At 47.3% G+C, this 57,671-nt stretch carries 48 protein-coding genes, 1 tRNA gene, 1 pseudogene and 1 CRISPR repeat array (2 of these 51 cut by a window edge); of the genes and pseudogenes, 28 read left to right on the top strand and 22 right to left on the bottom strand.

Annotation, left to right across the window (positions count from 1 at the left end):
- The 6 genes from yqeB to FMS18_RS16490 form a co-directional block, all read left to right on the top strand.
- On the top strand, positions 1 to 11 hold the end of the coding sequence (gene yqeB, locus FMS18_RS16465) for a selenium-dependent molybdenum cofactor biosynthesis protein YqeB (protein WP_163295775.1). 796 nt of this gene lie to the left of the window's left edge; the window shows 11 of its 807 coding nt (coding positions 797-807); its start codon lies off the left edge, out of view; the stop codon is at positions 9 to 11.
- 2 nt (positions 12 to 13) lie between these two features.
- Complete coding sequence (yqeC, locus tag FMS18_RS16470) at positions 14 to 844, top strand: selenium cofactor biosynthesis protein YqeC (protein ID WP_163295776.1); 831 nt, start codon at positions 14 to 16, stop codon at positions 842 to 844.
- Between the two features lie 25 nt (positions 845 to 869).
- A complete protein-coding gene (locus FMS18_RS16475) occupies positions 870 to 2,432 on the top strand; it encodes a BCCT family transporter (RefSeq protein WP_163295777.1) in 1,563 nt (520 codons plus the stop codon).
- Positions 2,433 to 2,544: 112 nt separating this feature from the next.
- On the top strand, positions 2,545 to 3,570 hold the full coding sequence (locus tag FMS18_RS16480; protein WP_163295778.1) for a molybdopterin-binding protein: 1,026 nt from the start codon (positions 2,545 to 2,547) through the stop codon (positions 3,568 to 3,570).
- 110 nt (positions 3,571 to 3,680) lie between these two features.
- Positions 3,681 to 5,825: a methyl-accepting chemotaxis protein gene (locus FMS18_RS16485; RefSeq protein WP_163295779.1), complete on the top strand. Its 2,145-nt coding sequence runs from the start codon at positions 3,681 to 3,683 to the stop codon at positions 5,823 to 5,825.
- 160 nt (positions 5,826 to 5,985) lie between these two features.
- Positions 5,986 to 6,162 (top strand): tyrosine-type recombinase/integrase, encoded by a 177-nt coding sequence (locus FMS18_RS16490; RefSeq protein WP_163295780.1) that lies wholly within the window; start codon positions 5,986 to 5,988, stop codon positions 6,160 to 6,162.
- A 10-nt stretch (positions 6,163 to 6,172) separates the two neighbouring features.
- Here FMS18_RS16490 and FMS18_RS16495 read toward each other — a convergent pair whose 3' ends face one another.
- Entirely contained in the window at positions 6,173 to 6,604 is a 432-nt protein-coding gene (locus FMS18_RS16495; RefSeq protein WP_163295781.1) for a hypothetical protein, read from the bottom strand.
- 438 nt (positions 6,605 to 7,042) lie between these two features.
- Between FMS18_RS16495 and FMS18_RS16500 the strand changes: the two genes are divergently transcribed.
- Complete coding sequence (locus FMS18_RS16500) at positions 7,043 to 8,221, top strand: site-specific integrase (RefSeq protein WP_163295782.1); 1,179 nt, start codon at positions 7,043 to 7,045, stop codon at positions 8,219 to 8,221.
- A 469-nt stretch (positions 8,222 to 8,690) separates the two neighbouring features.
- Here FMS18_RS16500 and FMS18_RS16505 read toward each other — a convergent pair whose 3' ends face one another.
- From FMS18_RS16505 to FMS18_RS16575, 14 genes and pseudogenes are all read right to left on the bottom strand, one after another.
- Positions 8,691 to 9,809 carry a PDDEXK nuclease domain-containing protein gene (locus FMS18_RS16505; protein ID WP_163295783.1) on the bottom strand — a complete coding sequence of 373 codons (1,119 nt, stop codon included), beginning with the start codon at positions 9,807 to 9,809 and terminating at the stop codon, positions 8,691 to 8,693.
- A 1,225-nt stretch (positions 9,810 to 11,034) separates the two neighbouring features.
- A CRISPR array of direct repeats spans positions 11,035 to 14,516; the repeat unit is 32 nt; unit sequence GTTTCAATCCACGCTCCCGCATGGGGAGCGAC.
- Between the two features lie 180 nt (positions 14,517 to 14,696).
- Complete coding sequence (gene cas2 / locus FMS18_RS16510) at positions 14,697 to 14,990, bottom strand: CRISPR-associated endonuclease Cas2 (protein WP_163295784.1); 294 nt, start codon at positions 14,988 to 14,990, stop codon at positions 14,697 to 14,699.
- 3 nt (positions 14,991 to 14,993) lie between these two features.
- Positions 14,994 to 16,025 (bottom strand): type I-C CRISPR-associated endonuclease Cas1c, encoded by a 1,032-nt coding sequence (gene cas1c / locus FMS18_RS16515; protein WP_163295785.1) that lies wholly within the window; start codon positions 16,023 to 16,025, stop codon positions 14,994 to 14,996.
- 9 nt (positions 16,026 to 16,034) lie between these two features.
- Positions 16,035 to 16,649, bottom strand: a complete 615-nt coding sequence (gene cas4 / locus FMS18_RS16520; RefSeq protein ID WP_163295786.1) for a CRISPR-associated protein Cas4 — start codon at positions 16,647 to 16,649, stop codon at positions 16,035 to 16,037.
- Positions 16,650 to 16,651: 2 nt separating this feature from the next.
- Positions 16,652 to 17,527 (bottom strand): type I-C CRISPR-associated protein Cas7/Csd2, encoded by an 876-nt coding sequence (gene cas7c / locus FMS18_RS16525; RefSeq protein WP_163295787.1) that lies wholly within the window; start codon positions 17,525 to 17,527, stop codon positions 16,652 to 16,654.
- A gap of 4 nt (positions 17,528 to 17,531) precedes the next feature.
- On the bottom strand, positions 17,532 to 19,250 hold the full coding sequence (cas8c, locus tag FMS18_RS16530; protein WP_163295788.1) for a type I-C CRISPR-associated protein Cas8c/Csd1: 1,719 nt from the start codon (positions 19,248 to 19,250) through the stop codon (positions 17,532 to 17,534).
- The gene (gene cas5c, locus FMS18_RS16535; protein WP_203544680.1) at positions 19,247 to 19,912 is read right to left on the bottom strand and encodes a type I-C CRISPR-associated protein Cas5c; all 666 of its coding nucleotides are present in this window, start codon (positions 19,910 to 19,912) and stop codon (positions 19,247 to 19,249) included. The genes cas8c and cas5c overlap by 4 nt, the downstream gene beginning before the upstream one ends.
- Before the next feature lie 4 nt (positions 19,913 to 19,916).
- Positions 19,917 to 22,070, bottom strand: a complete 2,154-nt coding sequence (gene cas3, locus FMS18_RS16540) for a CRISPR-associated helicase Cas3' (protein ID WP_163295790.1) — start codon at positions 22,068 to 22,070, stop codon at positions 19,917 to 19,919.
- A 194-nt stretch (positions 22,071 to 22,264) separates the two neighbouring features.
- Positions 22,265 to 23,884 carry a TraI/MobA(P) family conjugative relaxase gene (traI, locus tag FMS18_RS20740; RefSeq protein WP_239061074.1) on the bottom strand — a complete coding sequence of 540 codons (1,620 nt, stop codon included), beginning with the start codon at positions 23,882 to 23,884 and terminating at the stop codon, positions 22,265 to 22,267.
- On the bottom strand, positions 23,881 to 24,198 hold the full coding sequence (locus tag FMS18_RS16555; RefSeq protein WP_163295791.1) for a conjugal transfer protein TraJ: 318 nt from the start codon (positions 24,196 to 24,198) through the stop codon (positions 23,881 to 23,883). The genes traI and FMS18_RS16555 overlap by 4 nt, the downstream gene beginning before the upstream one ends.
- 404 nt (positions 24,199 to 24,602) lie before the next feature.
- Complete coding sequence (locus FMS18_RS20745) at positions 24,603 to 26,078, bottom strand: DUF3987 domain-containing protein (RefSeq protein WP_306774089.1); 1,476 nt, start codon at positions 26,076 to 26,078, stop codon at positions 24,603 to 24,605.
- Positions 26,079 to 26,204: 126 nt separating this feature from the next.
- A pseudogene (locus FMS18_RS16565) lies at positions 26,205 to 26,557 on the bottom strand (bifunctional DNA primase/polymerase); the annotation flags it as partial.
- Positions 26,558 to 26,565: 8 nt separating this feature from the next.
- A complete protein-coding gene (locus FMS18_RS16570; RefSeq protein WP_163295794.1) occupies positions 26,566 to 26,805 on the bottom strand; it encodes an AlpA family transcriptional regulator in 240 nt (79 codons plus the stop codon).
- Positions 26,806 to 26,874: 69 nt separating this feature from the next.
- Positions 26,875 to 28,071 (bottom strand): hypothetical protein, encoded by a 1,197-nt coding sequence (locus FMS18_RS16575; protein WP_163295795.1) that lies wholly within the window; start codon positions 28,069 to 28,071, stop codon positions 26,875 to 26,877.
- Positions 28,072 to 28,453: 382 nt separating this feature from the next.
- On the opposite strand from FMS18_RS16575, the gene FMS18_RS16580 reads away from it, so the two are divergent.
- The 3 genes from FMS18_RS16580 to FMS18_RS16590 all read left to right on the top strand — a co-directional run bounded on the left by FMS18_RS16580 (position 28,454) and on the right by FMS18_RS16590 (position 31,422).
- Positions 28,454 to 29,557, top strand: coding sequence for a site-specific integrase (locus FMS18_RS16580; protein ID WP_163295796.1), 1,104 nt, complete (start codon positions 28,454 to 28,456; stop codon positions 29,555 to 29,557).
- A 146-nt stretch (positions 29,558 to 29,703) separates the two neighbouring features.
- Complete coding sequence (locus tag FMS18_RS16585) at positions 29,704 to 30,357, top strand: DUF4433 domain-containing protein (protein WP_163295797.1); 654 nt, start codon at positions 29,704 to 29,706, stop codon at positions 30,355 to 30,357.
- A gap of 3 nt (positions 30,358 to 30,360) precedes the next feature.
- Positions 30,361 to 31,422: a macro domain-containing protein gene (locus tag FMS18_RS16590; RefSeq protein ID WP_163295798.1), complete on the top strand. Its 1,062-nt coding sequence runs from the start codon at positions 30,361 to 30,363 to the stop codon at positions 31,420 to 31,422.
- Here the strand turns inward: FMS18_RS16590 and FMS18_RS16595 are convergent.
- Together FMS18_RS16595 and FMS18_RS16600 are read right to left on the bottom strand one after the other, a co-directional pair.
- A complete protein-coding gene (locus FMS18_RS16595; RefSeq protein WP_163295799.1) occupies positions 31,419 to 31,664 on the bottom strand; it encodes a helix-turn-helix domain-containing protein in 246 nt (81 codons plus the stop codon). The genes FMS18_RS16590 and FMS18_RS16595 overlap by 4 nt on opposite strands.
- A gap of 169 nt (positions 31,665 to 31,833) precedes the next feature.
- Positions 31,834 to 32,100 carry a hypothetical protein gene (locus FMS18_RS16600; RefSeq protein WP_163295800.1) on the bottom strand — a complete coding sequence of 89 codons (267 nt, stop codon included), beginning with the start codon at positions 32,098 to 32,100 and terminating at the stop codon, positions 31,834 to 31,836.
- Positions 32,101 to 32,250: 150 nt separating this feature from the next.
- On the opposite strand from FMS18_RS16600, the gene FMS18_RS16605 reads away from it, so the two are divergent.
- From FMS18_RS16605 to FMS18_RS16650, 10 genes are all read left to right on the top strand, one after another.
- Positions 32,251 to 32,529, top strand: coding sequence for a TraK family protein (locus tag FMS18_RS16605; protein WP_163295801.1), 279 nt, complete (start codon positions 32,251 to 32,253; stop codon positions 32,527 to 32,529).
- A gap of 61 nt (positions 32,530 to 32,590) precedes the next feature.
- Positions 32,591 to 34,162 carry a hypothetical protein gene (locus FMS18_RS16610; RefSeq protein ID WP_163295802.1) on the top strand — a complete coding sequence of 524 codons (1,572 nt, stop codon included), beginning with the start codon at positions 32,591 to 32,593 and terminating at the stop codon, positions 34,160 to 34,162.
- Between the two features lie 413 nt (positions 34,163 to 34,575).
- A complete protein-coding gene (locus tag FMS18_RS16615) occupies positions 34,576 to 36,003 on the top strand; it encodes an ATP-binding protein (protein WP_163295803.1) in 1,428 nt (475 codons plus the stop codon).
- The gene (locus FMS18_RS16620; protein ID WP_163295804.1) at positions 36,000 to 38,684 is read left to right on the top strand and encodes a Z1 domain-containing protein; all 2,685 of its coding nucleotides are present in this window, start codon (positions 36,000 to 36,002) and stop codon (positions 38,682 to 38,684) included. Before FMS18_RS16615 ends, FMS18_RS16620 begins: the two co-directional genes overlap by 4 nt.
- On the top strand, positions 38,677 to 39,624 hold the full coding sequence (locus FMS18_RS16625; protein WP_163295805.1) for a PD-(D/E)XK motif protein: 948 nt from the start codon (positions 38,677 to 38,679) through the stop codon (positions 39,622 to 39,624). Before FMS18_RS16620 ends, FMS18_RS16625 begins: the two co-directional genes overlap by 8 nt.
- Positions 39,625 to 39,627: 3 nt before the next feature.
- Positions 39,628 to 41,652 (top strand): AIPR family protein, encoded by a 2,025-nt coding sequence (locus tag FMS18_RS16630; RefSeq protein WP_163295806.1) that lies wholly within the window; start codon positions 39,628 to 39,630, stop codon positions 41,650 to 41,652.
- Entirely contained in the window at positions 41,645 to 43,021 is a 1,377-nt protein-coding gene (locus tag FMS18_RS16635) for a DNA cytosine methyltransferase (protein ID WP_163295807.1), read from the top strand. The genes FMS18_RS16630 and FMS18_RS16635 overlap by 8 nt, the downstream gene beginning before the upstream one ends.
- 31 nt (positions 43,022 to 43,052) lie before the next feature.
- Positions 43,053 to 43,277, top strand: coding sequence for a methionyl-tRNA formyltransferase (locus FMS18_RS16640; protein ID WP_163295728.1), 225 nt, complete (start codon positions 43,053 to 43,055; stop codon positions 43,275 to 43,277).
- A 14-nt stretch (positions 43,278 to 43,291) separates the two neighbouring features.
- The gene (locus tag FMS18_RS16645; RefSeq protein WP_163295808.1) at positions 43,292 to 43,762 is read left to right on the top strand and encodes a very short patch repair endonuclease; all 471 of its coding nucleotides are present in this window, start codon (positions 43,292 to 43,294) and stop codon (positions 43,760 to 43,762) included.
- Positions 43,763 to 44,713: 951 nt separating this feature from the next.
- The gene (locus FMS18_RS16650; RefSeq protein ID WP_163295809.1) at positions 44,714 to 45,013 is read left to right on the top strand and encodes a HigA family addiction module antitoxin; all 300 of its coding nucleotides are present in this window, start codon (positions 44,714 to 44,716) and stop codon (positions 45,011 to 45,013) included.
- Positions 45,014 to 45,323: 310 nt separating this feature from the next.
- On the opposite strand, the gene FMS18_RS16655 is transcribed toward FMS18_RS16650, so the two are convergent.
- The 5 genes from FMS18_RS16655 to FMS18_RS16675 all read right to left on the bottom strand — a co-directional run bounded on the left by FMS18_RS16655 (position 45,324) and on the right by FMS18_RS16675 (position 49,266).
- Complete coding sequence (locus tag FMS18_RS16655; protein WP_163295810.1) at positions 45,324 to 45,872, bottom strand: hypothetical protein; 549 nt, start codon at positions 45,870 to 45,872, stop codon at positions 45,324 to 45,326.
- 265 nt (positions 45,873 to 46,137) lie between these two features.
- A tRNA-Thr gene (locus FMS18_RS16660) sits at positions 46,138 to 46,213 on the bottom strand.
- 109 nt (positions 46,214 to 46,322) lie between these two features.
- Positions 46,323 to 46,838, bottom strand: a complete 516-nt coding sequence (gene tpx / locus FMS18_RS16665) for a thiol peroxidase (RefSeq protein WP_163295811.1) — start codon at positions 46,836 to 46,838, stop codon at positions 46,323 to 46,325.
- 91 nt (positions 46,839 to 46,929) lie between these two features.
- Positions 46,930 to 47,973, bottom strand: a complete 1,044-nt coding sequence (locus tag FMS18_RS16670) for an ABC transporter substrate-binding protein (protein ID WP_163295812.1) — start codon at positions 47,971 to 47,973, stop codon at positions 46,930 to 46,932.
- Between the two features lie 213 nt (positions 47,974 to 48,186).
- Entirely contained in the window at positions 48,187 to 49,266 is a 1,080-nt protein-coding gene (locus FMS18_RS16675) for a TOBE domain-containing protein (RefSeq protein WP_368854179.1), read from the bottom strand.
- 136 nt (positions 49,267 to 49,402) lie between these two features.
- Here FMS18_RS16675 and modA (FMS18_RS16680) point away from each other — a divergent pair, with 136 nt between their 5' ends.
- From modA (FMS18_RS16680) to FMS18_RS16715, 8 genes are all read left to right on the top strand, one after another.
- Positions 49,403 to 50,137, top strand: a complete 735-nt coding sequence (gene modA, locus FMS18_RS16680) for a molybdate ABC transporter substrate-binding protein (protein ID WP_163295814.1) — start codon at positions 49,403 to 49,405, stop codon at positions 50,135 to 50,137.
- Entirely contained in the window at positions 50,137 to 50,802 is a 666-nt protein-coding gene (gene modB, locus FMS18_RS16685; protein WP_163295815.1) for a molybdate ABC transporter permease subunit, read from the top strand. Before modA (FMS18_RS16680) ends, modB begins: the two co-directional genes overlap by 1 nt.
- A complete protein-coding gene (locus FMS18_RS16690; RefSeq protein ID WP_163295816.1) occupies positions 50,799 to 51,503 on the top strand; it encodes an ATP-binding cassette domain-containing protein in 705 nt (234 codons plus the stop codon). The genes modB and FMS18_RS16690 overlap by 4 nt, the downstream gene beginning before the upstream one ends.
- Complete coding sequence (gene modA / locus FMS18_RS16695) at positions 51,503 to 52,228, top strand: molybdate ABC transporter substrate-binding protein (protein ID WP_163295817.1); 726 nt, start codon at positions 51,503 to 51,505, stop codon at positions 52,226 to 52,228. Before FMS18_RS16690 ends, modA (FMS18_RS16695) begins: the two co-directional genes overlap by 1 nt.
- Positions 52,229 to 52,230: 2 nt before the next feature.
- Positions 52,231 to 52,905 (top strand): molybdenum ABC transporter permease, encoded by a 675-nt coding sequence (locus FMS18_RS16700; RefSeq protein ID WP_163295818.1) that lies wholly within the window; start codon positions 52,231 to 52,233, stop codon positions 52,903 to 52,905.
- Between the two features lie 12 nt (positions 52,906 to 52,917).
- Complete coding sequence (locus tag FMS18_RS16705; protein ID WP_163295819.1) at positions 52,918 to 53,649, top strand: DUF364 domain-containing protein; 732 nt, start codon at positions 52,918 to 52,920, stop codon at positions 53,647 to 53,649.
- Between the two features lie 658 nt (positions 53,650 to 54,307).
- Positions 54,308 to 55,327 carry a molybdopterin-binding protein gene (locus FMS18_RS16710; protein ID WP_163295820.1) on the top strand — a complete coding sequence of 340 codons (1,020 nt, stop codon included), beginning with the start codon at positions 54,308 to 54,310 and terminating at the stop codon, positions 55,325 to 55,327.
- Positions 55,328 to 55,393: 66 nt separating this feature from the next.
- Positions 55,394 to 57,671: the 5' portion of a molybdopterin-dependent aldehyde oxidoreductase gene (locus FMS18_RS16715; protein WP_163295821.1), read on the top strand. It continues 446 nt past the right edge of the window; the window shows 2,278 of its 2,724 coding nt (coding positions 1-2,278); its start codon is at positions 55,394 to 55,396; its stop codon lies off the right edge, out of view.

The raw sequence follows: 57,671 nt of genomic DNA on the forward strand, positions 1-57,671 counted from the left end.
CCAAGGACTAACCATGGGTTTGGAGAGCAGCAGTCTTAATAAACTCATACAGCCTGAGCAGAGGCTGATCACCCTCACCGGAGCGGGGGGGAAAACTTCGCTGTCACACTGGCTGGGATCGCTTTTAAAGGCAAACAGAAAGCGAGTCATAACCACCACGACAACGAAGATCCTCCCGCCCAGCCGGGGGCATATTGTTTTGAAGGCGGACGGTCCCGATTTCATCAATCGGGTCCGGACCGCCTTTACTGCTGTTTCAGGGATCACCGTGGCCCGCGACTATGATCCCGATTCCGGCAAACTGCTGGGGATCAGCCGGGAAACGGTTTCTGAATTACTTGATGCAGAGCTGGCAGACGTCATTCTGGTGGAGGGTGACGGAGCGGCCCGCAAGCCGCTGAAAGCCCCGGCAGGACATGAACCGGTAATCCCGGTTGAAAGCGACCTTTGCATCGGGGTCATGGGCATTGATGCGGTTTACCGGACCATGAGCAAGGGGTGCGTGCACCGCAGTGAAATATTCAGTGCCGTCAGCGGGACAAAAACCGGAGATGTGATCAGGCCGCGCCACCTGATCAGACTTGCCGAGTCAAGAATGGGGCTGTTCAAAGGATCACCTGCGGGATGCGCAAAAGCGGTTTTCCTCAACAAAACCGACAGCCCCGGCGGCATGGAGCTGGCTGCTGAATTCACGCGTCTTTTAGCAAGGACAAATTGGACGGCAACAGGCAGTCCGGACATAAAATGGTTTGCCGGAAGCGTACACAACAGGGAAATTTTCACGCTTCCACAGATCATCCCGGCCCTGTCACCTGAACAGATAATGCAACCTGCATTTTCATAATTGTTCTGAAAGGGAGAAAATATTTATGGATCATCAAAAAAAGACCGAAGAACTGATCGCCCCCTGCCCCACAGGCAGGAACGGAGTCTGTAAAATCTGTTTTTACGGGGCCTTTTCACTCATCCTCGCCACCTGTATACCGCTCATGCTCTACCCCAAAGAGGGCGAACAGGTCATCAACTCACTTTTCAAATTCATCACCGTGGAAATGGGCTGGCTGTACATGCTCGCCGCGCTGGGAGCTTTTTCACTCATTCTCTGGTTCGCCTTCGGCCCCTTGAGTTCCAAACGGCTGGGCGATAAGGTCGAATACTCAACTTTCTCATGGATCGGCATGCTCTTCTGTGCCGGGGTGGGTGCCGGGATCATGTTCGGCGGTTCCATCGACTGGGCCTATTACATGGCCTACCCCATGCACGGCGAGCCTGCCGGATCTTGGAAGGCTGCTGAATGGGGCACGGCCTACGGCATGTTCCACTGGGGTCCCATCTGCTGGTCCATTTATGCCATCCTCGCCATCCCCATCGGCTACAGCTACTACGTCAAGAAAATCCCCATTCTGAACATTTCGCAGGCCTGCAAGGGCTTACTGGGTGATAAAGTTCACGGCTGGCAGGGCAAGGTTATTGATATCCTTTTCATGGCCGGTCTGGTTGCCGGATCAGCCACCGCGCTGGGATTGGGCATTCCCATTGTTGCCGCCGGGGTCGTCTCAGTAACCGGAATAGAACACTCCTTCCTGCTGGAATTCGGCATTCTTGTGCTGGTGACCCTCATTTTCTCGGTGACTTCCTGTCTGGGACTAAAAAAAGGACTGAGCAAGCTTTCCGACTTCAACGTCTACATGGCCATGGGATTGATGCTTTTCGTCTTCATTGCCGGCCCTACTGTATTCCTCACCGACATGGCAATCTCGTCCATGGGACTCTTGATCTCAAACTTCATCACCATGGCAACATGGATGGACCCGGTGGGCGGCAAGGGCTTCACTCAGGACTGGACCATTTTCTATTACGCATGGTTTGTGGCCTACGCCCCGTTTATGAGCCTGTTCATCGCCAAGATTTCACGCGGACGGACCGTGCGTCAGGTAGTTCTCGGACCGATCATCATCGCGTCTTTCGGCTGTGGCTGTTTCTATCTCATCTTCGGTAACTTCGGTCTTTTTCTGCAAATGACCGGACAGCTTGATGCGGTCAGCATGGTCACCCAGATGAAAGGAGCCACAGTAATCATGGCTATTGCCGATTTCCTGCCCTTTGCCTCGCTCTACAAGCTGGTCTTCGCCACGGTCACTGCCATCTCCATGGCTACCACCTTTGATGCTGTTTCATTCGCCCTCGCCGCCACAACCACCACCATGCTCTCCCCTGAAGAGGAACCGGCCCGCTGGAACCGTTTATTCTGGGCAATATCACTGGGCATGGTCCCCACCGGAATAATGCTCATCGACGGGCCGCTCTCAGTACTCCAGACCGCTTCCATCGTGGTCGGTCTGCCCGTACTCGGCATTGTCATCATCGGCGTGGCTTCATTCTTAAAAGAATACCAACGCACCGGATGGGTTGAGACCCGCTGCAAACCATAAACTTTGATGCGCTACGCGCTTTAGATAAATAGATTTCGCCTCCGGCGGACAAAGGGGATAATCCCCTTTGCAAACCCTAGTTGGGGTTAAATTTTAAAAGGGGATACGGTTTATGAAAACCATACAAGTTCAAGACGCAGTGGGCACCGTTTTATGCCACGACATTACCCGCATTGTTCCGGGCGAAGACAAAGGCCCTGCTTTCCGCCGGGGCCATATCGTTACTGAAGAAGATGTGCCTAACCTGCTCGATATCGGCAAGGAACACCTTTACGTATTCGACCCGGAAGACGGCTACGTGCACGAAGATGATGCGGCTCAGCGCATTGCCGAAGCTGCCGCCGGACCGGGCATTGAACTTAGTTCACCCAGCGAGGGCAAGGTCAATTTTACTGCCACCCGTGACGGACTGCTGGATCTTGATACCGAAACATTGTTCAAGCTCAACTCAGTGCAGGATGTCATCTTCGGAACCATCCACAGCAACCAGTTGGTCAAAGAAGGCCGCGGCCTTGCCGGGACGCGGGTTATCCCGCTGGTTGTGCACGAAGACACCATCAAAGAAGCGGAACAGGTGTTGCGCCAGCACCCGCCGCTCATTCAGGTCCGCCCGCTGAAAAACTGCAAAGTGGGCATCGTCACCACCGGAAGTGAGGTCTACAATGGACGCATCAAGGATAAATTCGGCCCCGTAGTCAGGAATAAATTCGAAGGCTACGGCAGCTCCATCACGGGGCAGACCCTTGTTTCCGATGAACAGGAAATGACGGTCAAAGCCATCGAAGATTTCATTAAACAGGGCGCGGACTTCATCGTCGTCACCGGGGGCATGTCCGTGGACCCCGACGACCAGACCCCTGCATCCATCCGAGCCACCGGCGCAGAAGTAATCACCTACGGTGCCCCCACTTTCCCCGGTGCCATGTTCATGTACGCCAAGCTGGGAGATATTCCCATCGTGGGTCTGCCCGGTTGCGTCATGTACTACAAGGCCAGCATTTTTGACCTGATCGTACCCCGTATTTTAGCCGGAAAAGAAGTAACCCGAGAGGATATCATCGGACTCGGACACGGCGGATATTGCGAAGGTTGTGCTGAATGCCGCTACCCGGTCTGCGCATTCGGAAAGGGAGTTTAGCAGTACGATAAAAACAACTCCCTCTAATAACGAAAGATTAAGCAGTTATTCCGTCACATTACAAACATAAACCGAAACTCGCAATATTACAGAAATAAAAAGGAACATCGATGAAATTTAAAGATTGGAGCTTAAAAACTAAAATAATTATCCCCACTTTCTGCGTGGTAGTGGCCATCCTTACGGCCAGCACATGGATAATGACCAGCCAGTCCAGAGATCTGGCAGTCAAACAGGCAACTGAAAATGCAAAATCAGTTGCTGATGGATATGGAAATGAAATATCTGAAACTTTAAGTAAGGCTCTTACCGCAACGCGAACACTTACCGCCATGTTTGAGATGGGTGCTGACTACACTCCGGTCCCTGACCGCGAGTTCCTTGATTCCGTTCTGGTAAAAACCTTAAAAATGCACCCCGGTATTGCCGCTGCATGGTGTGGCTTTCCTCCAAATAAATTCGATGGCCGCGAAGCAGAATACATGGACAAGTACAATGGTGCTTATCTGAATTGGTATCATCGCGAAAATGGTGGAATAGCCGAACGCTTCACCGGCGGCAAAGGCATGGAAGAAGCTGCGTGGTTTAAAGTTCCAATGGCAGGCCATGTTGAAACCATTACAGAACCCTATCCTTGGAAAGTTGAAGGAAAAACTTTTTGGCTCTGCTCAACAGGATATCCAGTCAAAAAAAACGGTCGAAACATCGGTTGTGTCGGCGTTGATTTTTATCTCAATGACTTGCAGGAAGCCGTGCTTGCAATCAAACCGTTTGAAACCGGCTATGCATTTCTTGTCACCAACAAAGGTAATTTTGTCGCCCATCCAGACGAAGAGGTTCAAGGTAAAAACCTTGATGATGTCATGTCTGAAGATCACAAATTCAAAATTCTGAGTGCTGTAAAAAACGGGCAGGCCTACTCATATATTCGCATTTCCCCTGAAAGCGGCAAAAGAGAGTATGTCACATACGCTCCTATCAAAGTAGGCAAAACAGAATTCCCCTGGTCCATCGCTCTGGTTATTCCCATGGATAAGGTTGAAGCACAGGCCAACGCCATAGCTGAGAACAGCATGATCGTCAGTGCTGTTTCAGTCATAGTCCTTCTCGGCATTTTATTTCTGCTGGGTGGAATGATCAGTAAGCCGATCCAAAAAATTGCCGGATATACCGCCAGCGTTGCAGAAGGCGACCTCGATGCAGAATTGACCATTTCCCAGAAAGACGAAATCGGCCGTATGGCTGACTCATTGCGGGCGATGGTTGGAGAATTGAAGAAAACAATTCTGAAAGCAGAAGATGAAACCCGCAAGGCCGAAGAGGAATCTCATAAAGCCAGAGAAGCCACTGCTGAAGCGGAAGAAGCACGCCTAAAGGCTGACCGCGCCAGAACTGAAGGATTGCATCATGCAGCCGACCGTGTTGAGCAGGTTCTGGAGCATGTCGTTTCAGCTTCTGAGCAAATGTCTGCACAATCCAATGAATTATTGCAGGGGACTGAAATCCAAAGCGACCGCATCTCATCCACAGCCACAGCAATGGAGGAGATGAACGCAACGGTACTTGAAATCGCCCGGAACGCCGGAGACGCAGCTTCTGCAAGCACCAATGCTCAAGGCAAGGCTGAAAGCGGAGCTACGGTTGTAGGCAAAACCAGAACCGCACTGGATAACACTGTTTCCGAAGTTAATAATCTTAAAAGTAACATGGAAGAGCTGGACAATCAGGCCAAAGGAACTGAAGCCATCATAGGCGTGATTACTGACATTGCCGACCAGACCAACCTGCTTGCGCTTAACGCGGCAATTGAAGCTGCTCGGGCTGGCGAGGCCGGACGCGGATTTGCAGTAGTTGCCGATGAGGTACGTAAACTTGCAGAAAAAACCATGTCTGCAACCGGTGAGGTTTCTGATTCCATAGGCGCAATCCAGCGAGTAGCCGAAGAAAATATTAAGTCCATGGGGACTGTATTTAAGCGCATAGGAGAAGCCAGCGACTTCTCTGAAAGCTCAGGCGGTGTACTGCACGAAATCGTCTCTGAATCACAGGAGAGTGCGGAACAGATTCAAAGCATTGCCACTGCGGCTGAGGAACAGTCTGCAACTTCCGAAGAGATTAACGGAGCCGTAGAAGAAATCAGTAGAATCACGGAAGAGACAACCAACAGTGCCCGTGAATTTGCAATGGCACTTGAATCTCTTGCAGAGCAGGTAGCTGAAATGCAAATTATTGTTAAAGATCTGAAGGAAGAATAAGGAAGTAAAGCCCCCAATGCGTTATCACATTGGGGGCTTAACTTTTTATGGAACCAACACCGGAGCACCTACGGTTGGGGATTGGGCTCTTTGCTGACTAAAGTCTTCACCTTTTCCTTTCAGATCAAGTCGGAACTCTTACATTTAATTAACGCAGGCTTTGAAGATTTCAGACTTCATGACCTTCGCTTCCAACTTAGCCGAGGCAGGCGAATCCCTTCATTCCATCGGAGAACTGCTTGGGCACACCGACAAACGCACAACTGAAATTTACGCTCATCTTTCCAGTGGACACCTGACCCAGTCGATCCAGAAGCTTTCCTATCATCCAGAGTAATTTGCACTACTCATTTCAAGCTAAGTAGGACTAAGGTCAACACAGTGAAGAAGTGAGCTATCTTGAATATATAAGAACTCACTTTCTCTTGAAGTCCCTCACCCCCCAAAGACATATCACTGGGGTGGGGATGGGAAAAAGTTGTAGCATACGCAATTGTCGCTGAAATACCTTGAAGCCATATTGTAGAATCAATTTTGTAGCTTGAAAAACAAAGCACGCTGAGCAGCATAAGCAAAAACAATAAAACACTCAGAACGAAGCTTTTGACAAATGACTCATGTACTTTTTTAAATATTTCTAAATGGTGATCTTTGACTAAATTCGGAAACTTTCTTCTTGTATAAGATTCCGCCGAAGGCCAGTGACATAGAATCAGAATAGTTAGGATGATCTGACCCTTCCAATCTTTTATCTCAGATTCAACATCAAAATTATTCATCAAGAACTCCATTTCTTAATTTACTCTTATCTGCCAATAACTCTATCCCTTAAAATTTCGAACTATCAACTACAGGTATGAGCATATACTCTTTCTCAAACCGCCACCACAACCGTCACCCAAATTGAATTTTGCGTACAATTTGCGTACACAGCCACTTTTCGGCCCATACAAAGAAAGCCTCACAATGCGATAAAACACTGTGAGGCTTAACTTTTTCATGGAGCCAACGAGGCGAATTGAACGCCCGGCCTGCTGGTTACGAATCAGATTTGAATTTTTTCCTAAATACGCTATATACCACCTTATCTACTTGAATTACTGGACTTTTAGACCACCTAGACTTTCAGAAATGTTCATGTAATATCAGCTTAAGCAACAAAAAAGAGGTACCAAAGTGGTACTCAATTTTAACTCTGATTCTTCCAAGGTGTATAAATGCGTAAATGGATCACTTCCGCAAAATATCCCGGCATTCGCTGGTATGAACACTCCACCAGAAAACACGGTCCCCGCCCCGACCGCTGCTTCGGCCTTCGTTACTCCCATAATGGCAAGAGGTACCAGCCGACTCTGGGTTGGGCATCAGCAGGATGGACCGAAGCCAAGGCTGCACTCACTCTGGCCGAACTGAAAGAAAATATCAGAACTGGCGAAGGCTGCATTTCCCTGACCGAAAAGAGGGAGCTCGCAGAGAAAAAGCGCGAAGAAAAGGCCATTAAGAAAGCAAAAGACAAGAAAGCCAGCGTTACCTACTCACAATTCTGGGAGAAATACTACTGGCCGCAGCAGAAGCACAAAGCCAAGGGTTCAGTAAGGACCGAGGAAGGACTTTACCGGAACTGGATCGCTCCCTTCATCGGCGATATGCCGCTCAGCGAAGTTCGCCCTAAGGACATTGAAAAGATCAAAACCGCCCTGCTCAAGAAAAAACGGGCAACCTCCACAATCAAATACACCTTCGGAACGATTTCCCATCTCTGGAACATGGCCCGCCGTGACGAGTATGTGCATGGCGATTCACCGACCACTAAAATTTCAGTCCCCAAGCACGATAACCGCAGAGAACGGTTCCTCACTCCCGAAGAAGCCAAAACGCTGCTGGCCGAACTGAAACAACATCGCGGCCACACCCATGACATGGCCCTGCTCGCTCTGCGTTGCGGCCTGCGCTTCGGCGAAATTGCGGCCCTCACATGGCACGATCTTGATTTGGAAGGAAAGAAGCTCTCCATCAGGGACACCAAAGGCAAGGTCAACCGCCAAGCCTACCTGCTCAGCGACACACTCGAAATGCTCTCCAGTCGCTTTGACGAACACAAAGGGCCAGACTCGGATCTGATCTTCCCATCCAGAAACGGCAAAGTCATGGATACGGTTTCAAACATCTTTCCGCGAATCGTTAATCCCATGTTCAATGAAGGAGTCACCGACAAACGGCTCCGGGTCTACTTCCATACCCTGCGACACACCTTCGCTTCATGGCTGGTCCAGCGCGGCGTGGATTTGTACAGCGTGAAAGAACTCATGGGACACGAGGATTTCAAAATGACCCAGCGGTACAGCCACCTTTCCCCGGATGGATTGATGCGGGCTGTAGAAGTTTTGGAGGAGTAGCATTTTCCAATAATTCTTGTCCTTATCTGTCACCCGCTGTCTTTTTTTGTCTTTCTCTGTCTTTATTCTTTACTAATTGATATTTTAAAGAATTTTCCAAAAACAGCTTCGCAAAGACAAATAATGACAGATAAGGACATGGCGTCCCAAGGCAGGACAGGTAAGGTAGGCCCACTTTTTCAAAGCGGTGTCCCTTACGTCCTGCCCAGCCTTGGGCTGAGGGTGGCTTATTCACCTTCGGTTCAACGTGTTTAGTTGATGGAATTGGGGCTGCTCACTTTTTATCGTCGCGATTAAAACCCAGTTAAGAAAATCGCTTAAGCTGCAATCCATATAACGTGCTGTTTTTTATTGGACACACACAAAGACGGTTCGCATAAAAGGGTTTGAGAGTTAAAACCCAGTTAAGAAAATAATCTTGTGCCACCACGGAACATATCCCGCGCGAGGGTTATTTGGGTCAGCCTGTTTATTCCGAAGAATCTTTCAATTCAACTAAATCTGCTTCAATCTCTTCAATGGTGGGCATGCTGCCCTTTAAATTTTCCGGCAATTCTTCAGTCAGCACAAACTCGCTCACACCCATAGGCTTGTTAATATCACGCAGAGCAAATTCTGTTTCAATTTTATTTTTATCGCGGCAAAGAAGCATGCCTATTGTGGGGTTGTCTTCTTCTGATTTCAAAAGGCTGTCTACGGCTGAAAGATAAAAATTAAGTTTCCCTGCGTACTCAGGGATGAATTTGGTATTCTTCAGTTCCACCACAACATAACAGCGCAAAGTGATATGATAGAAAAGCAAATCCAGATAGTAATCACTTTCCCCCACTTCCAAATGATATTGCTTACCCACAAAAGCAAAGCCTTTGCCGAGTTCAAGCAAAAATTTAGTAATATGCCCGACTAGCTGTTGTTCAATATCCCGTTCATTATAGGGCTGGGTCAGAGTAAGAAAATCAAAATTGTAGGGATCTTTTACTATTTGCTGCGCTAAGTCTGACTGCGGAGCAGGAAGCGTACAATCAAAATTTGTAATTGCTTTTCCCTGACGTTCAAACAGATCTGATTTAATTTGCAAAGCCAGAACGTCCCGACTCCAACCATTTGATAAGACTTCATCAATGTAGAAACGGGCCTCTTCATAATCCTTGATTTTATCCAAGATTATTTTGATATGACTCCAAGGCAACCTACCAGCAATACAAGAAATTATTTCCGGGATATTTTGTGCCCCGGAGGGAGGCACAATTCCATCTTCATTTTGTGCCCCGATGCGGGGCACAATTAAAGAGTCGACCGGGAACTCAGCAAAAAAACTATAAAACTTCTTAATATAATAGAGGTTACGCCGGGAAAATCCTTGAACGCCAACAAATTCTGATTTCAAATCCTGCGAAAGTTGGTCAATTACTTTGTTACCCCAGTTATTTTCATTCAGCTTTACGGCAATCGATTCACCCAATTCCCAATAAAAGAGGATCAGTTCTCTATTGGCAGCTAAAGCCGAACGTAGTTGCGCTCGGGCAACACGTCCTTTTATCTCTTTAAGCCATGATGCGTATTGTGAATCAAATTTTGAAATGCTCATAATTTTCTTAAAATAAACTCGACGTTAGGCGTTAATTCGTTGCTGATTGATCTATACGCTAGATCAACAACATAGTCTTTTGTTTTTACGCATACAAATGTTAATATGAATCTTAGTTTGCTGTTTCAATCCACGCCCCTGTGCGGGGGGCGACCTAACGACGGCTACCACAGCAAAACAACCCACGTGTTTCAATCCACGCCCCATGCAGGGGACGACATCCACGGGTAAGGTAAGCTGCAACGTTTTCGAAGTTTCAATCCACAGCCCCGAACGAGGGGCGACTTCTCAAAATAAACCGATCATACCAAAATCCAGTATTTCAATCCACGCCCCCGCATGAGGAGCGACCCATCCGTAAAGAGAAGAAGACCAGAGCTTGGGAGTTTCAATCCACGCTCCCGCACGGGGAGCGACTCGGGCTGTTCGTAACCAGCTGCAATGGTGGTCAGGTTTCAATCCACGCCCCTCTGTTAGGGACTACGTAAGTTCATTTGCTTTATTTTCAACGCAAATATTTCAATCACGCCCCCGCATAGGGAGCGACCAGCAAGCAGCACAAAAATGTTTTGCAAGCCATTGTTTCAATCCGCGCCCTCGTACGAGGGAGGCGACTCGAACAATTTAAATCCGCGTAAGCGGCGGGAGGGTTTCAATCCACGATCCATACTAGAAGCGACTTCCAGATTACTTTTTTACCCTGTTTGTAATACGGGTTTCAATCCATGCCCCCGCGCGGAAAGCCACTTCTGGATGGTGCGCTTGTTAACGTTATCTATCATATTTCAGTCACGCTCCCGTATGAGGAGCGACACGCCGAAAGACGAGGTGAACGCATTTATCATCCAGTTTCAATCCGTGCCCCCGAGCGGAAGGCGACGAGCGAGTCCGCCACGGGCATGTCCAACGCCCTGTTTCAATCCACGTCCTCGTGCAGGGAGGGGCAACATGTATCCATAGCGTGAAATGTATCCATCGGGTGGTTTCAACCCACGCCCTCGTACGGGAACGACTCGGCAAGATCGCACTGCAACACATCGACCAGACCGTTTCAACCCGCACCCCCGCATAGAGGGTGACTGTTGTCCAACAGCCCGAAGGTTGCGAATACGTCGTTTCAATCCACGCCCCCACAAAAGGCGACTAGCAAACATACGACGGCGACGTTAGGCCACTTCGTTTCAGTCTACACCCTGCTTTATAGAGTGGCAAACAGCTTCACGATTTTCAAGCCACTTCCCCATGCAGGGAGCAACCTGTATCCTCAAAACGAAAAACCGGTATACCTTTATTTCAATCCACGTCCCCACGCGGAGGACTACTTATCCATGCTCATCGGTGCAGCACACCAGATGCTGTTTCAACCCACGCCCCCCGCGGGGGGCGACTGGCTGTATTCGATGATGACGTTGGGCATGTCTGCGTTTCAATCCACGCCCCCGCGTAGGGGCGACCCTGTTGAATCGAAAAAACAAAAATATGGATATAGTTTCAATCCACGCTCCCGCATGGGGAGCGACTGGCTGTCACAACGATTTCAGTTTTAAGAGCATTGGGTTTCAATCCACGCTCCCGCATGGGGAGCGACAGACACTTTTCGTTATGACACCAAATTTGCGAACGTTTCAATCCACGCTCCCGCATGGGGAGCGACCACGAACATAAAATAACTGCGCTGTATCCACAGGGTTTCAATCCACGCTCCCGCATGGGGAGCGACCATATTGTCAGTTATATTATCTTGAGCGGTTACGAGTTTCAATCCACGCTCCCGCATGGGGAGCGACCATTAATTAAACCTGATTGGGTTGAGTTAGACTGTTTCAATCCACGCTCCCGCATGGGGAGCGACGGTATGCACTCATTACACCCCCATAAAATTATTAGTTTCAATCCACGCTCCCGCATGGGGAGCGACCGGCTTTTGATGAGATTCTTGTCGGTGATGCAGAGGTTTCAATCCACGCTCCCGCATGGGGAGCGACCAGAGTTCAGACGATGTCCGGAAAGTGGGCAAAAAGTTTCAATCCACGCTCCCGCATGGGGAGCGACTCTGTTGTATAGGTTGATGCGTCAGATCCGCCCTGTTTCAATCCACGCTCCCGCATGGGGAGCGACACCTCCGAAAATATCCAGCAGCTGAGACTTATCGAGTTTCAATCCACGCTCCCGCATGGGGAGCGACAAGCTATTGAAATGTCAATCGGTCCGGTTGAACAGGTTTCAATCCACGCTCCCGCATGGGGAGCGACGAGACCTGTACCCCAATGTTCCCGGCGAGACTTGGTTTCAATCCACGCTCCCGCATGGGGAGCGACAAGAGCACAAGATTAATAGGGCTGTTGCGAAGTTGTTTCAATCCACGCTCCCGCATGGGGAGCGACTCAATGCGACAAAGAAGAAAGACCAGACGAAAGCGTTTCAATCCACGCTCCCGCATGGGGAGCGACTGTCCGTCCATTTCAGTATTGCACTCAATATCAAAGTTTCAATCCACGCTCCCGCATGGGGAGCGACTTGTGAATGTGCAACGCATATTCGCAGACGGAAATGTTTCAATCCACGCTCCCGCATGGGGAGCGACCATCGGTAACGGCAATGCCCAGAACGTGGTGAGTAGTTTCAATCCACGCTCCCGCATGGGGAGCGACGGTTTTCGACCGAACACCTTTGTTATTGGCCGTGTTTCAATCCACGCTCCCGCATGGGGAGCGACCGTCAGATATGCCATCAAAGGCCGCCGCACCGAGTTTCAATCCACGCTCCCGCATGGGGAGCGACCCGCTGAATTTTAGCTCTTCCTTACATTGAGCAAGTTTCAATCCACGCTCCCGCATGGGGAGCGACACGTTATAGGTTCATTCGATCCGTACTTTGAAGCGGTTTCAATCCACGCTCCCGCATGGGGAGCGACTTGCGTGAATTTATGCAAACTTCTTTAGTTCTACCTGTTTCAATCCACGCTCCCGCATGGGGAGCGACGCCTGTTAAGATTTCAGATGAAGAAACCCGAACAGTTTCAATCCACGCTCCCGCATGGGGAGCGACGCCAGCCAAAAAAACGAGCTTGCCGTTAACAACCAGTTTCAATCCACGCTCCCGCATGGGGAGCGACATTTACAGGGAATGATGAGTGGATCAGACACGGTGTTTCAATCCACGCTCCCGCATGGGGAGCGACCTGCTGCGGTTGCGGATTCCATGCACTTGAGGTGCAGTTTCAATCCACGCTCCCGCATGGGGAGCGACCCGATACAGGGGCCTACTATATCCGCATAGACGGGTTTCAATCCACGCTCCCGCATGGGGAGCGACAAGAACTTGCGCCCCATGACCGCCTTTGAAGCTGTTTCAATCCACGCTCCCGCATGGGGAGCGACGCTCAAGTCCGGTCAGGAAAGTCCGCGCCAGCTTGGTTTCAATCCACGCTCCCGCATGGGGAGCGACAATATTTGCGCGAAATGAACAGCTGTAATTAGGAGGTTTCAATCCACGCTCCCGCATGGGGAGCGACGTTCCTGCGTGGTCTTGATCCTTTCCATTTGAACAGTTTCAATCCACGCTCCCGCATGGGGAGCGACGTGGACAGGGCTGACAACCAGAGCCGCCGGACCCGGTTTCAATCCACGCTCCCGCATGGGGAGCGACAATCAACGGTCACCACGCGACCTATGGTAATACAGTTTCAATCCACGCTCCCGCATGGGGAGCGACCCGTTGCCATGACTGGCCAGTTTATTCATCCATTTGTTTCAATCCACGCTCCCGCATGGGGAGCGACCTGCACAAACGCTGAACGACTGTACAGATTTGTGGTTTCAATCCACGCTCCCGCATGGGGAGCGACAAGCCCGCTGCAAGCGTATAGCGACGAAGGAGCGGTTTCAATCCACGCTCCCGCATGGGGAGCGACTGAGGGGGACGGGTTGGAATTTGTTGGTACAAAGGTTTCAATCCACGCTCCCGCATGGGGAGCGACTAATAATTATGGTGCACCCGTTGAGGCCGAAACGGTTTCAATCCACGCTCCCGCATGGGGAGCGACAACTTGATGTTTTCCGTGATCCGTTCATAGCTGAGTTTCAATCCACGCTCCCGCATGGGGAGCGACTAAATCATGGCCCCGGTAAGCCCGGAAGCAACGGGTTTCAATCCACGCTCCCGCATGGGGAGCGACGAGCAGATAGCGGAGTCCATGAAGGTTGATATTGAGTTTCAATCCACGCTCCCGCATGGGGAGCGACGCCGCGCCGCCGGATTCGATGACGAGCAGATCAAGTTTCAATCCACGCTCCCGCATGGGGAGCGACTTTAACTTGTTTCGGTGTATATACACAAGGGTTATGTTTCAATCCACGCTCCCGCATGGGGAGCGACTCTTTTCGGTGAAGGTTTTGATTTACCCGCTATCGTTTCAATCCACGCTCCCGCATGGGGAGCGACAACAGGTGTAAGAATCGTTGAGGAACCAGCACCAGTTTCAATCCACGCTCCCGCATGGGGAGCGACATCCAAGCCTTATTCTTTCTTTTAAACCCTATGAGTTTCAATCCACGCTCCCGCATGGGGAGCGACCAAGTTGCTCTAGTTCTAATTCAGATGCTTGCTGTTTCAATCCACGCTCCCGCATGGGGAGCGACTCCCGCAATGATGATGATATTCCTTTCGGTAAAAAGTTTCAATCCACGCTCCCGCATGGGGAGCGACAGTGGCTTTCTCAAGCCATTATTTTAAAGGGCTCACGAAGTAGATCTCGCGAACCCTTTAAAGAAATACTTTTTCTATACTCATCAGGCAGAGTCGATCAGCGGCAACACTCTTAAATAATACATCTTTTTCATAAGTGCGAACATGCCGTGATTTTCTGTTCTGCTTAGGGTTCGCATTCTATAAAATCAACACATCATTTTCAGGGTCATATCCTTGCCCGACTCCATGGTGTTCCACCCTACGCTGCCAGTTTTTTCCTAAAAAATAAAACCGCAAACTGTCGCTATCCTCTTCATACTCGTCCAGCAACTTTTGGCGCAAATCTGCCCATTGTCCGGGGTCAACAACACACTCAAAAACCGAATACTGAACCCGTTGTCCGTAGTTTTCACAGACCTTGGCAATTCGACGCAACCGTCTTTTGCCCCCTTCGTCCTCGAAACTCACATCATAACTAACAAGTACAAGCATGGATCACTTCCAGAAAAACGGCGGATACCCATCAAGATCGTTTCGCAGACATCGGGCCAGAAGTTTTGCCTGCACATGAAAAGCAATCCCTAATGGAATCTTCTCTTTGATATAAGGATGCAGGACAATATCGCTTTTGCGCTTCTGCCAAGCCTGCAACACAGTTCTGCGCGTATCATCATTCATAAGCACGGCACCACTTTCCTTTACAGAAAACCCCTTGCTGCTGACTTCGCCGCGATTAATGAGCGTCAAGACGATTCTGTCTGCCATAAATGAACGGAACTCCTCCATAACATCCAAAGCCAGCCCCGGCCTGCCCGGACGGTCTCGATGCAAAAAACCTACTTGCGGATCAAGTCCGGCAGCCTCAAGAGCAGACCGCACATCATGAGCCAAAAGAGTGTAAACAAAGGACAGCAGACAATTCACCTTGTCCAGCGGCGGTCGACGATTGCGACCTGTAAAGGTAAATTCCCCGTCATTTTTCAAAATCAATTCATCAAAAACATTAAAGTAGACATTGGCTGCTCTACCCTCCAGCCCGCGAGCTTCTTCAAGTACCAAGGGGCTACTCAATCTTTTTGCATAGGAATCCAGTTCAAGAGCCGCCTTCTCAAGACGTCCTGAATCTATGCGATCCCCGTGATCACGCAGCCCCCTGCGCAATACGGTCCTTGAGTTAACCGTCTTGCCAATCAAAAAGCTGCGGGCCATCGCAGAAGTCTGCACAGGATCATCTGCTCGACGATACTGCTCACGGCGCAGCAATACATTCCCGCTTTGCGGACCTTTTACTTCTGCCAGAAAACGTCCGTTCTCTGTCAGAAAAGACACTGCAAGTCCGCTGTCTGCGCAATGCCCAAGCAAAAAAGGGCTGCACAGGACGTTGCCGAAACAGACTACACCATCCAAAACATGAACAGGAAATTTCTTTTTACTCCCGTCTTCCGAACGGACAACAATACATTCGCCATCCTTGGACAGATAGCTCCCCTGCGTAGTCACATAAAGAGTGTTGAGTAATTTTTTCAAAATTCATTCCTATTCTTTAAGAGCACTCAATAGATATGACTCTACTTTTGCATTCCCAAGTCCGGGCATACATTCTCCGGCCAACGAACATGAACGGCATTTCTTATCTTTGACAGGCGGAGGAGTCCGGGCTTCGGCTATCATTTTATGAAGTTCCATAGCCGTTTCTTTTACCAGCAACTTAAGCTTATCGTCGAAAACAACAACGTCTCTACGACGAGGTTTGCCGTAAAAAATAGCTCCTTCCGGAACAAAGAGCCCCAACATTTCTTCAAGACAAATAGCCTGCGCACAAAGCTGGACGCGATCCCAGTCCAAAATTTTGGGGCTGCCCCTTTTATATTCCACCGGATACGGGATTTCCCTTCCGTCCGGTCCGGGAACCATTTCCACTACATCGGCAATACCGTATAATCCCAGCCGCTCACTCTTAAGAGGTACGGATAAATCCTGATCAGCCCCGGCGCGCCTTCCCCGTTGTTCGGAGTCGACGCGCCGGTGCATAATTCTGCCTTCCACAGTAAACCTGTTCTCAACCCAGACCTTTTCAACATGAATAAGAGCGCACTGGCGCGGGCAGAACAGATAGTGTTGCAATGCGGAAATAGGCAATAATTCGGACATAGCTAGAACTTAACATCCAGCTCTACACCTTCAGGAACTGCCGACTCATCAACCTTTACAGTATAATCGGAAAAAGCCCTTGCCGGTCCATCTGTGTTATTATTGGGTTCAACAGAAACGGTATCAAAGAGCTTGTGCGCAGGAGCATTCCCCAGCTTTGTTTCATGCTTAAAAACAACCAGCCCACGGGCATTCATTTTCCCTCTGGCTGCGGAATGGTCATGATCGAACATATTAGCCAAGGATTGCCAAAGCAGTTCAAGGTCGCTTTCGGAGAAACCGGTTCCCTTGTCGCCGTCAGCAAGATGAGCGGAAATATATCCCTCGGCACGATACAAGGCATAGGGAACTATAAATTTACGACCTATGGTGCGCTCTTTTTCAACATCCTTTTCATTTGTGACAGCCATACGGGTAATGCTGATTTCTGATGGCATGATCGGCTCTACACTTTTAGCAAAAGTCAGCTGCACAGGGCCACGGACCTGCCCGCAGTTGACTTCGGTAGTCATTACCGCCCCGAATGTTCTTACATCAAAAAAATTATCACACATCCAGCGGGTCAACTCACGGGCCTTAACCTGATCTTTGGGAAGTTTCTTCTTATCCGGTTTGATCTCAAGAGCTTTATAAGCCTGTTCGTTGTTCCGGTTAAGAACCGCTTTTTCAGCAACATAGATATTAAAACCTTTTTCTTCCCCTTTAGCGATTTCAACAAAATTTCTAATTTTGCGTTTCAGACAGACATCAGTAACAAGACCATGTCCTGTTTCAGGATCAACTCTGGGCAGATTTCCAGCATCCGGGTCGCCGTTGGAATTTCCATTTTCAACATCAAAAAGATATACGAATTCGTAACGATTGCTGATTGCGCTCATGATTTTATGCCTCCGTGGCAGTCTGTTTAGGTGTGAAAAAATCCTGCCTTTGCTGATAATAACCGATGATAAACATGCCCTGCTTTTCCAGATTTAATGCCGCAGGAAAACCATTTTGCGAGTCTACCTCGCCAAGTATTTCCTGAATTGATTTATCAAGATTCACCGCGTATCCGGGCTTTTCTTTGCGAATCTTGGCAAGGCCGTTCTGGGCATTACGTAAAATAACAGGGAACGTCCTTGCCGGGGTAGCTGACGCGGAACTGAAAAACCGATCCCTAACCGTTGCGTTGCTACCGGGAACAGCCTCTTCCTGAATCCGCTCCACAATGGCGAAAAGACGTCCCAGCCGATACCCAATCTCACCGTTTTCCTTATCAAGAGCCATATTGATCTCCTGTTGATAGTTTCGAACCAGAACAGCCTTGATTATCCCGGCCCGGATATACCCGATATTTTTGTCAGCCCTGATCCTCCCTATAGCTGCGTTCAGCAGAGTCATAGGATAAGGGCTGTTTCTGATGATCGCTTTAAGCAACTGCCCACTTAAAAGCGGTGATATGTTCCGAGAATCCTGCTGAGCAGCAAGCTCTTTCAAAATCCACCACGGGCTTGGATTTTCCGGGGTTTTCGGAGGTCTTCCAGACAATGCCATCTGTTCAAAGTGCTTACCGATATTGGAAAACATTTCCCCCACCGTTCCCACATGCCAAAAACGCACAGAAAGACGCGCAGCATTGGGTGATAGCCCCAGCACGTAGAATGGAGTCTCAGGTTTACCGAGTTCACGGGGAAGCTTGCCTGAAGCCAGAGTAGACAACAGCCCACCGAGCCGCTTGGCAAGGTCTGTGTCTTCGGATTCCTTGGCTCCCATGACCAGACCGAATAATCCTTCTACTTCCTTCGGAGCTTCGGTCCAGAACAGCACCGTTGTATCTCCAACCTGAACTTTACGGGAACTTCCCGGTGCCAGCAGATGGTTTAAAGCAGTGGTATAGGCAAAGGCGGCCTTCTCGGAAATAGGCGAAAGCTGATTCTGCTTTTTTCCAAGAGATTCTGCGGAATCGATATTAAAAGACACAAGTGCGGCTCCGGCTGTCTGCGCTCCGGGAACGCCCTTAATCTTGGCATGGGTGTTTGGTATGGAGACATCGTCCTCACCCGTAACCAGACATTTCCCCTTTTTGGTCCCCGCTTTGCTATCCAAATACTTTGACCATGCTTCGCGTAGGGAAGGACGTTCATGAAGAAATCCCAGCTCACCGTCGAGCCTGAAAACAAGAAAGCTGTCCAGCACCTCATCCCAGCCTTTCAAGCTCTCGGCTTTCTCCGGCTCCCATTTTTCTAAAAAAGAAAGCAGAGCGTGTCCGCCGTCATCATCAACACCTTCCAGAATGGTGAAGGCCAAATCTTTAAAGCCCTCATGCGTCTTTGTCGTTCGCTCCGGTTTGCCCTTGCCGTCAACGCCCAAAACGTACCCGGTATTATCCCATACAAAATTAGGAAGAACCGTGTTGCCACTTCTCCCGACAGGCCCCGGCACTTCAATCCGAACCGGTTTGCCGTTCTCACGCAAATCAAGAGGATCACCCACAAGATTGCCTTCACGGTCAATTGTCAGGCAGAAATGGACTCCCTGCCTGCCGAACCCGAATGGTGGGACATCCACGGCAGGATCATCGGCCATACGAATGTAATAATCATTAAGCGCCTGCAAAATCATGCGGACAGCCCTCCATTACAACATTCGACAATCCCGTTCTGCATGACCGGACGAAAGAATTTCGGTGTCATGCTGGCTTTGTAATCAATGTCGTGCAGCATCCATCCGAGATCGGTTTCACCTTTAATCTCCGAAACAGGAATATCTCCCTCAACCGGGCCGAAAGCAGCTGCAAATTCACGGCAACCAAGATAAGGGCGGTGAAAACACTGGCCCTTTGCAACACGACGGTTGAAAATATCCAGATGCTTGCCGTCGTTACGGTCCTCAGCAGACGTATATTCAAAACGGGCTTCAATAATGTAATCCACATCACGCAGAACCATGGCCGCACGCTGCTGGCGGACGTCTTCCACATAAACACGCAGATTGCCTTTACCATTCTTCATGGCAGAACCGACCCCGGTTTTTCCTTTTACCGGAACTTTTGCCGAGATCTCATTTCGTCGGATATTGTCAAAACGGACAGACTTAAGCACATGGATTCTGTCCACCACCCACTTAATGCTCGGCTTCCAGTAAATTGCTTCCAGAATCCCACGGGCAGCAGAAGGAGTCATGACATCATAACTCACCCGTTCCACCTTCATTTCCGGGCGGGTAAAGCATGCATAATCTCCCCAGACCCTAAGTTTTACTCCTGTAGCCACATACACCTCCATTGATTTAAACTATGAAGTTGTCATTCGAAATATTTTCAGGAACCGATAAGCCGGCTTCAAAATCATAAAGATTCTCATCCACCAGCACGGCATAACTTTCATCCACGATCTCAATTGCGCCCATATCATTCAGCGCGGCAAATTGATGCGTATAAACCTGCACCGTAAACTGCTGTAGTTTACGCAGGATGGTTGCCGGAAAATCTGTAAAAACCAAATCACGCAGCAATTTTTCGGCTTTATCATTGTATTTAACAATAATCGGGACCATTTCATTTTCAATAAGCCGGAACTTTTTGGCAGCCGTGCGGAAATCCCATTGGCCGTGGGGACTGTTCAAATCTTCAAGCACATTCTTTTTGTCTAACTGGTCACTTTTAAGCCAATAGGTATCCGCAAAAAAATGATGCATTGCTTCCGGGGAAAATGAATCTTCAGAATATAAACGCAATGTGTTTTGTGCATTACCCGCTGCCTGCCGGAAGTGCCCGGCTAATCCTTCAGCAGGCTCAAAGACCGTGACCTGTCCCATTCCCGCCAATTCCCCTTCGCGGTTACATCTTCCCGCAGCCTGAGCAATTGAATCGAGCCCGGCCAGTTCGCGAATAACAACAGGGAAGCTCACATCTACCCCGGCCTCAATAAGCTGAGTGCTGACGATACGGCACGGTTTGCCCGCAGCAAGTCTAGCGCGAATATTCGTAAGGACTTCCGAGCGGTGCGCCGGACACATCAATGCACTCAAATGGACCGCTCCCGATTCGTCTTTAATCTTGGAAAACAACTCCGCTGCACGAGCTCTGGTATTAACGATGCACAAGCCCTGCTCTGCCCCACAAATTTCCTGCGCAACTTCATCAAGGGACAGAACGCCTTTGTCTTGCAGCTCTGTGCGTTTGAATTCCTTATGCATACGGTCCGGGTCCGGCGCGAGCTCTGCGGCTATTTCCAGACCATCGGTAAAATTTTCAGATTTCTGCAATGCGGGCTGGGTGGCGGTACAGAGTACAACACTGGAATTATAATTCTCAACTAACTCCTCAAGAGCACGCATGCACGGCTTGAGATATTCGACAGGCAGCATCTGGGCTTCGTCTAAAATTACGACCGATCCGGCAAGATTATGAAGCTTTCGGCAGCGTGAAGGCTTTGCAGCGAAAAGGGATTCGAAAAACTGAACATTGGTTGTCACCACAATTGGTGCATCCCAGTTTTCACAGGCCAGACGATGTTTAAGGTCCGCACAAGGAATTTCCTCCTCATCCTTCAGCTTGCTGTCATCAAAATTGCTATGGTGCTCAACTACAGAACCGGGAGGGAAAATATCTTTAAAAACACGGGAGTTCTGCTCAATAATCGACGTGTAGGGAATAACGTAAATAATCCTGCGCATACCGTATTTCAGGGCATGTTTCAGGGCGAAGGCCATGGAGGTAAGAGTTTTTCCGCCTCCGGTAGGTACTGTGAGAGAGAAAAGGCCGGGATTCAGGTCTGCACTTTCAAGGCAATGGTCCAAAATTTCACAACGAAGCTTGTTAATGTGAGTGTCCGGCTTGAATTTGCTAATCCGCTCGTTAAGCCTCTCATTTAGAACTTCCAAGCTGGGCCCTGCTTCACGCATGGAAAATTTTTTTGAATCCATGAACCGCTCGGTATCCAAAAAATCTGCGTCCACCAGTGCCGAAAAAAGCATGCGGGTAAAAAATGATAATTGAAATGCAGAGGTAGGAGTGAAGGGAAGCTCTGCGGGAGCAAGCTTAGATGAAATTTCCGGTACGGACTCCATATAAGGCTCCGCCTTCTCCAAAATATCATCGAGAGATTCGCCCAATGGAGAATTTATAGAGTCCGGCAATCCGCCATGGTGTCCAGCAATGCAGAAAGACAATAATTTTCCAGCCTGACCAAGCTTATCGGACAGCAACCTGGCACCGATACTTTTATGGTCGACTCTCGCATTTGAATTTGAATGAAGTTTTTTCTGGAAATCAGCCTTAAATTTGCCATAATCATGAAATTTTCCAGCTAATTCACCCCAGTCTGAACCACCAAAAACAGCCGAAAATTCAGAGGCAAATTCTGCCACACCAATCAAATGATCATCGAGAAGCTGCCATTCATCCTTATCAACACCCTCTTTCGTATGCGCGTAATACACATGCACCCCCTCATCATCTGGCGGTAGTCATGATAAGCTGCTATTGAATTTTAAAAATAACTCAGCAGCAACGTACGCCTATCATTTAAAAAATTCAACCACCTGTATCATATTACGTAAAAACATACGCATTCTCATTAGAAAAGCAGCCACATATCTTCAAAAGCAACTTCTTACTTATTATATATTGCAAGCTACCTAACCATCCCTTTCTCCCACCCCCGCGCAACCACATTCCCAGAAACCTTAGCCTTCCGCCCGAACATCATCCGCCCCAGCTCCAGCGCAACCCGCTCCGCACCGGGATCACCCACGCTAAAAAAAATCTTATCGCCATTGTCTTTCACCATGGCTCCATTCTTCAGCGTATAGAGGACATTGCCGGACGAATCCACGCGCCAAGTCAGTCCGGCCATGACACTTTGTTCCTCGCCACCTGTATTTCGGTTGGATTCCTCAGCTTGTAATTGCAGCATTTTTGAAATGGACAGCAGCCTGCGCTTGTCTTTCCAGACGAAGGAGGAATCCTTTCTGATTTCGCTTTGTTTACGCTTCAGGGTTGAGAGCTTGCTGCCACGGTTATCCCTTTCCGGTTTATTTTCAGAACTGATGGATTCCTTCTTCGACCGCAGAATTTCTAAGGCAACTTCATCGCCGTTTTCGGCCTTCCATTTCAGAAAATCGTTCCATCTGCTGAATGGTGTTTGTTCTCGTAGGGCTGCACGCTTTTCAGTCATTTCCTTTTTGAAGGTTTCGATCTCGACATTTTTCCTATCTGTCGCCAAAGCAAGTAAACGGGCCTTGTTGTTGGGGCGGAGCTGGGAGTCCTTTTTGGTCTTCTTTATTTTCTGATTCCAGAACGTGGTGATTATTTTCCAACGAGCGTCCTGTTCTTCTTTCAAGGATTCGTAGGCTATCTTTCTGGATTCGATGACCGTGCGGTACTCGGCGTACAATTCTTCGCGATATTTGTGCAGCGGCCTTGAAATATATCGTTCCTTTTCCTCCACCTTGAATCCGAAAGGCTTTTGGAACTTTCCCAGCTTGGCTTCCAGTTTAGGCTTGGAAAAATCCCGGTCGAGGCTGCTGGCTTTGATGGCCGTTTTGGAATGGAGGTCTTTTATGCTGCATCCATTGCCGCGCAGCCGGATCTCGATGCCGATTTGCGTTAGGGATTTATGGAAGCTCTGCCAGTTTTGCGCGGAGCGCAAGGACTCCAAAATGAAATCCTTGCGTTCCTTGATATATGAATCAAATGATTGCTGCCCGGAATGGGCTTCATAGCTGGCAGCTCGATCGTTTGTGCGTTTGGGGTCGCTTTCCTTTTGCCTGCCGTTATCAACTTTCAGGCCGAACTTCTGCTCCAGTTCACGGTGCAGCCAGTCGCGTTTGTAGAAATCACGGTATGGCTCGTGGCGGGTCAAAGTCTCCGGGTGAATCATGTTGTAGGCGATATGCATGTGCAGGTTGTTGGTGTTTTTGTGAACCCCGCAATGCCGCTGGTGTTCCTCAAATCCCAGAGCCTTAGAAAACTCCTGCTCAATTTCTTTATAAGTTTCCGGCGTAAGGACGGACTCATCTTCAGGCCTGAAGGAAACTATCAAATGATAGGTCTTTTCCTTGCGGGTACGCTTATTCAAATCCTGAGTATCGAGCACTTCCTGAATGGCCAGTTCGTAATCATCACCGGCCCAGCAGCCAGCACACCACGACATCAAGCTCTTTTCGCCCTTGTGCTTGGCATCGGCAATGTATGCGGCGAGTCGGCGGTAGTTGTCGTTTTGCGGCTTGCAAGCAATCCTTCGGCTGATCATATTCTGCGAACCTTCTGGAGCAGTCTGCCCTGAAGCCGACGAATATCTTCAAGCAGTCTTTCCGCTTTGCCCCGGTTTTCGTCATCGTCCAGAATCATCATTTTTAATAAGCCGCCCAAGCGGCCCTGATCGGCATTGAGCTTCAAAAGTTCCCGGCGGGCCTGCTGGTCAGTGCTGCTTCTGATTTCATGTCCCAGAGATACGGCCTTAACGAAAGCAGACAGCGAGAGACTGCACTGTTGCGCAGTCTCGCTGATCTGTTTGTATTCCTCGTCTGAAACGTAGGTTTTAATGATTTGCTTCTTTGAAGGCATTAACCACCCATCCTTATATTTTATTTTTCAATTCACGTTGAACCGAAGGTGAATAAGCCGACCACAGCCCCAAGGCTGTGCAGGACGTAAGGTCAACCGCTTTGAAAAAGTGGGTCTACCTTACCTGTCCTGCCTTCTGACTCCATGATACAGGATGATATAGATTGATATTTTGGAACCAATTCAAGGGAAATAAACAAAAATTGCTCATAATAACCAACAAAATCAAAGAGCATCAAAAAGCTGCATTTTTTATCAAAAAATACCATGAGACAAACGGTCACCGCTCATCATTCGTTTTTATTTTTTCTAACTCACTATGCTTAGCTCCTTTTTTATTTTTCATTGCGAATTTTGCGATCTTTGCGAATTTACTGACAACGCAGTGGAGTAAATTCGCAAAATTAGCTTTTTTCGCATAAATAAAATATTTTTCTGGGCCACCCGCCTCCCTGCGGTTTTGTCTCCTCTACCCGAATATTTCGGCTGGCTAGGAGGTTGTTCAGGGCCACGGTCATTTTCTGTTTTGAGATGTGGTTTCCAAAGAATTTGTACAGCCCGGAGGTGTCGAGCATTCCGCCGGACTCCCCCAGAGCTTCCATGATTTTCTGGCTGGTCGAATCGCTTTCCAATCCGGCGAAAATGAACCGCGCTGACTGTTCACAATAATCCCAGAGCGCAAGGGCTGCTTTCAGATGGGGAAGGCGGACGCTTCCGCTGCCATCAAGCAGGGCATAGATGAGAGCAATGCGCCGGACATATGCTTCGGATCGGTTCAGCACCGAGCCGAGCAGGTCTGTACGTTCTTTCGCCAGTTGCGGATAGACCGCGCCCCATTGGTTACGGGCTTCAGGGTCAAAATCCATCTGGGAACGCTCCTTTGCGAAGTCCAGCAACTCGAAGAGCTTCTTTTGAAACTCCTTCACACGCTGGCTGTCCAAAGGCTCAGGAAAAGGAATCAATTTTGTTCTGCGAACGCAGAGCCAGAGAAAACGGTTTGCAAAACCATTGAAGATCTCAACCCGATCAAGACGGGCGTGCAGCTCTTGCAAAGTGATGTGGGTGGTAATGGCGACATGCGGATCAGTTGCCACCAGCTTGCTGGTTTTAGTCAGCGGTTCGATGGTTCCGCCGTCAAAGAGAGTACGAACGATTGTCGAGAGGGTGTTCCCTTCCCGCTTTGTGCAGGCCAAGGCCCCGGCGAATTCTGGATCAAGGATGAAAAGCCGTTTATCCTCAACGCCGGGATCAATGGTGATCCGCTCGCCGACTCCGGTGCTTTTATCGACCTGATATTTCAATTCCGGGTCACGGATGGCATAAATAAGGCCCTCACCACTGGAAAGTGGACCGGAGGATGTCTGTGCCGACCCCCATCCTTTATCATTGAAGGAGAACAACTCCCGGATGGGAATTGAGGAAGTCCCTTTACGGGCCTTTGAACTCTGCCCGACCAATACGGCATTGATCCGGCTGTACTGCTTCTCTCCGGCAAACATATGCGGGGACTGCCCGACTTCAACACCAAAGCGACATAGGAAAGTCGCAAGTACGGCAATAGGATCAGCTTCTGAGTTCTCCACTGCGAACCGGGCAAATTCACCAGCCAAACCGTAAAAGACATTTGGATTTGGGACAGGCCAAGCCGAAGTTGCGATGCTGGAATACGGATTACTTTCTTCAACAACCTTCTTCCCGGCCTGTACGCCGCTCTGGATGGTCCGTTGGATTTCCTGCGTTCCCAATCCCGCTTTCAAAGCAGCTTTAGCAACGTCACTAACGGAATTCTCTCCGGCCTTCCCAGACGCAATGTCTTTACCTACCTGAAAAGCGACCTTGTTCAATGAATCGTTACGCCTGCCCTCTTCGGCCTTCAGCATGGATTGGGCATATGAAGACGCCTTCAGACTGCCGGATCGCGCACCGGAAGCAATCAGCTCGATCAGCCAGATCGGTGCTTCAGCAAGAGGACGTCCTTTTGTCCACTGATAGGGATTACCCGAAGCATGGATTGACGGCGGTAGGATGATGTAACCGCCAGTTCCACGAATATCGATTCCTTTGCCTATCTTGCTGGCAGAGTTGCGGATCTCGATTTCGGCAGGCTTCATAAAGAATAGATGCCGTGCGGCGGATCAATATCCAGCACAAAGCTGTTGGCTCCGGTGGGGCTGCCGATATTCGCCTGTGGGAATTGCTGCCACCAGCGGGAGATCTGATTTGTGTCAGTGGTCGCGTTTTTGAATCCGCCAGAAACGCAGGGGCGTTTTCCCACGCAAGGGAAGACCGGGATGCCCGCCGCAGCGTATTGCAAAGCTGCCTCGGCCACACCGAGCTTATTAATATTGATAAGGTCCATGCCGCCCTCTACTGGCTGCGAGCTTCGAGCCACTGCACGAGGCTTTCACGGGTGTAGACGACACGGCCACCTATCTTAATAGATTGCGGTCCGAGTCCGGCGGAATCGAGATTCGCCATATGTCCGATGCTGATGAGTGAACCTAAATATTTAGGAAGATCCTTGCGGGGAACAAGGGGAGGAAGTGTTTCAAGAAGGCTCTCGAAAACTGTCTGCTGGAAATAATCTTTTAATTTTTGTCGTGCCATGCGGCTACCTCCAAATTTATTTGTGAATCTGAAGGTAGCTGAAATTTCAGCCAGTTAAAGTACTATGACTCAACTATTACTTACTATTACGCTGCTAAAAATCTTCCTAACTTTCGCGTTATAATTTCTCAAAAAAGACTCTTCCTGCATACTTGGTTTATTCCTGTCGTTGACGACATTGCAAAGGACATCACCGTCAAAATAGATTGTCCTGCGCACTTTTTCAGACTCATTTCTGACAAAAGAATTTTGCGGACCGCTATATTTTTCCCGCATTGCTTCCCATAAATCGGGGCAGGAAATTTCCAAATTTTCAGCCAGAAAAGGAGCGGCCATAAATGCGAGTGAAATGGCATATCCGTCAAAACCTTCTGCTGAAACATAATCACCAGCACTGCCATTTTCCTTTTCAGCATCCGCAAGCTTTAAAGACTCATCATGACCTAAGGGCCTCATCTTTTTCTCTTGCTCACTTTCGGGGGCTTTACCTGAATCAAGTTCGCGTTGCTCTTCCAGCCTTCTACTTAGATCCTGCGTTGAAACTTTTAACGTCCCGGAATGCTCCAAGGTCCAATCCCGCATATATCTATTGCGTTCAGATTCAAGCTGAAATCGTAATTCCGGTGGATTCTTCCTTGAAAGCAATTCACCCAGCAATTCCATTTCTTCAAAGAGCAAAGTGGTTTCAGGCTTTGGGAACACCCTGTGAACAAGAGCAATCTTGATAAGATCATTGGAAGCCTTAAAAATTCGCCATAATGAAGCAAACTGGATCAGTGCAAGTTTATCCCGCCGACTCATTGCACGCTTCAAATTACTCCCGGCCAACCCCGGCAGCTCTTCATTGAAGACAAATCTATTAAAAAAATCCGTATAACTCTTTACCTCATCACGGTTTATGCTTTTCCTTTTTAGTTCTGAAACAAAATGCTGAACATGATGTCCATCAATCAAATCAACCCTGTGATGGCTATCCAGAACCGCAAAAGCCCAAAAGAAATGTGCTTCACAAATTTTTATAAAACTCTCATCAAAAACATTTTCGCTGATAGATGTCCCGGCAGCACCAAGCAGGGAAAAAGCATTCAGGAGATTGTGATATAGGCGATCTTCGGTAGCGAGTATTTTTGCCCGTTCTTCCCTTTTGCCGGGGAAAAGCATCGCTACCGGATTTGTCTTCAGCAGTATCTTAGAAGGCATCTGCGGGCGGAGAGTTCGCTTGTATCCATAGGCCCGAAGTGAAATAAGCATATTTTTAAAATTCATTTTACATAACCGTGTTTAAATTGGTCCCAAAACCGTCAGCAGGTAACGGCTTGTGACCTGAAGCTATCTTATATTTTCTGAAAATTAAAACGGTGGTACCACTTTCTAACTGGCACCAAATTGGTACTCAATTCACCAGACACAAGAAAAGGGTCTACATCTACAAGATGCAAACCCTTGATTTAACTGGAGCCAACGATCGGAATTGAACCGACGGCCTGCTGGTTACGAATCTCATCCCTCCCTGTTTTACTGGACCCCACCAAGTTGTATTGTGTTGTAAATTCAGCAGGTTGAATAAACCGTACTTTGTGGTAAGTTGTAACAAATTAGATAGTTTTTACTCCCTAGGGTAGCAATGGGGGTAGCAGCGAGGGTAGCAATGAAAAGGAAGAAAAGTAAGTTCACCGGCGTGTACATGAGAGAGTCCAAAGACCGCAGATACAAGGGCAAGCCGGACATTTGTTTTGACGTAACTTTCAAAGAAGGATCACGCAAGCTCTGGCAGAAGGTCGGCTGGAGATCGGAAGGAATCACCGCCGCCTACGCTTCCAAAATCCGCGCTGAAATAATGCGCAAAGTCCGGCTGGGCATGGACGTATCAACACCGAAGCCCATGACCTTCGGGCAGGCCTTTAAAGAGTACGAAGAAAACCACCTGACCAGCCTCAAAAGCGGTGACCGGGTGACACGGCTGTATAATGCCAGACTAAAAGACGAATTTGAGAACATAAAACTTAAAGACATCAGCACCATCATGCTGGAGAAATATAAAAACAGACTGCTGGCTGAAGGACTGGCTCCGGCCACGGCAACGCACTGCCTCGCTATTTTCAGGTCGGTCTTTAAAAAAATGGTTTCATGGGGGAAATACAAAGGTGCGGTTCCCACGGATCAAATCTCCATGCCCAAAAAGGATAACCGCCGCTTTCGTTTCCTCAAAAAAAGCGAAGCCGACGAACTGCTCAGCTCACTGCGGGCCAGAAGCGAAGACACCTATCTTATGGCACTGGCCAGCCTGCACACCGGCATGCGCTTCGGAGAGATTGCCAGTCTGCGGGCAGAACACATAAGCCTGAGAGACGGCATGATCCGCATTGTTGACGGCAAGGGCGAAAGTTCCCGGACAGTCTTCATGACTACGGAGCTACGCTACCAGCTCAGTCAAAGACACCTCAAAGCCGGAGAACTCATTTTCCCCAATCGGGACGGCAAGATCCGGCCCATGATATCAAAGAGCTTTCCGCGCACCGTTAAAGCCTTGGGCCTGAATGACGGCATCGCCGACAAACGCGACCACGTTGTCTTTCACTCCCTGCGCCATACCTTCGCCTCATGGCTGGTCCAAAATGGAACGCCCCTCTACACCGTGAGTGAACTTCTGGGACATTCATCTCTGGAAATGACGCAGCGGTATTCGCATCTGGCACCGGAGGTACTCAAGGCTGCGGCTGCTTCTTTTGATCGGATTGTGGGGGATGGATAGGAGGCTAGAAAGTAACTCCAAAGAAATCGGCCCTTCAAACATTTTGGAGGGCCGATTTCTTTATCCAATAAAGGCGGTATTGCAATATTCCAGATTTATCATTAGATCCTAAAAACAAATCCAGAGCAAAAAACGGATAAGCTTAAATGCCGAAAAAAGAACTACAAGACATCTTCATCGCCCATATTACCCATATCGACAATCTTGCATCAATTGTTGCCGATGCCCACTTGTATTCGGATGCGAAGAATTTAGAGCGGAAGTCCTGCACCCAGCAGATCGGGATGTCCAAAATCAAGCAAAGACGTTTGACCGAACTTCCGGTTACATGTCATTCTGGGACCATGGTTGGTGAATATGTTCCTTTTTACTTTCACCACCACTCACCCATGCTCTACCTGATCCATATTGGCAACGCAGAGCTGGAGTATAAAGGCGGACAGGAAAAAATCGTTTATCTTGTTTCCAAGATGCAGGCAGGCATTGAGTGGGCGGATGAGAACCATAAAAAATGGTGCTTCACATCAAGCAACGCCGGAGCATATATCTGCGATTTTTACGACTCCATTGACGATCTTGATAAAGTCAACTGGGAAGCGGTCAGTCAAGAATACTGGCAAGAATGCAAAGACGAAAAACAAGCCGAATTTCTGATACAGGACGCTTTCCCCTTTGAGCTTTTCACCTATATCGGTGTATATAATAAGGAAATGCTCACCGAAGTTAACAAGGCTCTGGAAGGGATAGAGAGAAAACCCAAAGTCGCTGTTCATCCAGAATGGTATTACAAGGGAGATTAACAAATGATTGAAATAACAAGCGGAGATATTTTTCAGTCCAAAGCACAGGCCCTTGTGAATACCGTGAATTGTGTCGGAGTCATGGGCCGTGGTCTGGCCCTGCAATTCAAGAAAGCTTTCCCTGAAAATTTCACGGAATATAAAGCCGTGTGCGACAAAAAAGAATTGCATATCGGCATGATGTTCACCCACGACACCCGCAACCTTACCGGGGAACAGCGGTACATAATTAACTTCCCGACCAAACGCCACTGGCGGGCCAAAAGCCGCATTGAAGACATTCAGGCAGGGCTTGCGGCACTGGTCGAAGAAATCAAGACAAAAAACATCAATTCCATAGCAATCCCACCTCTAGGTTGCGGACTTGGCGGTCTGCCTTGGGAAATGGTTCGGGCTGAAATTGAAAATGCATTCACCGCCCTGCCCGAGACTACCGTTTATTTATATGAACCTAAAGGAAGTCCGGCAGCGGACCAAATGACCAACAAGACCAAAGCCCCAAGCATGACCAAAGGACGGGCTGCCCTGCTGCGGTTGATGCAGCAATACATCAACGGACTGATGGCTCCCTCCACTACCCTGCTGGAGTTGCAAAAGCTCATGTATTTCATGCAGGAATCCGGCGAAGACCTAAGACTCAATTTCAGCAAAGGCATATACGGTCCATACGCTGAAAACCTGCGCCATGTTCTCAACCTTATCGAAGGCCATTTCATTACCGGATACGGTGACGGGGGAGACGCACCGCAAAAGCTGATTGAATGCCGTAAAGACGCCTGTGCTGATGCACTGACTTTTCTCAAAAAACACGAACAAACACTATCAAAAGTGGATAGAGTCGGTGACCTGATTGCCGGTTTTGAAACACCTTACGGCATGGAAGTTCTTGCGACAGTACATTGGCTTGTCTCCAAGGAAAACGCCACGAATGTGGATGAAGTCTTTTCCGGTGTACAAAACTGGAATGCCCGCAAGGCTAAAATGATTCAGCGAAGACATGTAGAGATTGCTTACAACGCTCTTGCCAATAAAGAATGGATACAACCAGAGCAACCGCCAATCTAAAAAACTTCCACCGAATTATCCTTAACGTACTGGACCAAATCCGCCCTTCTGTACACGATCCTGCGACCAAGGGTTGAAAACCTCGGCCCCTCGCCACTACTGCGCCAGTGGTCCAGAGTATTCTTTTTCACTGTTAGAAAATCAGCGGCTTCTTGAACTGTAAGTGTCTCTTTCCGATTTAAAATTTCCAGTTCCACGACCGGCTTAAAAGCTTCTTCAATAGCCAGTCGAATGTTCTTCATATTTTTCTCTGAAATATCTTTTTCCAAAATCACTATCTAATTCTCCAAGCTTATTTCGAATTCCGACTCAATAAGTCTTTGCTAATTTAGCAAAGAAGTTTTATAAGCTCAAGAGAAAGATCAGCCCATAGAGCCAGCCCTTGGATAGACAGTTTTTTCAAAACATTAATCAGCGCAGCCTCTCTTGAACACGAAAGAACAGGCTGGCAACGTCCATTCCCAACACGCCCGCAGCTTGAACAGCCTCTGAAACCGGCAAGCTCTGAGGCTTACCTGTCGGCGAACATTCCCTGATCTTCCACCATTTAGAAGGGGCTGTCTTTGTGTCGCCGTACATCAATCGTGCAAATTGTGTATGAGAAATCCCCTTCTCTACATATAGGCTGACGATCTCAGCCACCAAAGCCCGCTCAAATTCATTCCCATTATTTTCCATCGTTCCTGACCATCTTAGTTAAATACATTTCTTTGCTAAATTAGCGTTGACTAAAAATACTAATTTAGCATAAACCAACTCCATGTCAATCAGTCCAAACACACACCCAAACTAAACGAGCAAAGGCTCCTTAAATTTATCGAGGTCACAATGAAAAAGAAAAAAGGGTTCGCCAGAGTCGAATTCATAGCCAACCTCAAAGAGATAAAAACTCTTCACGAAAGCGGCTATAATAAAAGAATGATCTACGATCATCTGGCAGAAAAAGGCAAAGTCACAATGAGCTACTCCATTTTTTGTTCATACACCTTTGACGGGGTACGGCGAAAAAAGCGGCGCAAACCCAAACGCTCTGCCATCACACAAGAAGACAGGCCTTTCGTACACAAGAGCATCGTAACCAAAGAAGATTTGGATGAATTAATTTAGAAATGCTCTCTTGGCAGCACCCCAAAGAAATCCCCTAAACCTTTAGCAGCTACTTAATTTTATGACTTCAGAGGAACACAAATGCCCCTCCTGTAAACCGGATAATTGCGACGATAAGCAGCAATTTCAAACGAGTGCGGGTTATTCACGGGTCCTTATCCGGCTCAAGTTGAACAAATTCTACAGATCCCTTTCATACACAGCCAAAAACATAATTGCAGTTCTCATCCAGTCCGCACCGGCAATGGAAAAGCCATTCCCGATTGTTATTTCCAAACTTCAACACGCAGCCGGATGCAGCAAAGCAAGCGTTCTGCGCCATATCCCTAAAGGAGAACAGGCTGGACTTTATAAACGCAAAAACCATGACGCAGGGCGCAAGCACGGAAGCATCGTCACGCTGAACAAAGAACTCTGCGAGCGGTTCCTTGAACTTCATTCACAGGAATACGGCCAATCCGCCAACATCAATAATGAATCATATTTCATTTTATTTGATGGCAGCCGAGATCAATGCGGCCATGCCTTGGATCTGGAAAACAAAACCGACCTGTTTTTCTCCAGTTTATCCAATACGGAAAAACGTGTGTTCGCTGTAATTTCAAAACTTGCAGAGGTTGCCCCTAGCGGCAAAGTTCATCTTATAATTAAAAACCTTGCCGAACAGACCTCTTGCAGTGAAGTGACCGCCCGTCGGACAGTTAAGCGCGGCCAAAAAAACGGTCTTTACGCTAAGAAACAACATGAACGCGGCCCCCGTTTCGGTGTAATCCTCAAGCTGAATGCTAAGCCCATGGACCGCATGAAAGAACTGCTGCAAGCGTTCCCGGCAAGAAATGATCAGTATCAACCCGACATAACCGATCATGATCGGATTCATGAGCAAAATGAAACTGATCATGCAACCAGACTTGATCGGAATCATTTCAACAGCGAGCCTGCGCAGGCAAAACAGCCCCTCAACCCTTGCCAGTCAAAGAATCACAGCAAGTTGCCCCCGCACTCTGACACTCCAAAAGATCGGTATCACGAGCATCTTATATTAGATAGACAGATAGAAAATCTATCTAACGCTGAAGAAAAATTAAGTGCGCGAAGACTGCTGGAGATCAGCACGGAGGATTTCGAAATCCACTGGCCCCGGCTCCACAAACACAAATTTGGGCCAAATCAGATTCGCCAGATTGTAACCCACCGGGTTGTAGGGAACGAAACTCTTCTCGACATCAAGAACTCACTCTATGCCGCAGAATGGGAATTGGAACACGAAACCTTTCCCCAAAACCGCAAAGGCCCGTGCAATTATATCTTCGCCACCCTGAAAGACACAGGCACATGGCGCAGGCCGGTCGGCTTCCTCTCGCCCAACGAACAGGCCCTTGCCAACGCCAAAAAAGAAAACAGCGTAGTCCGTGCGCTTGCAGAACAGAAAAAGCAGCAGGCAAAAAAGGAGACACAGGCAAAATCAGACAAAAAATTTGAATCATGGCTCGCCACACAGACGCCTGAAGCTCTGGCGGTGATTGATGCGCGATGTACCGTGCCTCCCAGCACCGAGGAGTCCAGATACAGGTGGCGGAAGTTCTACTGGGGTAAAAATATTTATAGAAACAGCCCAAAGCAGGACAGGTAAATAGCAGTTAAATACCAAAGACAATTTATCTACAAATAAAACAGGTTACTTTTGACGACTCCATCGGATGTAAAATATAATTACCCATACCCACTACTCAATAACCAAAACACAATTAGCTGTTACTTATATCTAGCGAGGATATGGTTACATATTTTTACAAATGACTCGCTTCGCCTTGTTCGTAGTTAAGACCAAAGCGACAGAATAATCAATATATTTGAGTACTATCCGAGCCAATTTTTCAAACTCAAAGGAAACACCCAACAACATTATACATATTGTCATACTGAGAGTTCTTCTATAGGGTATGAAAAATTTCAAAACAGGACCTACTGAGTATGACGCAGCACTACAACCTCCCCCCAGCTCCGACATCTTTAATAGAATCTCTCCGTGACATAGGTTACTCTATGCCTACCGCCATCGCAGATATTGTTGACAACAGCATCACCGCTAAAGCCAAAAATATCTCTCTAAACTTTGCATGGGAGAATGGCTCCCCATGGCTTGCTATTATTGATGACGGACATGGAATGGATGCCCAAGAATTAATAAACGCTATGAAATTTGGCAGTTCCAACCCTCGCGCGAATAGAAATATTAAAGATCTGGGAAGATTCGGACTGGGCATGAAAACTGCGTCATTTTCGCAATGCCGGAAATTGACGGTCATCAGCAAAACAAACAAAAAATTTTATTGTTGCCAATGGGACTTAGATGAAATTGCCAGATCCACATCTGAAGAATGGAACTTGTCTATAATAGACGTATCGACAGGCAACGGGAAAATTAAAGAACTTAGCGAATCTAATTTAGCAAGCATCGAAACTGGAACCATTGTTTTATGGGAAGAAATAGATAGAATTGACGATCAGGTTACAAGCCAAAAGCAAGAACAAGCATTTAACCGTACTATGCTTGAAGCTCGCGAACACCTAGAGCTTGTTTTCCATAGATTTCTATCCCCGGAGAGGGGGCACTCAAAAATCAATTTAAAAATCAATGGTTCTCCCATAAAAGGATTTGACCCTTTCCACTCTTCATCGGAGAGCACTACAGAGCTAAATCAAGAAACAATTAAATGTGAAGGGCATGAAGTAATTGTACAGCCATTTATACTGCCTCATCACAATAAAGTTCCTTCTACAGAATATAAAAGATATGCAGGCAAAGAAGGCTACCTGCAAAATCAAGGGTTCTATGTATACAGAAACAGACGGCTTATTATCAGAGGGACATGGTTTCGCCTTATAAAAAAAGCTGACTTGACCAAACTCGTCAGAGTTAAAATTGATCTCCCCAATTCTTTAGATCACCTATGGCGAATAGATGTAAAAAAATCCCACGCAGCTCCCCCAGAAAGCGTTCGCACCCAGCTAAAAAGGATCATTGAAAAAATCAGCCAAGCCGGAAAGAACGTATACAAGCAAAAAGGAAGAGTCTTGCCATCACAAGAAAAGCATCCTGTTTGGAACAGAAGAGCTGTCGGCAACTCGATTCAATACGAGATCAACAAAACACACCCGCTCATAAACAAAATTAAAGATTCAATGGTTCCAGCAGATCAAAAACTGTTTGACCATACGCTTACCCTTTTCGAGTCAAATTTCCCCTCGGCTCGCTTTTTTCATGACTATGCAGGGTCACCTGAAAAGTTATCCACTCCTGACTTCGAAAGAGAAGAAATCGAAACCCTGCTCGACACATTCGTCGAAATGTGGGCTCTTAACGAAAATTCAGATGAGCAAGAACTTAAGGAATTGCTCGCTATTTCCCCTTTTTCCCGAAATCGAGAGCTGACCATACTAATTTTAAATGAAAGAGGTTTAATGAGATGAATAATGCTATAAACGACATACAGAAAGACATTGAAATTTATGCAACACAACTCCTCTCAAGATTAGTCGCTCAAGAAAAAGAAATAACGAAAGACCAATTTAACCTTGCAGTTAAAAACGCAATTAGCGGAACAGCAGCATTGAACCCGGAAGATGAGATTGAGAAAATTGACGTCGATATTATCGTCAACAAGCTACAAGAAAAATTTGATATCCAAATGACATTAGGAACCATATTCCCGGGGGACAAATATACCCCGTGGCTTGAACAAAAATATGGAGATATTGATTGGTATTACTGGGGAAGATACCGCCAATTGCTGTTGCAAGATGGGTTCCCCCCGCAAGTAGTGCGCAGCTTGGGCAGCGTCACAGATCAAGTCATTGACCACTTAGAAAATCCTCAAAAAGAAGGAAGTTGGGATCGCAGAGGAATGGTTGTTGGTCATGTCCAATCAGGCAAGACAGCAAACTACACAGGAGTAATCTGCAAAGCAGCCGACTGCGGCTACAAGGTCATTATCGTTTTGGCAGGCATGCTGAACGCACTGAGGAACCAGACTCAAGAACGTATTGACAGTGGATTTATTGGTCGGTGCACGCGCTTAAATGAATGGATTGGAGCAGGGTTAATCTCAAAAGAACGCATACCAACATATTTTACAACCAGTACTGATGATTTTAGCAAACAAGTATCTAAAGTAGGCGTCGGCATTGACGGACTACGAGAACCAGCGGTTTTAGTTCTTAAAAAAAACAGCAACACACTCAGCAACTTGATTGACTGGCTGGAAAACAACAATCCTCACAAACTTCAGTCCTATCCAATGCTTTTGATTGACGACGAAGCAGACCATGCTTCGATAAACACCAAGACAGACGGAATCACTGCAATAAACGGCAAAATAAGACAATTATTGTCTCTTTTTAAACAATCATCATACGTGGGATACACAGCAACTCCTTTTGCCAATATTTTTATCGACCCGGACACTAATGATGAAATGATAAACGAAAACTTGTTCCCTAGAGACTTCATCTTAAGCCTTGATGCTCCAGACAACTATGTCGGCCCGGAACGGGTTTTCAGCAAAAATACAGATTTGAAAATGATTTGTGAAGTTGACGATTACAGCACAATACTTCCTTTAACTCACAAAATAGATAGAGAAATTGAAGAACTCCCTCCAAGCTTAAATGAAGCCATCGTATGCTTCGTGCTAGCTAGAGCTATTCGCTTAAGCAGAGGACAGACAACAGTACACAACTCTATGATGATAAATGTTAGCCGTTTTACTAACATTCAATCAAAAGTTAAATTGCTCGTTGATGAATACATAAAAGAAGAATTGCGCCCAGCAATTAAGAACCACAGCAAACTGCCACCAGAGCAAGCATTACAAAATTCAACATTAGAGGCTATTTACAACACATGGGAAAAGCATTTTCACGATATGAATTTTGAATGGAGTGCTGTCCAAAACCTACTGGAACAGGCTATCGGCCCAGTAGGAGTAATTGAGGTGAATGGATCTTCTACAGCGGAGCCATTAAACTATAGCAGGGAAGACTACCCGAATGGGAGAAATGTGATTGCCGTTGGCGGACTTGGCCTATCTAGGGGACTTACTCTTGAAGGGCTGACCGTTTCATATTTTTTGCGCAATTCAATCATGTACGACACATTGCTCCAGATGGGCCGCTGGTTTGGGTATCGTGACAACTATGCTGATGTATGTCGTCTTTTTATGAGCAAAGAAGCAAAAGGCTGGTATGCACATATATCCAAAGCAACGGAAGAATTAAGAATTGAATTCTTAAAAATGAAGAACGCTAGAATGACTCCAAGTGATTTTGGGTTATGCGTTAGAGCTCATCCAGAATCTTTAATTGTAACTGCTCGAAACAAAATGAGATCTGGCAAGCGTGTCCCGCGAAAAATTGGGCTTGAAGGAAGACTAGTTGAGACTAAATCTTTAAGCTCCAAAAAAGAAGTTGTCGCTCGAAACCTGCTTAGTTTGGACGGCATTATCACTAAAATTCAAAACAACGAAAACTCTACACAACACCATGGTCAAACCTATTATTTGTGGAAAGACGTCGCATGGGAGATTATTGAAAGCTTTTTAAATTCATTTATAAACACGCCGTCATCAGACTTAACGGAATCACTTCCGTTAAAGGACCACGGATCATGGCTTGCTGCGACTGGGTATTCCAATTGGGATGTTTTGTTAATGACCCCCAAAGATGGTAAATCTAAAATAAAAAAGAATATTGAAACAATAAAGATCAATGCACAAATACGCACAGTAAAAGAAGAAACAGAGAGCAGCATTAAGTTTCCCAATAGAAGGGTTGCCAGCGGAAGCATTGAAAAAATCGGACTTGATGCAAACCAAGAAGGTAAAGCTTTGAGTTTAGCCAAGAACAAAAAATTATCAGATACTGTTTACCGTGAAGCTAGAGACAAGCCCCTGCTTATGCTACATCTTTTAGACTGCCAACTCGAAGAAAATTCTCCCCTTTTTAAAGAAGGAATTTTAGGCTGGGGAATGAGTTTCCCGGGATCTCCGGGCAGCAAACGGCCTAAAAAACTTGTTGAATATGTCGTTAACACTGTTTGGTGGGACAATGAATATGGGGAACTCATTGAAGATGAGGATATTATAGATGAATAACCCATGGATTAAAATCTCCCAACCGTCTAGAAACATAAAAGCGAGAAGAATAGACAGCCAACATCCTCTTAATTTGTTTTGGGCAAAAGATTTCCGAGGACGTTATCTATTTCTGTTTGATCTTGAAGAACGGTCAACATTCCCTGTTCTTCCAGAACTCGCAGGCATACAAGCTTTAATAACGGAAGATGAAGGCAGGTTTTCCTTTGTTTTAATTTTGTCTGAGGCTGCAAATTGGGAAATGTTTTTCGCTTTATGCCAAGACTTGGTGCATGTTTCAAAAAACAGTAAAACGAACTCTTCCGGTTTCAACGTAATTTTAGCAAGGTTGTTTAGGTGGCATGAATTCTTAAAAAAAGCACGCTCAAGCATCTTATCTGAAGAAGCAATCAAAGGCCTTCTCGGAGAATTACTTTTCTTAAAAAGACATTTGATACCCCACTTTGGTGCTTCAGCAGCCATCAACTTCTGGACAGGTCCAGAAGGTTCACCTCAAGACTTCTGCATCAATAACATTGCTTTTGAGGTCAAGTGTCAGTCTGGGACGACATCACCAAAAATAAAAATATCAAACATTGATCAACTGTGTTCACAGTTGCCTGAAATGTATCTCTGGGTGCTCACTCTGGGGAAAAGTCACAAAGATGAACCAGACTCTGTCAATTTACCCGACATAATAAAGTCCATATACGAATTATTGGAGCAGGAATCGACAAGCCTAATAGATCGCTTTGAGGACTTGCTATTTCAGATGGGATATTTTGATTTGGAACAATACACCGACTTTGCATACATTGTTGCTTCGGAAATGTGCTTTGAAGTTAAAAATGATTTTCCCAGACTTTGCCCAGACAATATAAACACTGGAATTGTTAATGTTTCATACGGCATTGAATTAAATGCCTGCCTCCCTTTTGAAGGTAAACCTGACTGGATGTAAAATATGCTTTTTACAGATTACTACCAAGACTTCATGCAAGACATTTATGCCAGATCTGATGCTGAGCAAGATTTCACTGAGTCAATATTCACTGAAAGGGTTTGTGAATTCCTTTTCGACTATCAGGCGATAGAAGACTATTCGTTGGCTGAATATAAACATCAATCACTCGGCTTACGCATAGACGCATGGAATCTCAGCATAGAAACAGGAGTGCTTAGTTTATTCATATCTGATTTTAAACCCAGTAACGAGCCTTACTCTTTGACTCAGACTTCACTGAAAACAATTTTTAAACGTGCCGATAAATTTTTCCAGCGATGCATCGACAAACCATTTCATAAAGCCCTTGAAGAAAGCACAATGGGATATATTGTAGCGCGTGAAATTTATGAAAATGCAGAATATATTTCTAAGGTTCAATTTTTTCTGTTATCAAATGGAGTCCTCAGCTCTAAAGCAAAAGGTCTATCTCAGACCGACAATGGTTCCATAACAAAGCACTATAATATATGGGACCTAGGGAGAATTGCCAATATAGAACTATCCGGCAAAGCTCGTGAAGATCTCGTTATTAACTTCGACACACCTGTCCCATGCTTACCTGCATTTACAGGTTCAGAATCATGTCAATCATATCTTCTTGTTTTACCCGGAGAACTTTTAGCTTCTTTATATGATGAACACAGAGAGAGGTTGCTTGAACAAAACGTGCGTACCTTTCTACAATTCAGAGGCAACGTAAACAAAGGAATAAAAACAACAATCCAAAACTCACCTGATATGTTTTTTGCCTATAACAATGGCTTAACGGCAACTGCTGAACAGATCTGCCTGTCCCCTGAAAAAGATAAAATTTGTGCTATAACCAACCTACAAATAGTAAACGGCGGACAAACTACAGCCTCGCTGTTTATGTCGAAAAAAAAGCATAAGCTGGATTTATCCGCAATACATGTACAGGTTAAATTGTCCGTAATAGCACCAGATGAGGTAGAAACAATAGTCCCTCAAATATCTAAGTGTGCCAACACTCAAAACAAGGTAAATATTGCGGACTTTTCATCAAACCACCCATTTCACTTACGTATAGAAGAAAAATCGAGAAGAATTTGGGCTCCCTCTCCAGAAGGAACCAACCAAGACACCCACTGGTTCTACGAGCGTGCTCGCGGACAATTTGCCAATGCATACGCAGCCTTTTCCAGATCAGAACAAACAAAATTCCTTACGATTAATCCTAAACACCAGATGGTCACCAAAACTGACTTCGCAAAATACGATTATACCTTTTTAATGATGCCTAACATTGTGAGTAAAGGGGCCCAGACGTGTTTTCGGGAATTAGCCGGGAAAATAGATAAAGAATGGGAAGCCGACGACAGTCAATTTGGTGATCTCTACTTCAAGCACCTTGTGGCCAAAGCCATCCTCTTCAGAGGATTAGACAAACAAATCATGAAACAATCATGGTACGGAGGCTATAAAGCCAACATAGTCACATACACCTTGGCCCTCTTTACCTTTTTAGTTGAAGAAACAAAAAAATTTATTGATTTTTCTTTAATTTGGGAAAAACAAAGCATTCCAGAAGACATAAACACCTTTCTTCTCTCTCTGGCAGAGAAGGTGAATAATCAAATTCAAAATACAGAATTAAACGTTACTCAATACTGCAAACAGGAACTTTGCTGGCAGAAAGTGAAAGGAATTCATGTGGACCTCCCGGAAGGAGTAGCTACATTACTAGTCGACAAAACAGCAATAATAGGAGAGGAAAAAGACGCAAAAACCGACCAAAAAATGCTCACGGGATTAGAAGCCCAGATGTTTGTAATCAATAAGGGGAGTGAATACTGGCAACATCTTTTGCAGTGGCAAAACGAATCCAGAACACTTTCCCCCAACCAACTTGGATTGCTGCAAACAGCATCAATAAGGCCGGAACGCATTCAAGACTGGCAAGCTCTCAAGCTTGTCGAAATAAATGACAACGCTATCGAACAAGGTTTTCTTCCAAATGACTAAATTCCTTTTAGGCGAGCTTTTTTGTGGGCCCGGTGGAATGGCCCTAGGAGCGCGGCTCGCAGCTGAGGAGTATCAATACGACGGTTCTCCCCTTCCCATTGAGCATATATGGGGAGTAGACAAAGATGAGCATGCGATATCTACCTATAACTCAAACAATTTAGGAGAAGGGGTTCACTGTGACGCCTTAGATTTTGCCAACAACATCAAAGACGCCGATCATAAGATCTTGGCGAATTTTCCTCCCATCAATGCACTGGCTTTTGGCTTTCCCTGCAACGATTTCAGTGTCGTAGGAGAGCGCAAGGGGATTAATGGAAAATATGGCAACCTTTACAAGGCAGGAGTAAAAGTTATTGAGCAAATGAATCCACTTTTCTTTATTGCTGAAAATGTGAGCGGAATTCATTCAGCAAATTCAGACGCTACGTTCTATCAAATCATTTCAGAACTAGAAGCAGCCGGAAAACATGGCTACGACCTGACAATCCACCTTTATAAATTTGATGAGTACGGGGTGGCTCAAATGCGTCACCGCTATATAATAGTTGGAATCAGGAAGGATTTGAAAATTAAATTTCGAATCCCAGAACCAACACACAAAACTCCGGTCACAGCTTCTGAAATATTGGGCAAACCATATCAAACCCCTCCCTCGAATGCCAATAATTTCAAGCAAGACCCCCGTGTGCAAGAACGCCTTCTATTCACCCCGCCATGGCATAACGCATGGTTTCTCGATACATTGCTCGAAATGGGAGAAGCAGGCTGCCGTGAATATCTAGAAAAAAAACTTCCTTGGTTCGAAGAAAAACTGGGTAATGCTACCGACCATGAAATTAAAGAACGCATTATAGCCTGCAAACTTAACTGCAAAAAAGCTAGGATGAGCCACATCTACAGAAGGTTGCACCCTGACAAGCCTGCCTACACAATTACAGGAAGCGGCGGAGGCGGAACCCATGGCTATCACTGGGAGGAGTGTCGATGCCTGACAAACAGGGAAAGAGCACGCCTTCAAAGCTTTCCTGATGACTTTATTTTCATGGGGTCACTCCCTCAAGTACGCAAACAAATTGGCATGGCTGTGCCTCCTGCCGGTGCTAAAATCATTTTCAAAGCTATCTTGGATAGTTTTGCAGGCAAAAAGTACCCATATGTGGAAGAACCCAGCTACAAGCCCATGGATGCAGAATCTTTTAAAGCATACAGAAGTAAACGCTATAAAATACGCCTGAAAGAAAGATTGCGAAACAATTATTCTTTCGAGCTTAGTGACTATCATAAACTTGAAGACATAATCGAAACGTTAATTGAAGAAGATTTATCATTGGATGAGGCTGAAAGCTTTATCCTCGAAACAAGGTAACAAGTACGCTCTACAAGATCAGGAGTATAAAATGGCCATCATTAGACAGCTTGAACACAGGGAACTTGAAAGGTTTGCCAAACATACTGAAACAGAAGGGACATACTCAATTGTCGAGCTGGACGGCAAAAAATATCTTCAGATAGACACATATGGTTCAAAACAACGACAAGACAGAGGCAAAATAAGTCAATCGCTTAGACTCTCTCAAGAGGCCATAGAGCAATTACTTAAAATTATTAAAACAAATTTTTAATTCAGAACGTCAATATGGATTGCTTCAACAAGCAAAAACGAAGTGATGTCATGAGGTGTATTAAATCCAAAGACACCAAGCCTGAGATATTCATTCGTAAAGGACTCCATAGACGTGGTTATCGATATCGACTGCATCGCAAAGACCTGCCGGGAACACCTGATCTAGTGCTTCCCGCATATAAATCCGTGATCTTCGTTCATGGTTGCTTCTGGCACATGCATAGTTGCGCATATTTTAAATTACCAAAATCAAATACAGAATACTGGACGGACAAGCTTGAGAAAAATGTAAAAAGGGACAAACGTGATATCGATGCCCTTCTAGATTCAGGCTGGAGAATTTTGATTGTATGGGAATGTGCTATCAAAAACTGTAGCGACATAGAAAAGGCCAATACACTTGATGAAGTTGAGCTATTCTTAAAAGATAATAGTGTATTCGCAGAAATTTCCAAGGATTCATGCCAGCCCAAAAAAAAGTAAAAGGCGATTTAATTTCTAACTTCCCCACTCACAGCAAAAAACATAGCCATATGACATCTTCACCCCCAAAGCATCCACCTCATTAATATGAATAATGGTGCGGGCAGTTCGTCGACAATTGCCGCTTCTTGACTCATACCTTTTAAAAGCAATTCTCTAAAACCGAAGAGCCCTGAAAATTCAGGGCTCCTAAACACCCTAAAATTCCCATAGATCATTAAGCAGAGAAGCAACGCCTAACTAATGTTGGTCCATAATTGGACTGAGGTATTTCACCAAAATTTCAGATTCTTACCATTCCCCCTCATTACCATAAGCTGTAAATCAAGACGCCGCTATTTCTAGGAGATTAAGGCCCTCATATTTAACGAGCTTAAAATTAAGCCCGTTGAATTTGTAAATAATTTTAATGGAATAAACATATCTCAAAGGCAAATACCCTAGAGACAAACATAGCGGCAGCTCAATACGGATCTGTCGCTATGTTATGCAAGCGCAAAATTGCGCCCACAGAATTCACTAGGAATTTAAACTCGCTATCCATAGAATCAATTAATTAAGCACCACAAAAAGCCGACTCATATAACCTTGTTTTTATACGCTTTTTTTCAAAATAAAACTCAACAATTGCAACCCAAAAGGACGGCTGAAAATTCAGCTGTCCTTAATTTCACCAACAAAAACACGTTGAACCGAAGGTGAATAAGCCCACCTCAGCCCAAGGCTGAGCAGGACGTAAGGTACACCGCTTTGAAAAAGTGGGCCTACCTTACCTGTCCTGCCTTCGAACGCCGTGTCCGCATGTACTATTTTGTAGAATTCTGAGACTGATCCTGCAAAATTCTACATCGCGTTAATAAATTTAACATCATGGCTGAAAAAGGTATAAGAAGGATAAATAAGGGGAGATAATTGCATAAAATATTGCAATTTAGATTTGAGGATATTCTAATGCCTATGAACAATCCACCGCATCTCGGCGAGCTTATTAAGTCCGTGTATATGGAAGAATACAACCTGAGCTACCGCAAGCTGGCAACGATGCTTGGCGTAGCTCCATCCACCCTTGCCCGCATCCTGAACGCCAAGAGTGCTGTCTCTCCTGAAATGGCCCTGCGCCTTTCAATAACTCTCGGACGCACCCCGGAAAGTTGGCTGGCTATGCAGGCCAACTATGACCTTTATAAAGTACGCAGCCAGATTGATTTATCTGGGCTCTCTTCTGTAGATGCAAAACACACAGTTGCATAAACCGCGAATTGGCACCCAAAAACCGCTATTTGAAACGCTCAAAAACAATAACTTTAACGTCTTTTGACTAAACAAAAGGCATTAATATTAATGCATTACGACTATTAAGAATCGCTATTTAAACCGCTACTTTTCTCTAACAACAAAGCCAAGACGATGTATTTCCAACACCCAATTTACCTTGAATATTCACCATCAAGTGGTAAATATTTCACCATTTAGCGCGGACTTGTTTGCGGAAAAAAGCGCGGAGACCATCAGCAAGACAATACGCGCAACCGGGAGTCTTGCCGACGATTTAATTTTCTTCTTAATCCCAATGGCGGGAATGCTTGCTCAACAGCTTAAACAAATACCGAATGTCTTGATCTGCAAGCATTTCTTCATGTTCTAAACACCTATGCAGCTCTTTACTGGCTTTTTCCTCCAGTTTCGGATTGGTCGCATTCGGCCAATCAGAAAACCACCTACAAACTTCAGGATCAACATCACCAGTTGAATGATCGTATGAGGGTTCAAAAAAACAACGTATCTCTCCCCATTTTTCCCGATGGTGCTTCACGCAATTTTCGTGGTAATTATTAGCGAGGTAACGCTCCAAGAGCATTTCACAGACGTGCATCAAATGCAGATCCCGTTCAGCTCCCGCATGATAAGGGTTGCGCCGTAACTCGCTCTGCATAAGCACAAGCTTGCGCTGCATGACTTTGAACAGCCCATCAGATGTATAGTTACGGTCAGACCATATCACGGGAAACCATTGATATAAATTACGTATTCCGAATTTGACCGCTCGATACCACTCGTCAATCAATTCCCAAGGAGCAGTCAAATAGTGTGACCAGCGATAGTCCGGCATAATGATCCTTCCCATTTAATTTAGACATAAATTTAGCTCAGCCCTGTCTTCTGGTATCAAAAATCGATCAACTGAGACACAGTTTATTAAATCAAACGCTATGACCTCCCGCAAGCCATGCCGGGCATTTATAGAGCACTTCAAGCGCAATAAAAGCTACCCAACCCAAAAATAAAATTTTACACCCGGCTACCTTTTGGGTAGCAATAGGGTAGCAGGGATGAAAAAAGGGTTCACATCATGCGATGTAAACCCTTTATTTAACTGGAGCCAACGATCGGAATTGAACCGACGGCCTGCTGGTTACGAATCAGCTGCTCTACCGACTGAGCTACGTTGGCTTTTGGTAAGATTTTCTTTAGCTTAGCACGTATTTTGCGGTCAAGTCTAAAATATAAAAAGGCTCCCCAAGTTATGGGAAGCCTTTGTTTTTTTTATTCAGGATGATGCTTAAACCAGCTTCTTAGCAGCTGCAAGAGCTGCATCATAATCCGGTTCCTCGGTAATTTCATTTACATACTGCGCATACTGCACAGTACCGGACTTATCCACTACAAATACTGTGCGGCTAAGGAGACGCAATTCTTTGATCAGGACTCCGTAAGCCTCACCGAAAGAGGAGTCTTTGTAATCAGAAAGGGTCTGCACAGCTTCAACTCCCGCAGCACCGCACCAGCGGGCCTGTGCAAAAGGAAGGTCCATGGACAGGGTCAGGATTTTGATATCATCGCCGAGGGATGCAGCCTCATTGTTGAACCTGCGTGTCTCCATGTCGCAAACCGGGGTATCAAGGGAAGGCACGGCACTGATAATCAGTACCTTGCCGGCAAAATCAGCCAGAGCTTTGGGAGCAAGGCCATTATCGGTCACGCCAAATTCGGGAGCCTTGTCGCCAACTTTAATTTCATCGCCAAGAAGAGTCAGGGGATTACCCTGAAAGGTGATTATGCCTGTTCTTTCATTCATGATTCAACTCCGTTGATTTAATTTCTGTTCAATAATCGATATCACATCCAAATATTCCCTACAACAATGATCCGAATTTAATAATAACATACTAGTTTCCCAACAAAGCTTTCATAGAGAAATCGTACTTTAAATCGTTATTATTATAGGCTCTTGAAAATTTCCTGAAATCAATCTTGGACCAGTCTCGGGCACCGAATTTCTTTAAGAAACGCCTCACATTACGGTCATCAATTACACAAAAAATTCTTTTCCTGATCATCGCTCCATCTTTTTCAGCAAAGTCATAGCCGTGATGGTAGTCGTAAAGCATGACCAGCCCCCAACCGCCGGTCATAAAATGCCCGCCCACGGAAAGAGTGATAGAACCGTCTCTGACAGCCTCAAGCGCGGGCTTATCCCAATTGATACCACCTACCAGCACATCTTTACCCGGAGTAAGTCCGTTCTTCTTTATCCCTTCTATGGCACCAAGAGCCATGGGATCGTTAGCAGCCCAGATCACGTTAACTTTTGGGTCCCGCCGTAAGAATTTAGTAACCAGTTCAAAGGCCTTGTCTTCGCGCCAGAGACAGTGAATTTCAGGAAGGAATTTTGCGTCAAAAAAATCCGCACGAGCATAACTCAATCCCTGATTTCTAAGCAGCGTGGCCTGAGTGACATAGTCTCCGACAATAGGCAGAAGTTTTACCTTTTCTTCCGCAATCCCCTGCTCGCTTGCCTTCTCAATCAATTTCTTTGCCAGATTATATCCGGCCCAGCGGTTATCCGGGACCAGACCACCGATCCAGTTCTTGTACTTTTCCCTCGGAGCTCCCAATTCAGCAGCCTGATCACCATAAAAATTCATCAAAAGGTTAAAGACCTTAACGCCTTTTTTATCGGCATAGGCAATGATCTTTCCTGCCGCCAGCTTCTCATTGACGACAATCAGGTAATCAGGCAGATGCTCACGGCTGAGAACTTTTTCAGCCTCTTTGCCCATTAATATATGATTACGCTCCGCATAGATAATCTCCAGATCAATACCCAGATCATCGGCAGCAGCCTGCATAAATGAACCGACCTCACGCCAGAATCCGCCAGTAGGATCACTGGGATCGGACTTACCGGGATTGAGGAAGACGACCTCCATCCCATGGCTCAGTTCTTCGCCACCCTCACAAAAAGATGTTTTGGGAAATAGAATAAAAGAAAGACAAAACACAACAAATAAAAAGAAAAAAGATAAGAACCGCACACGCACCACCTGCTGTTCACATAAAATTTATCATTCATCATCACGCCCAATTATATGCCAAAAAGAACCTAATAGGACATTATAACATAAGCGGGTGCTTAATAAAAATTAGACTGCATGTAGAACAACAGATAAAGCCTTAAAACAAAATTCCACATCAGCCCCTTCAAACAGTCCTTCTTCTTCAATAGACCATGATGTTACCAGTGCGCACATCTGGGTTCCTTCGGCGGATTCACCGGAAACCTCAGCCAGAATTTCTGTCTGTTTGATAGAGGTTACTTTGGCTGGAATGCAGTTGCGGGAACTAGTACCCTTTCCTTTTAAAGGGCGAACTGCCACCAGCGGTGCTTTTACTGTAGCGGAAACAGAAACACCTGCTTCCAGATCAAGCTTGTAAAGGCTTTCCAGAGTGATAACCGAACTGATGGTGAAACCTTCGGCGGTCTCGAATTCCACATCGGCCAGCACCCCGTCACGGCGCACGAAGCCGACCTGCCCTATAAAAGTATTGCGGGCACTGGATTTAAGCGCGCTTTCCTCAAGAGCCATACGCCGGACAATATTCTTCACATCCCCGGACGACCATTCCTGATAAACCTCGGCAAGATCGGCTGAAGACTGCCCGAGAACCTTGCGCACCACCCCCAGCGGCACACCGCTACGCAGCATTTCCACCGCTCTGGAACGGCGCAAGACCGAAGGTGCACCCTTTTTGCGCTCCAACCCGCAGGACTCGGCGCGCTCATAAAAAATTCTACGCACATAGCCGGGATCAAGATGAAAAAGTTCACCCTCAAGTCCTGATCCCATGGGACCGTCAATCAAGCCCTTAAGCTCCCGGCAGACAGATTGCGGCAGGGGAATTTCACGCCTATGCCCTTCCCGCCCTAGCAGGACAACAGCCCGGTCAAGATCAACCGCCTTACGTTCATCAAGTCCCAGAATTTCACCAAGCTTGGCCCCGGTATGCCTGAGTACGAGAAACAGACAAAAAGCCCTTGTGCGGGAACGGACGTAATCCGCGCGCATGGCCCCGTCTTTCCAACTGCGGAACTCTTCTTCCAGAGCAGAAAGTTCAGGACCGCTGAGATGCAAAACATTATCAGGAACATCAAAGACTTCCGCAGGGGCCAGCCGACTTTCTCCGGCCTGATTTTTCTGACTTCCGTTTCCTTTGTTCTGCACTTGAATAACCCTTCGAACAGTCACGTTTTTATAAGAATGCGTGACCGGTTTGAAATTTTTACAGCTCCCTGCATAAGCATAAGACACTGATAAAGCCAATTCAGGAAGACCTCAATTTCAAAATGGAGAATAGATAATGAAACGAATCAGTGCCCTCGTCCTCACCCTGCTGCTGGCCCTGCCTTTTTCGGCAAACGCTGCCGATCTTATGGTCGCACAGGCTGCCAACTTCATGCCCGCCATGCAAGAAATCATCCCCGCTTTCAAGAAAAGCAGCGGCCTTGAAGTTCTGGCCACTTACACCTCCACCGGAAAACTTTACGCCCAGATCGTAAACGGCGCGCCTTTTGATCTGTTTCTGGCCGCTGATGAACGCCGCCCCCAGAAGCTTTACAGTGACGGACTGGCTGAAACTCCCTTTGTATACGCCAAAGGGAAAGTGGTTCTCTGGTCCAAGGACAAAAATAAAATTGAACAGAGCTGGCAAAAAACCATCATGGACGGCAAATTTCAAAAGATCGCCATTGCAAACACCGAAACAGCACCCTACGGCAGCGCAGCCATGCTGGCCTTGCAGCAGACAAAACTATGGGAACTGACTAAACCGAAACTGGTTTTTGCCCAGACCATTGCCCAAACTTTTCAGTTCGCAGCCACCGGAGCAGCTGACGCCGGATTCTGCGCTTATTCATCCATGTTCACCCCCGCAGGCAAAAAAGGTGCTTTTGTGGCCATCAATGAAGCTCCCCCGGTAATTCAGGCCGCATGCATCCTTAAATCCTCAGAACATAAGAAAACCGCCCGGAAATTCATAGAATTCCTTTCCGGTCCTGAAGCATCCGCCATCAAGAAAAAATACGGGTATGACTAATGGATTTCTATCCACTCTATATCTCGGCAAAACTGGCTGTGGCTACAACCCTATTCATCCCTATTGTTGCCGCGCCCATCGCTTACATTCTTGCTTTCGTTGATTTCAAGGGCAAAAGTCTGGTTGATGCTGTTGTTTCTCTCCCCATGGTGCTTCCTCCCACGGTCCTCGGCTTCGGACTGCTTATAGTTATGGGGCCGCAGGGTTCTCTGGGAGGGCTATGGAATGACCTCACCGGGGAACGCATGGTCTTCAGCTTTTCCGGCATATTGCTGGCCTCTCTGGTCTACAACCTGCCCTTTGCAGTGCAGCCCATGCGTGCGGCCTTTGAAAAACTGGACATCCGCTTGCTGGAGAATGCGGCAGTACTGGGACTAACCTCCACGGCAACATTCTTCCGGGTGGTTCTGCCTAACAGTCTGCCCGGACTGGCGGCTTCGGCAATGCTGGTATTTGCCCACAGTCTCGGCGAATTCGGGGTCATCCTCATGGTCGGCGGGTCTATTCCCGGCTCCACCAAAGTTGCCTCCATCGCCATCTACGAAGCAGTGGAAGCCATGCGCTACGACGATGCCATGTACATGTCACTGGCAATCATCCCGGTCAGCTTTCTGGCTCTTTTAGCCATCAACCGGATCAACAGCATCAGCCGGAGCAGATCATGACCCTGAAAATAAATATTCGTAAACAACTGCCCAACTTCGCACTGGACGTAGCTCTGAACTGTAAACCCTCCACCCTGACAGCCATTGTTGGGCCATCAGGTGCCGGGAAAAGCACGTTAGTGCGCATCATTGCCGGATTGGAAGAGCCTGATTCAGGATCAATCTCCCTCGGTGAAAAAATCTGGGTGGATACGGCAACAAAAACTTTTGCTAAGCCCCAACAAAGGGGTCTGGGCCTTGTCTTTCAGGAATACACCCTCTTCCCGCATTTAAACGTGCGCAAAAACGTGGGTTTCGCGGCTGTGGATAAGGAATGTGTTCCCGCATTGCTTGAAAAATTCGGCATTTCCCACATCGCGGAAAGCAAACCGGCTAACATTTCCGGCGGAGAACGCCAGCGCGCGGCCTTTTGTCAGGCCCTTGCCCGTGAACCAGTGCTGCTCTTGCTTGATGAACCGTTTTCCGCACTGGACATCGCCACCCGCGAAGGGCTGCGCCGGGAATTACGCGAACTCAAAAGCGAGCTGAACATCCCCATCATCCACGTGACCCATGACCTTGAGGAAGCCTATTATCTGGCCGACTCCATCTTCGTACTGGAGAACGGGCATGAATCACCGCAGTGGCTGGAAAGACAGCGAGAAAGATTCTGTCCTGCACCTAAACCACGCCCCCACCTTGAACTCGTAGGAAATATGTAATGAAAAATTTATCTGCCTTGCTGCTTTTTGTCCTGCTCTCTGTTCCCGTTGCTGCTCAGGCCAAAATAGTTATTGCATCCGGCGCAGGCTACCGTGCACTGGTGGACCACCTCACCGACGAATACACTGCTAAAACCGGAAATGAAGTGGAGCGAGTCTACGGCAACATGGCCCGGGTCACCGCTCAAGCTAAGAACAGCGGCACTGTTGATCTGGTCCTCGGCGATAAAAGTTTTCTGGACAGGGCCAAACTGGATTACTCTGCGACTCAAAAAGTGGGCCGGGGACGGCTGGTTATCGCCTATCCTAAAGGGAAAAATTTTAGCGGAACTGATGATTTGCTGGCTGCGCAGGTTTCACGCATTACCCTGCCGGATACGACACGGGCCATCTACGGCAAAGCGGCGCTGCAATATCTGAAAAACAAAGGGCTGTTCAGCAGACTTGAACCGAAGCTGCTCATGGTTGCAACAGTGCCGCAATCAGCATCATATGTAGTCGCCGGGGAAGTGGACTATGCTTTCATCAACCTGACCCATGCCCGCAAGATCAAGGATTCCATTGGTGGATTCACGCTTGTGGATGAATCTGCCTATTCTCCCATTTCCATTATGATTGAACAAATGAACAGTTCTGCCCACGCTGATGAGTGCAGAATCTTTATGAAATTCCTCAAATCCAGTGCAGCACGTAAAATTGTGGCAGCCCATGGAATGCAGGATTAATTATGGACATTGCGGCAATCCTTTCTGACAGCGCAACCCTAAGTCCGCTGACCCTGTCCGCACAGGTTATGGGAGTAGCGGGAGTGTTGCATCTGGTCATTGGGGTGCCGCTGGCCTTCTGGCTCTCCCGGACCAAAGGAATGCTGCACAATATGATAGACACTGCTGTAACCCTGCCGCTGGTCTTTCCCCCGGTGGCAACCGGATTTGTGCTGCTCTTCCTGCTGGGCAGACGCGGCCCGGCTGCAAACATCTTGGGGGACTCCATTATTTTCGGATTTCCCGGCCTGGTGGTGGCAGCTTTCATCGCGGGACTTCCCCTACTGGTCAAGCCCGTACAGGCAGCCCTGAAATCAGCTGAGGCCGCCAAGCTGCGCGAAGTTGCGGCAGTACTTGGAAAATCCGAAACAGAAATATTCCTGCAAGTCCTGCTACCCTGCGCAAGAAGAAGCATTGCTGCCGGAACTTTGCTGGCCCTTGCCCGCTCCCTTGGAGAAGTGGGCATGACCCTCATGCTGGGCGGAAATGTCATCGGGCGCACCAACACCCTTTCCCTTGAAATATACAATGCGGTTTTTAACGGTGAATTTGAACGGGCGGCAGTCCTCTCATCTATCATCGGCGTCGCTTCCATAACCATGTTCACTGCGCTGAAAAAATTTTCTGACGCAGAATAAAAAGGAATCACAATGAATAAATCAATCTTAAAAGAAGTTCAGTCACGGGCATACGAAATATGGAATTCAGCGGGTATACTTGATGAAAACATTGAAGTGAAAGCCCGCACCCTGTCCACAGAAGAAGCCATAGGCAATCCCGAAGGAGATGATTTCCCCCTGCTGCGAGGCAAGGAAAAACTTATGGAAGCGCAGTTCCGGGACTGCAAAGGACAGGCTTTTACCGACCGCTACGGGGATTTCAGCAACACGTTGCGTGAAATAGCGGAAATGGACCTGAGTAACAATTTCCGACGGGCCATCTTTGTCTCTGCCTTGAACGCCGTGCAATGCAGCCTTGGCAAAGCGGACCGAACCATCCATTGTAAAGACGAAGGCCCGGCCCTGTGCGCTCCCAAGCTGGGGGATTACATTGAAGAAAAGTACGGCAAACCCAAGCTGGGACTGGTCGGTTATCAACCAGCCATGATCAAAGCCCTTTCCGGGCGATTTGATATGCGCATTGTGGACCTCGACCCGGACAATATCGGCAGCGTAAAATGCGGCATAACCGTGGAAGGACCGGACAACACCGCCGAAGTGCTGGATGATGTCAACCTGCTGATTGTCACCGGGTCAACCATTGTTAACGACAGCATCAACAATTTCCTGCGTGAGGACAAACCGACCATATTCTTTGGCACCACTGTTTCCGCCGCAGCGGAAATGATGGGCTGGCAACGATTCTGCTGCCAAAGCTCCTAATCACATCTGACAAAACCAGCCGGAATAATATCAAATTATCCCGGCTGGTTTCCATTCTGCACAGCGAAGTTGCATTCCTGCACAACCCGCATGCAGCCTTGAATAACCCTGTTTCCATTCTGCACAGTCTGCTTCTGACACATACCCATGTGACAACTGTCCCAAAATGACACACTCCTTATGCAATCAGCTTTTTATGCGCATTTCCACACATTAAACTGAAAATTATATCATGCAAATAAAAGCCTGTAAAAATATTTCTAAAAATATTGATCCAGTCTTGAAAATCACATTTTCACCAACCCACCGTTATCATTAATTATATCATTTTGGACCTAATTTTGCTGTAGATTCCATTCAATTGAGATGCGATCCACACATCCCTTACCCTGCAAGGGCTGTGAGAGCTTGTCCAAAAACGAACGATTCCAAACCGCCAATATATTGGGGTTACTTGACTTATTATTCCCACTTGGACATATAAAACTCAAGCTCGTAAAGCTTCTCTCATAGAAGCCCCAGCTGATTTAGCATCTAAAATTATGTCTTTTTTGATATATCGAAAAAGATTTTACGGACACGAAAACGGATTCAGGCTGCCGCCAAACAGATTACGCAGCTGCAACAACGAAACTATTTCAACCCGGAGCCTTAACTCATGATGAAAACTGTTCCTGTTCAGGACTCCATCGGCAATGTCCTCTGCCATGACATGACCCGCATCGTCCCCGGCGAATACAAGGGCCCTGCCTTTAAAAAAGGACACATCATCACCCCGGAAGATATTCCGGTACTTTTGGAAATCGGCAAGGAGCATGTTTACATCCTGACCCTTGAAGATGGGCAGCTGCATGAAAACGATGCCGCAAGACGTATTGCCAGAGCTGTAGCGGGTCCGGGAATCACCCTCACCGACATCAGCGAAGGGCGCATTAACATGATCGCCTCTCCGGGGCTGCTCTGCATCAACGTAGAAGCCCTGAACCGCATCAATAGTATTGATGAAGTGGTTGTGGCGACCCTGCATAACGGTATCCAGATCACTGAATCACGCGAAGTTGCCGGAACCCGCGTTGTCCCGCTGGTCATTGAAGAAAACAAGATCGAACAGGTGGAAGAAATCTGCCGTGATTGCGGTCCTATCGTCAGCGTAAAGCCTTTCCGTAACCTCAAAGTGGGCCTGATCACCACCGGAAGCGAAGTCTACCACGGACGGATCAAGGACAAATTCGGTCCTGTTATCCGCAAAAAATTTTCCCAGCTTAATTCGGAAGTCATCGGCCAGACCTTTGTCAGCGATGATCCCGATATGACCAGCACCGCGATCCTCAAAGCAATTGATGACGGAGCGCAGATGGTGGTGGTCACCGGAGGCATGAGCGTCGACCCTGACGACCAGACCCCGGCTTCAATCAGGGCCACAGGTGCCGAAATCGTCACCTACGGGGCTCCTACCTTTCCCGGAGTAATGTTCATGCTCGGCTACCTGAACGGTGTACCCATCGTGGGTCTGCCGGGCTGTGTCATGTACTACCGGGCCAGTATTTTTGACCTAATTGTTCCGCGGATCGTGGCTGGTGAACGCCCCAACCGTATGGAAATCGCCGAATTGGGCCACGGTGGTTTCTGCGCCGGTTGCGACACCTGCCGCTACCCGCTGTGTTCTTTTGGAAAATAGAGGATAGTTCGACGCCTTTTCCAGGCGCCTGCTAATAAACAGCAGTAATTCAAGGAGGTTCTCCCCATGCTTAAACGGACTCTAAAAGTTAACGGTGTAGAGAAATTCATCATATGTGAAAATGATGATTCCCTAGCCAGTGTTCTGCGCGAAAAGCTCGGTCTGCTCAGTGTTAAAATCGGTTGCGGAACCGGTCAGTGCGGTAGCTGCTCCGTCATCATCGACGGCAAGCTGAAACGTACCTGCAAGCTTGCAATGAAACGCGTTGAAGATTTCACCGAAGTCATTACCACCGAAGGTATCGGTACTCCGAATCAATTGCACCCGATCCAGCTTGCATGGATTGCCCACGGCGGCGCACAGTGCGGTTTCTGTACCCCCGGTTTTGTTGTTTCCACCTACGCCCTGCTCCTCGCCAATCCCAAGCCTTCCCGCTCTGACATCCGCGATTGGTTCCAGAAGCATCGCAACGCCTGCCGCTGCACCGGTTACAAACCGCTCGTTGACGCAGTTCAGGACGCAGCAGCAGTTATGCGCGGCGACATGAGCGAAGAAGAACTGATCTTCAAAATGCCCGAAGACCAGCGCATCTGGGGTTCCAATTATCCCCGCCCCACCGCTGTTGCCAAAGTTACCGGTACTCTCGAATACGGTGCAGACCTCGGCCTGAACATGCCCGAAGGTTCCCTCAATTGCGCACTGGTACAGGCTGAAGTTTCCCACGCCAACATCATTTCCATCGACACCAGCGAAGCTGAAGCCATGGAAGGCGTTGAAAAAGTAGTTACCTACAAAGATATCAAGGGTAAGAACCGCATCACCGGCCTGATCACCTTCCCCACCAACAAAGGTGACGGTTGGGATCGCCCCATCCTTAACGATGAAAAGGTCTTCCAGTACGGCGACGCTATTGCCATTGTCTGCGCTACTTCCGAAAAAATCGCGAAAGCTGCAGCCAAACTGGTTAAAGTAGAACTGGAACAGCTGCCCGAATACATGAACGCACCTGCCGCCATGGAAGAAGATGCCATGGAAATCCATCCCGGCACCCCCAACGTTTACTTTGAACAGAAAATCGTTAAGGGCGAAGAAACCGCTCCCATCATGGACAAAGCAGACATTGTTCTCGAAGGCTCCTACTATGTACAGCGTCAGCCGCACATGCCCATCGAGCCGGATGTAGGTTTCGCTTTCCTCGATGATGACGGCAAACTCAACATCCACTCCAAATCCATCGGCCTGCATCTGCACGCAGCAATGATCGCTCCCGGTCTCGGCATTGAGCTGGAAAACCTGATCATGGTCCAGAACTACGCCGGCGGTACCTTCGGTTACAAGTTCTCCCCCACCATGGAAGCACTGGTCGGCGCAGCCTGCCTCGCAACCGGCAAGCCTGTATTCCTGAATTACACTTGGGAACAGCAGCAGCAGTACACCGGTAAACGTTCACCCTTCTTTACCGACATCCGCCTTGCAGCAAGCAAAGACGGCGATCTGCTCGGCATGGAAACCGACTGGGTCTGCGACCACGGTCCCTACTCCGAATTCGGTGACCTGCTGACTCTGCGCGGTGCTCAGTTCATCGGTGCAGGTTACAAGCTGGAAAATATTCGCGGTCTCGGTAAAACCGTCTGCACCAACCACGCATGGGGTTCTGCTTTCCGTGGTTACGGTGCTCCTGAAACCGAATTCGGCTATGAAGTCATGATGGACGAACTGGCTGAAAAAATAGGTATGGACCCCTTTGATCTGCGCGAAAAGAACGTCTACCGTGAAAGCCTTGGCGACACCACACCTACCGGTTGTAAGCCTGAAGTATACTGCATGGAAGACATCTTCACACAGGGGCGTCCCAAGTATGAAGAGATGAAAAAATGGGCTGCTGAAGGAGCTGCCGAAGGTTTCAAACGCGGCGTTGGTATCGCAGTAGGTATCTACGGTTCCGGTCTTGACGGACCTGACACCGCAGAATCCGCTATCGAACTGAACAAAGACGGTTCCGTAACTCTCTACAACTGCTGGCATGACCACGGTCAGGGTGCGGACATCGGTTGTCTGGGTACTGCCCACGAAACCCTGCGCCCCCTCGGACTCGATCCTGAACAGATCCATCTGGTCATGAACGATACCCGCACCTGCCCCAACGGCGGCCCCGCCGGCGGTAGCCGTTCACAGGTTGTTATCGGTAACGCAATCATCGCTGCCTGCCGCAACCTCATGGACGCAATGCGCAAGGCAGACAACTCCTACATGAGCTATGACGAAATGGTCGCAGCGGGCAAAGAGCTCCGTTACGATGGTAAATGGTCCGCTCCGGCCACCGATTGTGATGAAAACGGTCAGG

This window comes from Desulfovibrio sp. JC022, from assembly GCF_010470665.1.
GTDB lineage: Bacteria > Desulfobacterota > Desulfovibrionia > Desulfovibrionales > Desulfovibrionaceae > Maridesulfovibrio.

Bases quoted from the DNA above. Each gene is read 5' to 3' on its own strand.
- yqeC (WP_163295776.1), top strand. From the start codon at position 14: ATGGGTTTGGAGAGCAGCAGTCTTAATAAACTCATACAGCCTGAGCAG.
- FMS18_RS16475 (WP_163295777.1), top strand. From the start codon at position 870: ATGGATCATCAAAAAAAGACCGAAGAACTGATCGCCCCCTGCCCCACA.
- FMS18_RS16480 (WP_163295778.1), top strand. From the start codon at position 2,545: ATGAAAACCATACAAGTTCAAGACGCAGTGGGCACCGTTTTATGCCAC.
- FMS18_RS16485 (WP_163295779.1), top strand. From the start codon at position 3,681: ATGAAATTTAAAGATTGGAGCTTAAAAACTAAAATAATTATCCCCACT.
- FMS18_RS16495 (WP_163295781.1), bottom strand. From the start codon at position 6,604: ATGAATAATTTTGATGTTGAATCTGAGATAAAAGATTGGAAGGGTCAG.
- FMS18_RS16500 (WP_163295782.1), top strand. From the start codon at position 7,043: ATGCGTAAATGGATCACTTCCGCAAAATATCCCGGCATTCGCTGGTAT.
- FMS18_RS16505 (WP_163295783.1), bottom strand. From the start codon at position 9,809: ATGAGCATTTCAAAATTTGATTCACAATACGCATCATGGCTTAAAGAG.
- cas2 (WP_163295784.1), bottom strand. From the start codon at position 14,990: ATGCTTGTACTTGTTAGTTATGATGTGAGTTTCGAGGACGAAGGGGGC.
- cas4 (WP_163295786.1), bottom strand. From the start codon at position 16,649: ATGTCCGAATTATTGCCTATTTCCGCATTGCAACACTATCTGTTCTGC.
- cas7c (WP_163295787.1), bottom strand. From the start codon at position 17,527: ATGAGCGCAATCAGCAATCGTTACGAATTCGTATATCTTTTTGATGTT.
- cas8c (WP_163295788.1), bottom strand. From the start codon at position 19,250: ATGATTTTGCAGGCGCTTAATGATTATTACATTCGTATGGCCGATGAT.
- cas5c (WP_203544680.1), bottom strand. From the start codon at position 19,912: ATGGAGGTGTATGTGGCTACAGGAGTAAAACTTAGGGTCTGGGGAGAT.
- traI (WP_239061074.1), bottom strand. From the start codon at position 23,884: ATGATCAGCCGAAGGATTGCTTGCAAGCCGCAAAACGACAACTACCGC.
- FMS18_RS16555 (WP_163295791.1), bottom strand. From the start codon at position 24,198: ATGCCTTCAAAGAAGCAAATCATTAAAACCTACGTTTCAGACGAGGAA.
- FMS18_RS20745 (WP_306774089.1), bottom strand. From the start codon at position 26,078: ATGCTGAAGGCCGAAGAGGGCAGGCGTAACGATTCATTGAACAAGGTC.
- FMS18_RS16570 (WP_163295794.1), bottom strand. From the start codon at position 26,805: ATGGCACGACAAAAATTAAAAGATTATTTCCAGCAGACAGTTTTCGAG.
- FMS18_RS16575 (WP_163295795.1), bottom strand. From the start codon at position 28,071: ATGAATTTTAAAAATATGCTTATTTCACTTCGGGCCTATGGATACAAG.
- FMS18_RS16580 (WP_163295796.1), top strand. From the start codon at position 28,454: ATGAAAAGGAAGAAAAGTAAGTTCACCGGCGTGTACATGAGAGAGTCC.
- FMS18_RS16585 (WP_163295797.1), top strand. From the start codon at position 29,704: ATGCCGAAAAAAGAACTACAAGACATCTTCATCGCCCATATTACCCAT.
- FMS18_RS16590 (WP_163295798.1), top strand. From the start codon at position 30,361: ATGATTGAAATAACAAGCGGAGATATTTTTCAGTCCAAAGCACAGGCC.
- FMS18_RS16595 (WP_163295799.1), bottom strand. From the start codon at position 31,664: ATGAAGAACATTCGACTGGCTATTGAAGAAGCTTTTAAGCCGGTCGTG.
- FMS18_RS16600 (WP_163295800.1), bottom strand. From the start codon at position 32,100: ATGGAAAATAATGGGAATGAATTTGAGCGGGCTTTGGTGGCTGAGATC.
- FMS18_RS16605 (WP_163295801.1), top strand. From the start codon at position 32,251: ATGAAAAAGAAAAAAGGGTTCGCCAGAGTCGAATTCATAGCCAACCTC.
- FMS18_RS16610 (WP_163295802.1), top strand. From the start codon at position 32,591: ATGACTTCAGAGGAACACAAATGCCCCTCCTGTAAACCGGATAATTGC.
- FMS18_RS16615 (WP_163295803.1), top strand. From the start codon at position 34,576: ATGCCTACCGCCATCGCAGATATTGTTGACAACAGCATCACCGCTAAA.
- FMS18_RS16620 (WP_163295804.1), top strand. From the start codon at position 36,000: ATGAATAATGCTATAAACGACATACAGAAAGACATTGAAATTTATGCA.
- FMS18_RS16625 (WP_163295805.1), top strand. From the start codon at position 38,677: ATGAATAACCCATGGATTAAAATCTCCCAACCGTCTAGAAACATAAAA.
- FMS18_RS16630 (WP_163295806.1), top strand. From the start codon at position 39,628: ATGCTTTTTACAGATTACTACCAAGACTTCATGCAAGACATTTATGCC.
- FMS18_RS16635 (WP_163295807.1), top strand. From the start codon at position 41,645: ATGACTAAATTCCTTTTAGGCGAGCTTTTTTGTGGGCCCGGTGGAATG.
- FMS18_RS16640 (WP_163295728.1), top strand. From the start codon at position 43,053: ATGGCCATCATTAGACAGCTTGAACACAGGGAACTTGAAAGGTTTGCC.
- FMS18_RS16645 (WP_163295808.1), top strand. From the start codon at position 43,292: ATGGATTGCTTCAACAAGCAAAAACGAAGTGATGTCATGAGGTGTATT.
- FMS18_RS16650 (WP_163295809.1), top strand. From the start codon at position 44,714: ATGCCTATGAACAATCCACCGCATCTCGGCGAGCTTATTAAGTCCGTG.
- FMS18_RS16655 (WP_163295810.1), bottom strand. From the start codon at position 45,872: ATGCCGGACTATCGCTGGTCACACTATTTGACTGCTCCTTGGGAATTG.
- tpx (WP_163295811.1), bottom strand. From the start codon at position 46,838: ATGAATGAAAGAACAGGCATAATCACCTTTCAGGGTAATCCCCTGACT.
- FMS18_RS16670 (WP_163295812.1), bottom strand. From the start codon at position 47,973: ATGGAGGTCGTCTTCCTCAATCCCGGTAAGTCCGATCCCAGTGATCCT.
- modA (WP_163295814.1), top strand. From the start codon at position 49,403: ATGAAACGAATCAGTGCCCTCGTCCTCACCCTGCTGCTGGCCCTGCCT.
- modB (WP_163295815.1), top strand. From the start codon at position 50,137: ATGGATTTCTATCCACTCTATATCTCGGCAAAACTGGCTGTGGCTACA.
- FMS18_RS16690 (WP_163295816.1), top strand. From the start codon at position 50,799: ATGACCCTGAAAATAAATATTCGTAAACAACTGCCCAACTTCGCACTG.
- modA (WP_163295817.1), top strand. From the start codon at position 51,503: ATGAAAAATTTATCTGCCTTGCTGCTTTTTGTCCTGCTCTCTGTTCCC.
- FMS18_RS16700 (WP_163295818.1), top strand. From the start codon at position 52,231: ATGGACATTGCGGCAATCCTTTCTGACAGCGCAACCCTAAGTCCGCTG.
- FMS18_RS16705 (WP_163295819.1), top strand. From the start codon at position 52,918: ATGAATAAATCAATCTTAAAAGAAGTTCAGTCACGGGCATACGAAATA.
- FMS18_RS16710 (WP_163295820.1), top strand. From the start codon at position 54,308: ATGATGAAAACTGTTCCTGTTCAGGACTCCATCGGCAATGTCCTCTGC.